Origin of the sequence: Bradyrhizobium sp. CIR18, from assembly GCF_014198295.1 — a bacterium.
Taxonomy (GTDB): Bacteria; Pseudomonadota; Alphaproteobacteria; order Rhizobiales; family Xanthobacteraceae; genus Bradyrhizobium.
This window is the reverse complement of record NZ_JACIHF010000028.1, coordinates 1-40,966: the sequence shown is the minus strand read 5'-3', so window position 1 is coordinate 40,966 and position 40,966 is coordinate 1. Positions and strand designations below refer to the sequence as shown.

Sequence of the window (40,966 nt, the reverse complement as noted above, 5' to 3'; positions counted from 1 at the left end):
AACCGCGCAAACAGGCCGAACACATGGCCGCTCCGACCAACGCCGCAAAGTGAAGATTCTCCTTGCCAACCAGGAGCCGTCCACACATGGCCCATTTGAGCCCTCCACTGCACGCTAAGTGCGTCCGCTGGGCGCGGCCGACCGGAAGTTAAAGCCGCAGGATCACGCGCTTGCCCAAAGCGGCCCCAGCGCTGACCGATTTCGCATTCGTAGCGGACCCAGTACAGCTCTGCGTGGGCGCGCCGTACCATCCCAGCGATCGGTCCTGCCCCGTGCTTATCCACAAAGCGGCGCCGGCGATGGGCATCAGCATTTCCTTCTGGCCAGCTGACGCCTTCTTTGGCTTCTTGGCGAGCTTTGCCTCCTTCGCAGTCCCGACCTCGAACATTAAAAGCCTGTCCGCCGCCTCCGAACCTGCAGCGCCCGCTGAAAGCGACTTTGAGTTTGCGGCTGCCTGTCGGGGCTCTCGCGATCCAGAGGTGATCATCTCGCCCTGAAAGCGGCTCAGTTTCACATCTGAGAGGTGGGCCAGTTGGCGGCTATGAAGTCGAATACAACGCTACCCGTAGACCGCGCAGATGGTGGTTGAGCTCGCGAACCGCCCGACGAAAACGCGCCCGAGAGCTCAATTCATTCCGAACTCGGCGCCTCGAACCGGCTTTAAGTTGCGCCACGAATCCGTGGCCACGCGCCTTCCTTTGAGGGAAGAAAATGCCCTTCTGTCTTCCTTAAAAGCGGGCAGGAAACGCAAAAAAGCCCCGCCTCCAAGAGGCGGGGCTGATGATCCGGACGGATCAGTCGCCGCGGCGGCGCGACCAGATCAGGCTGAAACCCTCCTCGCCTTCGACCTTGATCAGCGAGGCGTAGATCGGAGCGGGCAAGCTCGGATCGTCGAGCTTGACCGAGAGATATTCGCGGTCGCTGTCGCGAACGGTCTTCTTCCAGGCGGCGCCGAATTCGGTGCTTCCGGCGAAAAGCCGGTAGTCGGGAGCGTTGTCTTTGTCCTTTTCGGAGGCTGTAAACTTGGCCTTGATGTTCAGCGTCAGCGTCTTGATCGAACCGGTGTAGCCGTTATCGGAAGCGGTGAAAGTGCCGATGGTCGCCATGATCATCTCCGTCTGTCAGTTGTTCGGGCCGCGCCCATCGCAGCCTCGATGGCGATCCTTGGCCTGGGGAGCGATCGGCCCGCAGCCGTCAGGCCCGCAGCGCAGCGGAGGACGGCGAAAGCCTGCTTTTTTGCCTCGCGCGAGGAATGCCGCCGCTTGGCGGCAGGGGAAAAAAGCAGGCGTGAGCTGTTGCGGGAAGGCGATCGAGGCTCTTGCCGTCCCTCGGGCTTGATCAGCCAATCGCGGGTGCGTTGGACGCGAGCCCATGACCAAACTGACGGCGATGACCATGGCTGCCAACGGCCGCCACAGCATTGGACAACGGCAGGATCGATCTGAAAGAAAGCCGACGTGTGCTCATCAAAAGGAATAGCGATAGACCGGACAAGCCGAGCGAAACAGACCGCACTGTCGCATCGGGAAGCGGCGGCACCGGCCGGAATTATTCGCTCGATAGCGCTATGAATAGCGAGGCGTAGGCAGGATAGGTGCCCCAATCTGATCGCCTCGTCGCTAGGAAGGGAAGTGAGGCACAGCCTCACAGAGCGCTGCCAAAGGCACAGATCGGGTGGATCGTGGCCCGCATTTGGCGACGGGCTAGAGTGAGAAATCGCCGCCTAACTTCACTGATCCCCAATCGCACACCCTGCGCGATCGGGGGCTAATGCGCCGGGACCGTCCGGCCTCGGCTTACGTCTCACTCTGCAGCTTCCGAGCAGAAATCATGACCTTGTGCCCCGCTTGGCGGACCAACCTGGTGCTCCGTTTTGGCCGTACGCAACAACGCCGGCAACCACTCGGTAGCCGCCGACAGTTGCTCGGCCGCAGCCGCCATCTCGACCTTCTTCATGCCCGAGATACCTTCGGCGGCCTTCCCACTGACGCCTTCGCGGACGGCATATAGAATGCCCGCCTTGGTGACCCGTCCGAGATAGTTCTGCACCGTCCGTCGCCAGTACCCAGTCATGTCGAGAGCGACGGCCCCGGCCAAATGGTTGGCCGTTGCCAACGCGCGCGACCGGAGGTCAAATGGCAATTTGACCGCATTGACCGTCAGGGCCGTGCAATGGGCGAACAGAGCCATGCGGCTGTCGTGATCGAGTTCGGCCACGAACTCCCATAGTCCGCCTACGTCCCCCGGCATCTGTCTCGCCCAATTTGCATGGCGATCCGACCACGCTTTGTCGGCCGGAGTGTCCTCGATCCCGACCGCATGCGTAGCCAAATCCGTCTTCACAATATGAATGCCAACCACTGGGCATTGGCCCCGACATAGAAGATTTGAGCGGCAAGCGCATGAGTGACCGCCACAATGGCAACGTTCGGCTGCTCACTCAGATTGAGGCGCAGCCCCAAGGTGCGATGTGCGGTGAGGTCACGAATGAGCGTGTCGGACAGCGAATGTTCCTCCTCTTCCTCCTCGTTTCTCTGTTCTCTCCTTCACCGTCCCGTGGGGCTTGATCGTCCCCTTCGTCCTCCTCTCCCAAGGCCTGAACGTCGCCTTCCTGCCCGGTTTCGGGGTGGGATTTGTCGTCCTCGGGGCGGATGAAACCGCGCTCGATCCTGATGGTGCCGTCATGATTGAGGATCACGAACGCGCCGCCGCGCGCGACATCACCGGGATCGTAGGCGTGTCGTTTCGCTTCCAACCGCTCGATCTGGGTCTCCAGTTCACCGAACCGCGCATCCACCTCATCAGGTAGTTCCTCGGCCGTCTGATGCTGCTCGGTCAACTGGTCGACCTCGGTTTGGGCAGCTTGCAGGGCGGCCTGATCTTCTGCCGAAAGCTCGACCGGATGCGGGTAGGCGCGGCGCATCCCGTGGGCGTGCGGGAAGTCGAGATGGGGTTCGGTCCACTTCCATCCCTCGGCCGCCCGCAACCCGTCCGCCTCGCGGCCAAGCCGTGCCGTCACCAGTAAATCGAGCAACGCAACATCCTCCAGATAGCCGCCGCGATCGTCGGTAAAGAGGTCGCGCAGGATCGTACCACCCGCCTCTATAAAGGCCTCCAGGCCGACAAATCGCGCACGGCGATCGGCTGCGGCGATGTGGGTTTCCGTGAGGAGGCGACGGATGGTGCTGGCGTCGCGGTCATGGGTCAGGCGCCCATAAACGCTTTCCTGCCGCGCCTGATCGTAAGTAATGGCAAAGGCCATCAACTGTTCGAGGGTCAAATCGCCATCGCGATAGAGCTGGACCAGTCTTGGCGAAACCGCGCCCATCGCAGACGTTGCCGCACAACTTGCGGCGTCACTCCGAACCGGGCCGCGATCTCCTCCGCGCCAAAGCCACGCTCATCCGCAAGCCGCCTGAACGCCTCGAACTGGTCTGCGGGATGCATGTTTTCCCGGGTGACATTCTCGTCCAGGCTGATTTCGTGAGGATCGTTCGCGGTGTCGACGATGCAGCGGATCGGCTCGGTCTTCCTGATCTCCTTCCGCGTAACCCGCAGCAACTGGGCAAGCCGCCTGCCCTCGCCGATGGTCACCAGATAGAACCCCGTGGCCACGCCCTCTCCGTCCAGCTCGAGCTCAACGACCAGATTTTGCAAGATTCCCTTGGCGGCGATACTCGCGGCATAGCCCTCGATCGCCGCCTCGCTATGCGGTGTCTTACGCGCATTGTTCGGCGATTTCTTCAGTTGTTGAGCGGAATGAGAAGCTCCGTCCCGCTCGCGGGAAGGATTTCATCTGACTTGGCCGACATGATCATTTTTCCTTTTGCTTCCATGGGTGCACAGCGCACTCCGCGCCTGCACCCTGCCCGTCGGCGAGACCGGGGTAGCAAGTGCCAGGGCGACCCGAGCGGAGGGGGATCACCGCCCGTAAGGGCCGCTCGTTAGAAGCGGGTCTGCACAAGCGTGTTTGCCATGCGTCAAAGTGGGCAGGATGAGCGAAGCGCGGAAGACCGGGGAGACCGCTCGGGACGGCGACGGCGGCAGCTGGCGCTTTACCCTGGCGCGCGCGAGGGGCGGAGCCCCTGAGATCTCGAAAGTGAGAATGTTGAGCAAGTGAGCGCAGGTGAGAACAAGGCAAGAGTGAGAACATCAAAAGAGGCACCCGGGACCGAGTGCAGTCGCAAGACCGGTTAACAAGGCACCCGCGCGACGGGCAGTGATAGCGGTGCCGCGAAGCGGCAGCCCTTCGTGTGAGTGCCTCCGGCGAGCGACACATTATAGGTATCAACTTGCGCGAGGGTATCGAAGCCGAAGGCCGAGACGCAACGCGGCTCGGTTCACGAGAGCCCGCTGCGGCGACAGCCGCACAAGCCAGAGATGCAGGAAAATGGGCCGCGCAGGTAATTGGTCGGCGGCTGACTCCGGCGAACTCTCCCGTTCATCCCAGAAAGATCGCGTCCGGGGGCAACGACAGGACGGATACAGTGCTGAGGTCCAGGCGGCTCGCCGAGACAATCCATAGCCTGTTAAATCTTACAGTATCGGCCAGACGTCCGACCCCATAGAATCAAGGAGCTATGTCGAGCGACCGGCGAAAACTGTTGGGCTGGCCGCTTCAGCAGCTGGGTCGCTATCAGTAGCAAACCAATCGTTCCGCTTCGCACAAATACGTGGGCTGTGGCGTAAGCGAGCCTAAGCAACCACGCTCAGTTGGACCGAAAAGCAAATGGAGCATATCGCAAAAGTGATCGATACCCCTACCTAGGATGACGTTGGCGCGGCCGCCCTAGGCATTCTCTGCGCCGGCCCATATCGGCCTAAACAGCCGCTCGTCGCAATTGAGCTATCGGCCGCGCGTTGATTGTATGTGCCAATGGGCACTGACGATCTCGAGGCGAACAGCAGCACTGGAAGGATTCTCAAAGGCCGCTGCAATGAGCAGAACGTTACCCTTGCCAAGCGCTGCCAAACACTTCTAATCCCCACATCGGCTCGACACCTTGCGGCAAGCGCATTCTTCCGACAAATAGAACCGCGCCAATGCCGCCCACATAACATAGGATCCCCGTTAGCACGCTCGCAGATTGCGACGTTGCTAACATGATCGATGTATCGAAGCGCCCAGAGGGCGTTGGTCTCCACGATCCACTCCGTCTTGCTGTAGCAGCGGCCTTGGCATTTCCCGACGGTTCGATGACGGCTTCCGGATTGCGCAGGGAAGGCGCCCGTGGACGACTCGTTATCGAGCGCATTCCGGGTAAGGACTACACAACGCTCTTTTATATAGAGAGAATGAGGAAATTATGCCGCGTCCAAGCAAGGGAGCTCGGCTCTTCAAACGTAAGCCCAGATACAGAGACGGCAAGCTCGTCGCCCAAGCCGTCTGGATCATCAAGGACGGCGGCCGCCATATCGCCACAGGATGCCTTGCGAACGCGTCTGGAACAAAGCCGACTCGAGAAGCAGAGCAAGCGCTGTCGGACTACATCGCGCGCAAGTACCAACCGGAGCGACGCAGACGAGACATAGAGGACATCGACTGCGCCGATGTACTCTCAATCTACCTGACGGACATTGGCGAGCCAGGCGAGCAACACGAGATTGAGCCGAGGATCGAACGTCTCAACGAGTATTGGGGTGGCAAGATGCTCGCGCAGGTTAACGCCCAGACCTGTGCCGGGTATACCAAGCATCGTGGCGGTCCAGGCGGTGCTCGCCGCGACCTTGAGACACTTCGCGCCGCGATTAACCACCACACAAAGGAAGGCTTTCACCGCGGCGTCGTGCGGGTGTCGCTCCCGCCGAAAGGTGAAGCGCGCGACCGATGGCTGACTCGCAAAGAGGCCGCAGCGTTGCTTTGGCATTGTTGGAGCTATCGTGAGAAGCAAACGATACACTCGGGAGCATCGAAGGGGGGCCCGGTCGCCACGAACCGAAGGCCTCTGCGTCATATTGCTCGGTTTATCCTGATCGGCCTGTACACCGGCACTCGGGCGGGCGCGATAGCGTCGGCATCGCCATATGCGATAACCGGGCGCTCTTACGTGGATCTGGAGCGCGGCATTTTTTATCGCAAGGCCATTGGCAAGCGCTCTACCAAGAAGCGTCAGACGCCAGCCCCAATACCGCCCCGGCTGCTCGCCCACCTTCGACGCTGGTGGAACCGTAAGCTGATCGACGAATGCTTCGTTGAGTTCAATGGCAAGCCGGTCGCCTCGGTAAAAAAGGGCTTCAAGACCGCTGTGGGCCTTGCCGGCCTTCCGGGGAAAGTGACACCCCACACCCTACGCCATACGGCTGCGACATGGCTCATGCAGCGTGGCGTGCCGATCTGGGAGGCCGCTGGGTTCCTGGGCATGTCCCCCGAGGTCCTTCAGGACACCTACGGCCACCACCACCCAGACTTTCTGCAGGGGGCGGCCACGGCCATTGGCCAAAAAGGCCGGCATGTTTCGGTGGTTGAAACGGTGGTTGACTCGGGAAGGACCAGCGATCAGAAGGAAAAACCTAATGATTTCTGGTCGGAGTGGCAGGATTCGAACCTGCGACCCCTGCGTCCCGAACGCAGTGCTCTACCGGGCTGAGCCACACTCCGACAAGAAGGCGGCTTATAGCGTCGGGTTTGGCGCACCGCAAGCGGCCGGCATGAGGAATTTTGTCCCTGTGAAAACGGGTCTTGAAACGCTGATTTTACCGGCCGGCGCGGCCGGCGCCGAGGCTGCGGCCCGCACGCTGTCCGCCGGCGGGCTGGTCGCGTTTCCGACCGAGACCGTCTACGGGCTCGGGGCGGATGCGGCCAATGCCGCCGCGATCGCCCATCTCTACGCCGCCAAGGGGCGGCCGGCCTTCAATCCGCTGATCGCCCATGTCGCGGACATTGCGGCCGCGCGGCGGATCGGCCGGTTCGACGCGCGCGCCCTGAAGCTCGCGGAAGCGTTCTGGCCGGGACCTCTGACGCTGGTGGTACCGAAGACGGAGGGCTGCCCGGTGGCCGATCTCGCCACTGCGGGCCTCGACACGGTTGCGATTCGCATTCCCGCGCACCCGGTGGCGGAAGCGATCCTCCGCGCCTTCGGCGGCGCCGTGGTGGCCCCGTCCGCCAACATCTCCGGCCATGTCTCGCCGACGCTGGCGGCCCATGTCGAGAGCGACCTTGCAGGGCGGATCGACCTGATCGTCGATGGCGGGCCCGTTATGGTCGGCGTGGAATCGACCATCGTCGGCTGCTTCGATGCGCCGATGCTGCTACGGCCCGGCGGGCTGTCGCGCGAGCGGATCGAGGCGGTGCTGGGCGCGCCCCTGGCGCGGCCGCCGGTGGAGGCCGAGAGCGACGACAGCCAGCCGCTGGCGCCGGGCATGCTGGCCTCGCATTACGCGCCGCGCGCCCATGTGCGGCTTCGCGCGCAGGACGTTGCGCCCGGAGAAGCGCTGCTGGCGTTCGGCCCAGAGCGCCTGCCCGGCGTCGATGCGGCCGTCGCCGTCATGAATCTGTCGCCCACCGGTGATCTCGATGAAGCCGCCGCCAATCTGTTCGGCTATCTTCGCAGCCTCGACGCGAAGAGCCCGCGGGGGATTGCGGTGATGGCGATTCCCGAGGAAGGCCTGGGCGAAGCGATCAACGACCGGCTGCGCCGGGCTGCGGTGGTGCGATAAGAGTGGAAGTAGAGACGAGACAATGAATATCAACAAGCCTGCGATCCCTCCACTTGCGCCCGAGCTGATCGAACAATTCCGCAAGATCGTCGGCGAGCGCCATGCGATCACCGACGCGAACGACATCGAGCCTTACGTCACCGAGGAGCGCAATCTGTTTCACGGCCGCTCGCCGCTGGTGTTGCGTCCGGGCTCGACGGCGGAGGTTTCCGAAATCTGCAAGCTCGCCTCCGCGCATAAAATCGGGCTGGTGCCGCAGGGCGGCAATACCGGGCTGGTCGGTGGCCAGACGCCGCACAATGGCGAGGTCGTGGTGTCGCTGCGACGCCTGGACAAGATCCGCGAGGTCGACACCGCCTCCAACACCATGACCTGCGAGGCCGGCGTGGTGCTGCAGATCGCGCAGGCGAAGGCGTCTGAGGTGGACCGGCTGTTTCCGCTCTCGCTCGGCGCGGAAGGAAGCTGTACCATCGGCGGCAATCTCTCGACCAATGCCGGCGGCACCGCCGCGCTCGCCTATGGCGTGGCGCGCGAGATGGCGCTGGGGCTCGAGGTCGTGCTCGCCGACGGGCGCGTGCTCAACGTGCTGTCGAAGCTGAAAAAGGACAACACCGGCTACAATCTGCACAATCTCTTCATCGGCGCCGAAGGCACGCTTGGCATCATCACGGCGGCGACCCTCAAGCTGTTTCCGAAGCCGCGGGCGGTCGAGACCGCCTATGTCGGGCTGAAATCGCCGGCGGCGGCGCTGAAGCTGCTGACCATCGCGCAGAGCGAGGCCGCAAATGCGCTGACGAGTTTTGAACTATTGTCGGAGATGGCGGTCGATTTCTCGGTGCGACACGGCATCGACGTGCGCGATCCGCTCGCAGAGAAGCATCCCTGGTACGTGCTGATGGAATTGTCGTCCCCCGGCGACGACGCCCGCACGCCGCTGGAGACGATCCTCGCCCGCGCCATGGAAGAGGAGATCGTCGACGACGCCGTGATCGCGGCCAACCTTACCCAACGCAACGGCTTCTGGAAGCTGCGCGAGGAGATGTCGTCGGCACAGAAGCCGGAGGGCGGCTCGATCAAGCACGACATCTCGGTGCCGATCGCCGCCGTGCCCGATTTCATCGAGGAAGCGAATGCTGCCGTGGTGAAGCTGATCCCGGGCGCGCGTCCGGTGCCGTTCGGCCATCTCGGCGACGGCAATCTGCATTACAATGTCAGCCAGCCGATCGGCGCTGACACCGCGGATTTTCTGGCGCGCTGGCACGACATGAACGCCGTCGTGTTCGAGATCGTGCTGCGCATGGGCGGATCGATCTCGGCCGAGCACGGCATCGGCGTGCTCAAGCGCGACGAGCTGCCCGACGTCAAGGACCAGACCGCGATCGAGCTGATGCGTGCGATCAAGGCGATGCTCGATCCGCTCGGCATCATGAATCCGGGGAAGGTGCTGTGAGCGCGTCCCCTGCCCCGCTCGCGATCGCTGCGATCGTGGATGCCGACGTCGAGCCGGTCGTGGCGCTGTGGCAGCGCTGCGGCCTGACGCGGCCCTGGAACGATCCGCATGCCGACATCGCGCTGGCGCGGCGGCGCGATAACTCGACCGTGCTGATCGGGCGCGACGCTGGCGCGATCGTGGCGACCGTCATGGTCGGCCATGACGGCCATCGCGGCTGGGTCTATTACGTCGCGGTCGACCCCGACGGCCGCAAGCGCGGCCATGGCCGCGTCATCATGGCCGCGGCCGAGGACTGGCTGCGCGCGGCGGGAATTTCGAAGCTGCAGCTCCTCGTCCGCCGCGAGAACGCGCAGGCCAATGCGTTCTACGGCTCGCTGGGCTTCGAGCTATCGACATCCGTGATGTTCCAGAAGTGGCTCGACGGCCGCGCGACCACGCCAAGCAACTGAGATGCAACCCGCGAACGCTGCTGCGCCCCCTCGCCCCGCTTGCGAGGCGAGGTGAAAAACAGAGAGGCTTCATGACCATTTCCGACCGCGTCCGCATCAAGGACGTCCGCGTGCTCTCGGACGGCTGGACCACGCTGAAGAACACCACGTTCGAGTATCGGCGCGCCAGCGGCGAGTGGCAGACGCAGCACCGCGAGACCTATGAGCGCGACAACGCCGCCGCCGTGCTGCCGTATAATCGCGCCGGGCGTACCGTGATCCTGGTGCGTCAGTTCCGACTGCCGGCCTTCATCCGCGGCTACGACGATCTCCTGATCGAGGCCGCCGCTGGCGTGCTCGACAACGCCGAGCCCGAGCTGCGCATCCGCGCCGAGGCCGAGGAAGAGACCGGCTATCGCCTGCACCACGTCCACAAGGTGTTCGAGGCCTTCATGAGCCCCGGCGCCATCACTGAAAAACTGCATTTCTTCGTCGCCGAGTACGAGCCTGAGATGCGCGTCAGCGACGGCGGCGGCCTCGAGCACGAGGGCGAGGACATCGAGGTGCTGGAGCTCTCGATCGACGAGGCGCTGGCGATGATCGCCGACGGCCGCATCATCGACGCCAAGGCGATCATGCTGCTGCAATATGTGGCATTGCACGTGTTCAGGTGACTTATCCTCCCTGGAGGGGCAGGGTCGATCGCGCGAAGCGCGAGCGGGGTGGGGTGATCTCTCCACCCGGGCACTGTTGGATGTGGTGAGACCGTCACCCCACCCCGTCTCACATTTCGCCGCGCTCAATGTGAGCCGACCTCCCCCTCCAGGGGAGGGTAAGTGGCACCGCGCGTGCCGCACCATCGTCATCTGCAATTCAGGCCTGCATCTCCCCTCCCCCCGTTGAGCAACCCCAAAACTATCTCTAATCTGTCGCCAACCAAGAACCAGGAGACGCGCCATGTCCGCGCCGCGCGACGACGAATTCGGCTTTGCGCCCGATTACGACTCCCCCGTCCCCTACATGCAGCGCACCCGCGATTATTACGCGGCGATTGGCTACACCACCGCGTATCGCTGGGCGCATTACACCGAGGCGCCGTTCCAGCCGCTGAAGAAGCCGCTGGCCAAGTCGCGCGTGACCATCATCACAACCGCTGCGCCGTATGATCCCGCCAAGGGCGACCAGGGACCGGGCGCGGCGTACAACGGCAGCGCAAAGTTCTACCAGGTCTATGACGGCGACACATCGAAAGAGCACGATCTGCGCATCTCGCATATCGGCTACGATCGCAAGCACACCTCGGCGACCGACAACGGCACCTGGTTTCCGCTGCCGCAGCTGTTGAAGGCGTCCGCCGCCGGCCGCATCGGCGAGGTCGCCCCGCGGTTCTTCGGCGCGCCGACCAACCGCAGCCATCGCGTCACGCTCGACACCGACGCGCCGGACATCCTGGCGCGCTGCCTTGCGGACAAGGTTGACGTCGCGGTGCTGGTGCCGAACTGCCCGGTCTGCCACCAGACCACGGCGCTGGTGGCGCGGCATCTCGAGGCCAACGGCATTCCGACCGTGGTGATGGGCTGCGCCAAGGACATCATCGAGCACGCCGCCGTGCCGCGCTTCCTGTTCTCCGACTTCCCGCTCGGCAATTCCGCCGGCAAGCCATACGACGTCGCCTCGCAGGCGCAGACGCTGGAACTGGCGCTCAAGCTGCTGGAGAGCGCGAGCGGCCCGCAGACGACGATGCAGTCGCCGTTGCGCTGGAGCGAGGACGCCTCCTGGAAGCTCGACTACAACAACGTCGCGCAGCTGTCGCCGGAAGAGCTGGCCCGCCGCCGCGCCGAATTCGACAAGCAGAAGGAGATCGCGCGCGGCAACCGCGCCGCCTGACGTCCTCCAATAACGAAAACAAGATGGGGAGAGCGACGTGACGCGACCGTTCGAGGGCGTGAAGATCCTGGATTTCACGCAAGTGCTGGCCGGCCCCTATGCCAGCTACCAGCTCGCGCTGCTGGGGGCTGACGTCATCAAGGTCGAGCGGCGCGAGGGCGAGGACATGCGCCGCACCCCGCTCAGCCGCGAATGGGCCGACCGCGGCCTCGCGCCGGCGTTCCAGGCCGTCAACGGCAACAAGCGCAGCCTGACGCTCGATCTGCAGAAGCCGGAGGCGATCGCGATCGTGAAGAAGCTCGCGGCATCGGTCGACGTCGTCATGGAGAATTTCCGTCCGGGCGTGATGGACAAGCTCGGCATCGGCTATGAGGCGCTGTCGGCGATCAATCCAAAACTGATCTATTGCGCGGTCTCAGGCTTCGGCCAGACCGGCCCGGATCGCCTGCGGCCCGGCTACGACGGCAAGATGCAGGCGCTATCAGGCATCATGGCGATCACCGGCCATCCCGAGACGGGACCGACGCGCGCGGGCTTTGCGGTCTGCGACGTGCTGTCGGGCGCCACGGCCGCGTTCGGCGTGTCGAGCGCGCTGTATCAGCGCGACCGCACCGGCAAGGGCCAATTCATTGATGTCTCCATGCTGGAGGCGACGATGGCGTTTCTGTCGGGACAGATCGCGGACTGGTCGGTTGCCGGCCATCGCCAGACACTCTCGGGCAACCAGGCCGTGAGCCGCAGGACGACGGCGAATTTGTTCAAGTGCGGCGACGGCCACATCCTGCTCGCCGTCAACAACGAGAAGCAGTACCGCGCGCTGATGAGCGCGCTCGGCCGCGAGGACACGCTGAGCGACCCGCGCTTTGCCGACTGGTTTTCGCGCAACGAGAACGAGCCGGCGCTGCGGGCCATCATCGAAGCGGCGCTCGCGGCCAGGCCGGCGCGCGAATGGGAGACGATCCTTGAGGACGCCGGCGCGCCCTGCGCGAGCATCTGGAAGGTCGAGGAGGTGATCGACCATCCGCAGATCAAGGCGCGCGGCGCGATCCAGCAGCTGGACACGCAATACGGCCGCCTGCGCTTTGCCGGCAGCGGCTTCAAGCTCGCCCATGGCGGCGGCAGGCTGGACCGGATGGCTCCGGAGCTCGGCGCGGATACCGATGCCGTGCTGGACGAGCTGGGGTTTGATGCGGCGGAGATCGCAGGGCTGAGGGCAAGGGAGATTGTTTAAAGCTTCACTGCCGTAGCTGCCGTAGGGTGGGCAAAGCGAAGCGTGCCCACCATTGCGCATTGAGGAGAGAGATCGTGGGCACGGCGCGTTGCGCCTTTGCCCACCCTACGGCACTGATAACCATACACTCCATCTTCGTCCCGGCGAAGGCCGGGACCACCGAATTCAATTTGGCGAAGATTGCCCACCACCAGCCCGCACCACACTGCTCCCTGGGGGTATGGGTCCCGGCCTTCGCCGGGACGACAGCGGAGTGAATAGCGCCAGCCTACCTAAAACAACGACCCCTGCCCGTCATCCGCCGGCCCGGCCGCCGCCTTCCGCGCCGCCTTCTTCGGCTTCGCCGCTTCTGCTTCCGCCGCCATCTCCTCCGCGCTGATCGGCAAGAGCAGTTGATCGTCGTCATTGGCGACGCGGTTGACGCGGGTGGAGACCGGGTGCCAGGCAAACTCGCCGATGCGCGGCGCGGTCATCAGCGGCAGGATGGCATCGACCTCGTCGCCCCTGATGTCGAGCCAGCGCTCGAAATCGCGCTCGCTGATGGTGACGGGTACGCGGTCATGCAGCGCGGCGAGATCCTCGCCCGCCGCGGCCGTGACGATCGCGACCGTGTCGAGCTCCTCGCCGTTCGGCCCGGCCCAGGTCTCGAACAATGCGGCAAAGCCGAGCGGCGCACCGTCGGCGCGGTGGATGAAGAAGGGCTGCTTGCGGCCGTCCTCCACCTTCCATTCGTAATAGCCATCGGCCGGGATCAGGCCGCGGCGCCGGCGAATTGCGCGTTTGAAGGCGGGCTTCTCCAGCACCGTCTCGGAGCGGGCATTGATCAGGAGCGTAAAGCCCTTGGGGTCCTTGACCCAGCCCGGCAGCAATCCCCAGCGCATCAGGCGGAAATGGCGCGCGCCATTCTCCATCAACACGACCGGAATCGGTTGTGTCGGGGCGACATTGTACCGGGGCGGGAAGTTGGGCTGCTCGACATAACCGAACAGTTGCCGCAAAGCCGCGGGGGCCGAAGTTATGACGAAGCGTCCACACATCCCAGGGTGTCTATATAGGGTCCGTTCAGGTCCTTTTAACCCCGAACGTTAACACTGCGGCAGATGAGCTCAACGGCCTCCCAACCCGCGCGGACGCATGCACAGACGGGCCCCGAGGCCGCTGACTGGGCCGAGCGGCTGCGCGTGGCCAATATCAACCCGCGGACCGGGCTTGCCACCGACTATCTCAACCATTTCAATGAAGCCGTGATGCTGCTGGAAATGGTTCCGGACATGCCGGAATGCGCGGAAGATTTCTTGACCTGGTCGCCGCTGTCCTATGCCGAGCATTTCACGGCGTCGAACTTCAAGGCGCGGGATCTGGCTATCGAGGCCTATGAGAAAGCCAACCCCAACGTGCGCGCCCAGTTCGACCACATCACCGATACCATGACCTCGATTCTGACCGCGGTCGGCTCGGCCATGCGCGAGGTCGAGAAGGACACGACCCGCGTCCGCCTCGCCGAGCAGGCCACGCTCTGGGTCAAGCCGCTGATCGCCGCCTGCGGCGGCATCATCAATGGCGGGGCGGAAGCCGACGTCGACACCATCATGGCGAACTGAGCCAGGTCCTTTAGAATTAGGCCTTCAAGAACCAGGTCCTTCAAGAAAATGGCTTCGGTCGTCCAGCCCACCCATCCCCAGCTCGCCGTCAGCGCCGCGATTTTCCGCGACGGCAAGGTGCTGCTGACCCGCCGCGCCCGCTCGCCCGCCAAGGGCTTCTATTCGCTCCCGGGCGGCCGGGTCGAATTCGGCGAATCGCTGCATCAGGCCCTGAGCCGCGAGGTCGACGAGGAGACCGGGCTCGACATCGCGATCGTCGGCCTCGCCGGCTGGCGCGAGGTGCTGCCCGCCGCGCCCGGTGCCGGCCATTATCTGATCATGTCGTTTGCCGCCCGCTGGGTGGCGCGGGAGCCGATCCTGAACGACGAGCTCGACGACTACCGCTGGATCGCCCCCGACGCTCTGGCGGGTCTCGGCGACCTCAAGCTGACCGGGGGGCTGGAAGAGGTCATCCAGTCCGCCGCGCGGCTGGTAATAACCTGAAGCCCGCTCCGGGCTCCGCTGCACCTCTCCCGCTTGCGGGGGAGGTCGACGCGCTCGCAAGAGCGCGGCGGGTGGGGGCTTTCTCCTCTTGGGGGGTTCTCGCCCGCGGAGACACCCCCTCCCCAGCCCTCCCCCGCAAGCGGGAGAGGGAGCGTACCGCCCTCGCGTCGCCTTGCGTCAACAGCCTCGAAGAGGCATACACCCCGCCGATGTCCACGCGATTTCTGGCCATTTTTGCCCTGATTCTCGCCTGCGCCTCCGGACCCGCGAGGGCCCAGGACGGGGCGGCGCCGTTTGACGGCGATTTGCAGCGGCTGGCCGAGATTCTCGGCGGGCTGCATTATCTGCGCGGCATCTGCGGGTCCAACGAGGGCAACAAATGGCGCAACGAGATGCAGGCGCTGATCGATGCCGAAACCCCCTCCGGGGAGCGCCGCACCCGCATGATCGCCGGCTTCAACCGCGGCTATAACGGCTTTCAGCAGACCTATCGGAGCTGCACGCCGGCGGCGACGGTGGCGATCCGCCGCTATATCGAGGAAGGCTCGAAGATCTCGCGCGATCTGACGGCGCGCTACGCGAACTGAGCTCTCACCAACCGCACTCTCAGCCGTAACTCCTCATCCTGAGGAGCGCGGAACGCGCGTCTCGAAGGATGGAAGGCCCAGCTGCGGCAGCGGGGCCTTCCATGGTTCGAGACGGCGCTGACGCGCCTTATCACCATGAGGATTGGGGCAGTCGGTGGAACCCTGTCATCGACTTTGTTCACAGCCGTTAACCGTTCTTAAAGATGTAGCCTAGCGGTCGTTAATGTGCGTGCTACACCTCTCGCACAGCGCATCGCCGTGGATCGCGCCCCAGCCCTGATCGAGTTTCATGAGCCAGCCGATTTCCTACGCCCCCGACCGCGCGCCGCTGCCCGATCACGAGCAGAAGCAGGCCGCACTGAGCTATCTCAACGAGGCCTGGGCCGAAGCGCGCCATGAGGGCGTCGACGGCGATTGCCTGGCGCAGGCGAGCTTGTTTGCGGCCTTCGCCGAGCTCGTCGGCACCTATGGCGAGGACGCGGTCGCCAAGTTCGTCGAGGGTTTTCCGGGTCGCATCCGCAACGGCGAGTTCTCGGTCACGCTCGCAAGGCAGTAAGCTTTCCGCGAAAATGACCCCGCCACGCGGGCGGGGCCAGTCAACGGATGAATGACTTTGCGAACGGATTGGCGAAAGCCTTCGCGAAGTCTGCCGCGTTTATCGCACGGAAGCCGCTTGCCGCGGACAAGCATTAGTCTCGCGGCGGCCGGGAGATGTTCCCGCGGCGATCAGGAACCTGCTCCCTCCCCTCACGGCTCGACCTTGAGCGTCGCTTTCATGTTGGGATGATAGCGGCAGTAATAGTCGATCACTCCCGCCTTCTTCAGAACCGATGTCGCCGACTTGTTCGGCGGCAGCGTCACGTCAAAGTCGCCGTTCTTCGCCGTGGCGGTGTGGGCGAAGACGTCCTTGTTGATCCAGGTAATGGTATCGCCGATCTTCGCCGATACCTCGGCCGGAGCAATCACGAGATTGTCCATCGTGATCTCGATCGTCGCGGCGTGTGCCGGGGCGACCGTCGCCGCAAGGACAAGTGCTATGGCGCTCGAAGCCAGTCGCTCCGGCATCATTGCCACTCCCCTATTTCAGCTCTGCCGCGACGTGCTCGGCGTGCTGCTGGTGTCCCTGGAATATCTTCAGGCCCGTCTGTAGCAGGCTCTTCAGCTCGGCATTGTTCGCGGACGGGATCAGCTGGGTCTCCAGCGCGCCGTTGACCGCCTTGTGGTAGGCGACCTCGTTGGCGACGTAGGCCTTGTCGAAGGCGGCGCCGTCCAGCTTGTCGAGCTCGGCCAGCTTGTCGCTCGCCTGCTTCGACAGCGCCTTGCTGGTGTCGTTATCCTCCGGCGTGACGCTCAGCTTCTTGACCAGCGCGAGCGCCTGCTTGTTGACGGCCTCGTGGTCGCGCAGCATATCCTCGGCAAACGCCTTGACGTCCTTGCTCTTCGCCTTCTTCTGCGCCTGCTTGGCGGCGTTGATGTCGAGCACGCCGGCGGTGTAGGCGATGTGGGCGATCTGCGGATCGGTGGGCTTGTCGGCTGCGCCGGCGCTTTGCAGCAGCGCGGGACTCGACAACAGAATTGCCGCGGCGATCGCCGCGCTCCGTCGGGTGAACATGGCTCGATGCTCCTGTGGTGCCGGACGTTGGCCGGCGCGTTGCTTCACAGGGATTGGATGGGTGTCTTACGCGAACGTTCCCGAAAAATCATGAGCCGATGCCAAGGCGCCTGAGCACCGCCTCCGTCAGGCACTCGCAGCGCTGTCCGGCGAACGGAAACGCGTCCATCACGACGGGGCCGATCTTCTTCTCCACGTTCTCGCGCAGCAGGGTGCGCGCACGGTGCAACCGCGTCTTGACGGTCTCGGGCCTGATGCCGAGCAGCTCGGCCGTCTCCTCCATGCTCATGGCCTCCATCACCCTCGCGATGAAGACCATGCGGAAGGCATCGGGCAATTCATCGACCGCGTGTTCGACGACGCGCTGGATCTCGCGTTGGGCCATGGATTTTTCCGGATCGGTTGCGGCGGACGAAAGGGGAAACTGGATGATCTGTGCTTCCAGCGTTGCCTCCGGCACCGATCCCAGCTCGACCTGCGGCTTCCGACTGCGCAAGCGCCCGAGCGCCTCGTTGATCGCAATGCGCGACAACCAGGTCGACAGCGCGGCTTCACCCAGAAAGCCATCGAGATGCGTGAAGGCGCGGACATAGGTTTCCTGCACCACGTCCTCGGCCTCGCTGTCGCTGCGCAATATCCCGCGCGCGAGGCGATAGAGCCTGCGATTGTTGGCCTGCATGATCTCGCGGAGCGCAGCCTCGTCACGGCGCCGCGCGCGCTCGATCAGCTCGACTTCCGACGTCCTGAGGCCGGCGGACAGGCCGGCTGCGGTCCCTGGCATGGCGGGCACCTTATCTCCATTGGTTCCGGACATTGGATGCAAACCAAGGAAAAAGGTTCCTGACTTTCTTACCCTCCCCTGGAGGGGGAGGGTCGATCGCGCGCAGCGCGAGCGGGTGGGGTGACAGTCTCTCCTCAGAGCCGGTGCCCGAGTGGAGAGATCACCCCACCCCGCTTCACCTCTCGCTTCGCTCGACGTGAAGCGACCCTCCCCCTCCAGGGGAGGGTAAGAGCCGCCCACCTAATCCGTCTCGATCGGGAGCGAAGGGTCCCGTGCCCATTCGCCCATCGAGCCGTCGTAGAGCGTCAGCTTGTCGTAGCCGAGCTGCGTCAGCAGCAAGAGGTTGATTGTCGCCGAGATGCCGCCGCCGCAATAACAGATCACGGTCTTGTCGCGCGTGACGCCCTGGGCGACGAACTTTGCTTCCGCATCCGCAAGACTCGTCAGCGTCTTGTCGGCATTGACGAGCGATGGGGCGGGAACGTTGATACTGCTCGGCACGCGGCCCGGCCGGCCGTAGCGGCTCGGCTCCAGGCCTTGGTGAAATTGCGGCAAGAGAGCGTTGACGATTACCGTCGAGGGATCACCGATCCGTGCCTTCACGACATTCTTGTCGACGAAGAAGCCCGCGCGCGGCGTGGCCTTGAAGGTCGTGGCCGGATAGCCTTTCGGTGCGCCCGTCTCGACCGGACGTCCCTCCTCTTTCCATTTGTCGAAGCCGCCGTCGAGCACGAGCGCATCGACGCCGAGTGAACGCAGCATCCACCAGAACCGCGTCGACCACATCATCGTGCCGATGCTGTAGAGCACGGTGGTCTTGCTCGCATCGAGGCCATGGCGGCCGAAGGCGGCCTCCAACTGGCCGACATCAGGCATCATGAAGAGGGGGCGCGCGGAGGTGTCGGCGAACTCGCCTTGCAGGTCGAGGAAACCGGCGCCCGGAATATGGCCGGCGGCGAAGGACTTGTCGCCGGGGACTGCGCGGTAGGGTACGTCACTGCCCGGCGGCACCGGCTCGTTGTAGGTCGTGCAATCGTAGAGGCGCAGGTTGGGATCGCCGAGGATGGCGGCAAGTTGTTCGGTGGCGATGAGGACACTTTGGCTCATTGGATAGTCTCCCATCATACGCATACTATCCCCGTCACCCCGAGGTGCCGGAGCGTAGCGGAGGCCTCGAAGGGCACGGCCACTAGCGGGGCCGCTCATCCTTCGAGGCTGGCCATACAATGCGAGAGCATTGCATGGCGCACACCACAGGATGACGGATCACAACGAGCGCGGCAAGCTACTGCTTCAGCGTCTCCAGAAACCGCACCGGCTCGCCCTGCGCGGCCGTCACCAGCTCGCCCTGCCACATCACGCGGCGGCCGCGGACGAAGGTGCCGACGGGCCAACCGGTGACGCGCAACCCGTCATAGGGGGTCCAGCCTGCTTTCGACGCCACCCATTTGTTGGTGATGGTCTCGCTGCGCTTGAGATCGACGACCGTGAAATCGGCGTCGTAGCCGGCGGCGATGCGGCCCTTGCAGGCCATGTTGTAGAGGCGCGCGGGGCCGGCGCTGGTGAGATCGACGAAGCGCGCCAGAGAAAGCCGGCCCGCATTGACGTGATCGAGCATCAGGGGGACCAGCGTCTGGACGCCGGTCATGCCGGAGGGCGAGGCGGGATAGGTCTTCTGCTTCTCCTCCAGCGTATGCGGGGCGTGATCGGAGCCGAGCACGTCGATGATGCCCTGCTCGATGCCGCGCCAGATGCCGGCGCGGTGATCGGCGCCGCGCACCGGCGGGTTCATCTGCGCGAGCGTGCCGAGCCGCTCGTAGCATTCCGGCGCAGCCAGCGTGAGGTGGTGCGGCGTCGCCTCGCAGGAGGCGACGTCCTTGTGGTCGCGCAAGAACTCGATCTCTTCCTTGGTCGAGATATGCAGCACGTGGATGCGCTTTCCGGTCTCGTGCGCGAGCTTGACCAGGCGCTGCGTTGCCATCAGCGCCGCGGTCTCATCGCGCCACACCGGATGCGAGCGCGGGTCGCCCTCGATGCGCAGCGATTTGCGGTCGTTGAGGCGGTATTCGTCCTCGGCATGGAAGGCCGCGCGGCGGCGGATCACCTGGAAGATGCGGCGCAGGCTTTCGTCGTCCTCCACCAGCAGCGCGCCGGTCGAGGAGCCGATGAACACCTTGACGCCGGCACAGCCAGGCGCACGTTCGAGCACCGGCAGGTCCTGCACGTTCTCACGCGTGCCGCCGATGAAAAAAGCGAAATCGCAATGCATGCGGTGATGGGCGCGCTTCACCTTGTCGGTGAAGGTGGCTTCAGTCACGGTGAGCGGCGAGGTGTTCGGCATCTCGAATACGGCGGTGACGCCGCCCATCACGGCACTGCGCGAACCGGTCTCGAGGTCTTCCTTCTGCTCCAGCCCGGGCTCGCGGAAATGCACCTGCGTGTCCATCACGCCGGGCAGGATGTGCAGGCCCTTGCAGTCGATGACCTCCGCGGCCGAGGCCTGCGACAATGGCCCCAGCTCGGCGATGCGGCCGCCGGTGATGCCGATATCGCGAACATCCTCGCCGTCCTGGTTGACGACGGTGCCGCCTTTGAGGATCACATCGAAACGCTGGGTCATGGCTGAAGGCCCTTCTCATCCCCAAGCGCAGGGCTCGAGGTCTTGTCGTTTATGCCTCGCGGGCTTACGTTCCGGAGCAACATGTCGCAAGAGATTTTCGCATGAAATCAGCGTTTCTTCCCGACCGGGGCGTGGTCAAGGTCGCGGGCGAGGATGCGCGCAACTTCCTCAACGGCCTGGTCACGACCGACCTCGACAGGCTGAAGCCGGGGCTGGGGCGATTCGGCGCGCTGCTGACGCCGCAGGGCAAGATCATCGTGGATTTCCTGATCACGGAAGTCCCCGCGGGTCACGGCGGCGGGTTCCTGATCGACTGCCCCAAAGCGCTGGCCGAGAGCTTCGCCACCAAGCTGAAATTCTACAAGCTGCGCGCCAAGGTCACGGTGGAAAACCTTGATCTCGGCGTGCTCGCCGCCTGGGACGGCCAGCCTGGGGCGCAGCCGGACCTCGCCTTCGCTGATCCTCGCAACGAAGCGCTCGGCACCCGCATCCTGATCCCTGAGGATCTCAAACAGAAACTCTCCGACCTCATCGGGGCCGAGCTGGTCGACGCCGCCGAATACGAGGCGCACCGCATCGCGCTCGGCGTGCCGCGCGGCGGGCTTGATTTCATGTACAGCGATGCGTTTCCGCACGAGACCAACATGGACCGTCTTGCCGGCGTCGACTTCGACAAGGGCTGCTATGTCGGCCAGGAGGTCGTCTCGCGCATGCAGCATCGCGGCACCGCGCGTACCCGCAGCGTGAAGGTGCTGCTCGATGGTCCCTCGCCCGAGGCCGGCGCGACCATTCTTGCCGGCGACAAGCCGGTCGGCACCATCGGCTCGACATCCGGCGGCAAGGGCATTGCGCTGGTGCGCATCGACCGTGTCGCAGACGCGCTCGATGCCGGCCAGCCCCTCACCGCAGGCGGCCTCGTCTTGAAGCTTGCGGAACCGGACGTCGTTCGCATTCCAGCCAAGCAACCCATCGCATGAGCCGCGCTCCCCGCCTGCATCCCGACGGAAAGACCCGCTGCCCCTGGCCGGGCGATGACCCGTTCTATGTTGCCTATCACGACACCGAATGGGGCGTGCCGGAGTATGACGACCGCGCACTGTACGAAAAGCTGATCCTCGACGGCTTCCAGGCCGGCCTGTCCTGGATCACGATCCTGCGCAAGCGCGACAATTTCCGCAAAGCCTTCGACGATTTCCAGCCGGAGAAGATCGCGCGCTACAATGCCAAGAAGGTGCACGCGCTGATGAACGATGCCGGCATCGTGCGCAACCGCGCCAAGATCGACGGCACGATCGCGAGCGCGAGATCGTATCTCGACATCATGGAGAAGGGTCCCGGCTTCTCGAAACTGCTGTGGGACTTCATGGACGGACGGCCCAAGGTCAATCATTTCAAGACCACCGCGAGCGTGCCGGCCTCGACGCCGCTGTCGGTGCAAATCTCGAAGGATCTGTCCTCGCGCGGCTTCAAATTCGTCGGCCCGACCATCGTCTATGCCTTCATGCAGGCGACCGGCATGGTCAACGACCACCTCGTCGACTGCCACTGTCACGCCAACTGCAGCAAGACGCAGCGCAAGCCGCGCCTCAAGGTCAAATGACGGCGAAGAAGACTGCACGCGACGTGGCGTCCCGCGCCTGGCAGCGCATGCTGTCGGGACGGCGGCTCGATCTGCTCGATCCCTCCCCGCTCGATGTCGAGATCGCCGACATCGCGCATGGGCTGGCGCGCGTCGCGCGCTGGAACGGGCAGACCGTTGGCACGCACATCTTCTCGGTCGCGCAGCACACGCTGCTGGTGGAGACCGTGATGCGGCACGAGATGCCGCGGGTCGACCAGCGCATGCGGCTCGCAGCGCTGCTGCATGATGCGCCCGAATATGTCATCGGCGACATGATCTCTCCGTTCAAGGCGGTGCTCGACGGCCATTACAAGGCGGTGGAGAAACGCCTGCTCGGCGCCATCCATGTCCGCTTCGGACTGCCGCCGGTGCTGCCCGAGGAGGTCACGCTGGCGATCAAGGCCGCCGATCGCGGGGCGGCCTATCTGGAAGCGACCGAGCTTGCCGGCTTCAGCGAAAGCGAGGCGCGGCGCCTGTTCGGCAAGGATCCCGGCCTCTCCGACAGCGTCCGGCGCGACTATCTGACGCCGTGGACGGCGGCCCGGGCCGAGAAGCAGTTTCTGGAGCGGTTTGGCGCGGTGTTCGCGTAGGTGCCGTAGGGCGGGCAAAGGTGCACTTGCGCCGTGCCCACGTCCTTTCGCTTTTGCGACAAAGGTGGTGGGCACGCTCCGCTTTGCCCACCCTACGGCACCGGCTATACTCGGCGGCAAAAAGGTCCCCCATGATCCACGTCTGTTCCCTCGCCGCGCTTCCCGAAACCGTCCGCCTCACCAGGGCCAGCCACGTGCTGACCGTGATGGCCAATGTCGAGCAGGTGGCACGGCCGGTGTCCGTGCTGCCCGCCAACCATCTCAAGGTCTCGATGGATGACATCACCGAGGAGATGGACGGTTTCGTCGCACCGTCCGAGACCCATATCGATCAGGTGCTGAACTTCGTCCGCGGCTGGGACCGCAGTGCGCCGCTGGTGGTGCATTGCTATGCCGGCATCAGCCGCTCCACCGCGAGCGCGTTTGCGGCGGTGTGCGCGCTCAATCCGAACCGCGACGAGCTCGAGATCGCCAGGAAGATCCGCTCGGCCTCGCCGATCGCCTCGCCAAACCGGCGCATCGTCGGCCTTGCCGATCGTGCGCTGGGACGCGACGGCCGCATGCTGCGCGCGCTCGACGAGATCGGCCCCGGCGCGATGATGGTCGAGGGCCGCCCCTTCGTGATCGAGCTCGAATGACAGCTGCGCGCCACATCGCAGGTGCGCCCCGTCTCCCGCTTGCGGGAGAGGGTTGGGGTGGGGGTATATCCGCAAGCGAGGACTCCCGTGGGGAGAGAGCCCCCACCCGCCGCGCTCTTCGAGCGCGTCGACCTCCCCCGCAAGCGGGAGAGGTGCAGCGAGTTCGTGGAGAGGCCGGCTCAATCAATCGGCATATTTTTCTCTCACCCCCCGCGATATCAGCCGCATGAGCAAGACGCTGCTGACGCCGATCGAGATCGGCCTGACCGCGGCGATCGTCGCGATCGAGGGGCATGAGCCGCTGATCCTCACCGCGCGCGGCAATGACGGGCTTGCCGGCCTGCCGTTCGGCCCGTTCGACGCGCTCGCGCATCGCACCTTCGACATCGGCCTGCGCGCCTGGGTCGAGGAACAGGCGGGCTTGCGGCTCGGCTATGTCGAGCAGCTCTACACCTTCGGCGATCGCGGCCGCCATGCCGAGGCTGGCGACACCGGCGCGCATATGGTGTCGATCGGTTATCTCGCATTGACGCGCGCGGTGGACGGCGAGCTTGCAGCCAATGCGGCGAGCTTCGCGCCATGGTATCGCTTCTTCCCCTGGGAAGACCGACGCGAGGAGCCTCCGGCGATCATCGCCCGCGACATCATTCCCGCGCTGACCGAATGGGCCGCGGAGGAGACGCCGGAGACGACGCGCGCGCTGCCGCGCAGGGATCGCGTGCGGTTCTATTTCGGCCTCGACGGGGCGGCCTGGGACGAGGAGCGGGTGCTCGACCGCTACGAGCTCCTGTACGAGGCCGGGCTGGTCGAGGAGGCGCGGCGCGACGGCCGCCCTGCGGCATTAGCGCGCAAGACGCTTCCCCCGCTCGGGACCTCGATGCAGTTCGATCACCGCCGGATTCTCGCCACGGCGATTGCGCGGCTGCGTGCAAAACTGAAGTATCGTCCTGTCGTCTTTGAACTTTTGCCGCCCGAATTCACACTTACCGAACTGCAGCATACGGTCGAGGCAATCTCCGGCCGGCACCTGCACAAGCAGAATTTCCGCCGCCTGGTCGAAATGGAAGCCCTGGTCGAACCGACCGGGGTGATGTCGACACAGACGGGCGGACGGCCGGCGGCGCTCTATCGCTTCCGGCGCGACGTGCTCCAGGAGCGGCCCGCGCCGGGCTTGCGCGTGCGCTCCCGGCGTTGACCCGACATACTATGTGACCGGCCCCTGCCCGCCGGTCGCCTGGAGGCTTTATGTTCGACGGCCCGTTTGACGTCTTTGCGTGGATCATTGCGATCGCCGCCTTCCTGATCGCGATCAAGGCCTCCAGCCAGGCGGCCGAGCTGCGCCGGCGACTGAATTCGCTCGAAGAGATGTTCTACGCGCAACGGCAGGTGCAGCCGCCGCCGCTCATGCCCGCGCAGGAGCAGGCGCCTGCGCGGGCGACGACGGCCGCCGAGCCGCCGCCGCTTGCGCCCGAAGCCGAACCGGCGCCGCCCCCACTCGTCACCGAAGAGCTTTCACCACCGCCGCTCGAAGCGAGCTCCGCGGCTGCCGCCCCACCTCCAGTGCCGGCTGCTGCGCCCGGCTTCGAGGAGCAGCTCGGCACCCGCTGGGTGGTTTGGATCGGCGGCCTGGCACTGGCGCTCGGCGGCTTCTTCATGGTGCGCTATTCGATCGAGGCCGGTCTGCTCGGCCCCGGCGTGCGCGTGTTCCTGGGCGGCCTGTTCGCAGCTGCGCTGCTCGGGGCCGGCGAGTGGTCGCGGCGCAAGGAAAGCATTTCCAACATCCAGGCGCTGCCGATCGCCAACATCCCGGCGATCCTCACCGCCGCAGGTACCGCGGTGGCGTTTGCGACCATCTATGCCGCCTATGCGCTCTACGGCTTCCTCGTGCCCGCCACTGCCTTCGTGTTGCTCGGCATCGTGGCCATGTGCACGCTTGCCGCGGCGCTGCTGCACGGGCCGGCGCTGGCCGGCCTCGGCGTGGTCGGCGCCTTCGTGACGCCGCTGCTCGTCTCCAGCGGCAAGCCGGATTATTGGGCCCTCTACATCTATCTCGCCATCGTCACCGCCGCGAGCTTCGGCCTCGCGCGCATCCGGCTGTGGCGCTGGCTGGCGGTCACGACGATCGCCTTTGCCGTGCTCTGGATATTCCCGGGCCTGGATAGCGAAGAGTTGCAGGTCGCGCCGCACGCCTTCCATGCCATCGCAGGCTTCGTGCTCGCCGCGCTGCTCGTCGTCTGCGGCTTCATGTTCGGCCCCAGCATCGAGGACGGCGAGATCGAGCCGGTCTCATCGAGCTCGCTCGGCGCCTACCTGTTCGGCGCCATGCTGATCGTGCTGTCGAGCGCACATGCGGATCTGGCGCTGATCGCGTTCACGCTTCTCGTCGGCGCGACGCTTCTCGTCGCCTGGCGTGCGCCGGCGGCGACCGGCGCGCTCGGTGCGGCCGCAGCGACCGTCTTCATCGTGTTCGCCGAATGGGCGGTGCGCGCCAATCCCGACATGCTGGTGCTGCCGGGCGGCCCCATCGCAGGTGTTGGACCGGCCGCGATCGACAGCTCGGTGACGCTGCATCTGGTGATGGCCGCGATCTTCGCCGTCGGCTTCGGCGTTGCGGGCTTCCTCGCGCAGGGCCGCTCCAACTCTGCAATCATTCCCGTGGTGTGGTCGGCCGCAGCCGTCGCCACGCCGATCGCGATCCTCATCGCGCTCTACGCCCGCATCGCCCATCTCGACCGCTCGATCCCGTTCGCGATCCTGGCGGTGCTGCTTGCCGCCGCCTTCGGTGCTGCGACCGAAGCGCTTACACGGCGCGAAACCCGGCCGGGCGTCGCCGTCTCCACCGCCCTGTTCGCGACCGGCACGCTCGGCGCGCTGGCGCTGGCGCTGACCTTCGCGCTGGAGAAGGGCTGGCTCACCATCGCGCTGGCGCTGATGTCGCTCGGCACCGCCTGGATCTCGATGCAGCGGCCGATCCCATTCCTGCGCTGGCTCGCTGCCATCTTCGCCGGCATCGTCACCGCGCGCATTGGCTACGATCCGCGCATCGTCGGCGATGCCGTCGGCACCACGCCGATCTTCAACTGGCTGCTCTGGGGCTATGGCCTGCCGGCCGCCTCGTTCTGGGCCGCGAGCATCTTCCTGCGCCGCCGCGCCGACGATGCGCCGCTGCGCATGGTCGAGACCGCGGCGATCCTGTTCACCGCGCTGCTCGCCTTCATGGAGATCCGGCACTTTGCCACCAATGGCCGGATGACCTCGCCGCCGTCGCTGCTCGAATTCGCGCTACAGGTCTGCGTCACGCTGGCGATGGCGATCGGGCTGGAGCGCTTGCGGCTGCGCAGCCGCAGCATCGTGCACAATGTCGGCGCGGTGGTGCTGACGGCGATCGGCGGGCTCATCAGCGTGTTCGGCCTCCTGATCCTGGAGAACCCGCTGATCTGGCGCATCGACGTCGGCGGCGCCGTGTTCAACCTGCTGCTGCTCGGCTATGCGCTGCCGGCCGTGCTGATGCTGCTGCTGTCCTACGCAGTGGTCGGGATGCGCGGCAAGGTCTACGCCAACACGATTGCGGGCGGCGCGCTGGTGTTCGCGCTCGCCTATGTCACGCTGGAGATCCGCCGCTTCTATCACGGCCCGATCCTCTCCACCGGCGCGACCACGGGCGCCGAACAATACACCTACTCGATCGGCTGGCTCGCCTTCGGCGTGGCGTTGCTGGGGATCGGCATTCTCGTCAACTCGGAGCGCGCACGGCTGGCCTCGGCTGCCGTCATCGCGCTGACGATCCTGAAGGCCTTCGTCATCGACATGTCGACGCTGACAGGCGTCTACCGCGCGCTCTCGTTCATGTGCCTCGGCGTCGTGCTGGTCGCGATCGGCTGGCTCTACCAGCGCATTCTGTTCCGGCGGCAGGTCGCACCGCCGCCGGCTCCGCAGACGAGCGCGTAAAGATCAGGCCGCGCGGACCGATTCCAGGAACTGCGCGACCTCGACCTTCAGGCGGGTGCTGTCGGTCGCCAGCGATTTCGCCGCCGAGAGCACTTCGCCCGAGGCCGAGCCGGTGTCGATCGCGCCGCGCTGCACGTCGGTGATGTTGGACGAGACTTCCTGCGTGCCGAGCGAGGCCTGTTGGACGTTGCGGGAAATCTCCTGCGTCGCAGCGCCCTGCTCCTCGACGGCGGCGGCGATGGCCGAGGACACTTCGGACAATCGCTCGATGGTGCCGCCGATCTCCTGGATGGCGCTGACGGATTCCTGCGTTGCAGACTGAATGCCTGCAACCTGCGCCCCGATCTCGCCGGTCGCTTTCGCGGTCTGCTCGGCCAATGCCTTGACCTCGGAGGCGACGACGGCAAAGCCGCGACCGGCTTCGCCGGCGCGCGCCGCTTCGATGGTCGCATTCAGCGCCAGAAGGTTGGTCTGGCCGGCGATGGTGTTGATGAGCTCGACGACGTCGCCGATGCGGGAGGCCGCCTGCGACAGCGCGTTGACGCGATCGTTGGTCCGCGCCGCCTGCTCGACGGCTTCCGCGGCCATCCGCGCCGAATCCTGCACGCGGCGGCTGATCTCGGTGATCGAGGACGACAGCTCCTCCGAGGCGGACGCCACCGCCTGGACGTTGGTGGAAGCTTCCTCGGACGCTGCCGCAACGACGGTTGCGAGTTGCTGGCCGCGCTGCGCCGTGCCGCTCAGCGTGGCCGCGGAGGCCTCGAGCTCGGTCGAGGCCGACGACACGGTCTCGACGACCTCGCCGATCATGGCCTCGAAATTGCGCGTGATGGCATCGACGCGGCGACCACGTTCGATCTTGGCTTCGGCGTCGCGCGCGGCCGCCTCATCGGCGGCTTTCTTGGCAACCAGCGCTTCCTTGAAGATCTGGAGCGCATCCGCCATCGAGCCGATCTCGGTCTTCTCGCCGCGATGCGGCACTTCGGCCGAGAGGTCTCCTTCGCCGAGCGACTGCATCGGACGAATGATCGAGGCGATGCCGCGAGAGACGTCGCGCACGAGATAATAGGCGGCGCCGATCGCGATCACGACCGACAGCACGATGATGCCGACCAGGACGCGGAAGATGGTGGCGTAGCTGTCGGCCGCCTGCCTGGTCTCCAGCTCGGCGCCCTGGTTATTGAGCTCGATCCCCTTCTGAAGCAGGGGATCGGCGGCCTGGGCCATCTTGGCGACCTTGGTCTGCAACATCTCGTTGGCGTCGGTCGGGAAGCGGCCGACGCTCTTGCGCGACAGCGCCATCGTCTCCTGCACGCCGTTCAGATATTCGCCCCACGCCTTGCTCCATTGCTCATAGAGCGCGCGCTCTTCGGCGACCGTGATCAGCGGCTCGTAGACCTTGCGTGTCTTCTCGATGCGCTCACGCAAGCCGGCCAGCCGCTTCTCGGCGGCTTCCTTGCCTTCGGCGGTGTCCTGCATCAGGTGCAAACGGAGCGCGACGCGCAGCTCGTTGATGTCGGCGCGCATGGACCCGAGCGCTCGCACGCTCGGCAGCCAGCTCTGTGCAATCTCGACCGTGTGAGCGTTGATATTCTGCATGGTGCCGATCGCCGTCACGCCGACACCGGCGAGCGACAGAACGAGGACCGACAGCACGGTCAGAAGCTTGAAAACGATCGACAACTTCGACATCACACAAATCCCGATGATACCCTGGCAGCGCGCACGTCACCCGCGCCACAGGCGTCACGACGGACGGCCGGGCGAAGGTCAGTTCAACAATGCTGGCTGGTTCTTATCCCGTAAGATTGCGCCCCATAATTGCAAGCAGGCGTTAACAGGAGCCTACGTAAAACTACGGGTCGGTCTCGTCGGGCGTTATTTTCTCCGCAACCGTCTCGTGCTGCTGCACGGACACCTCGTGCTGCGACGCGAAACACGACGCACCACCACATGCACCGGACGACCGCCTCAGGCCGCCCGTACCGAGTCCAGAAAGCGCGCGACCTCGCTCTTGAGCCGGTTGCTCTCCTGCGACAGCGACTGCGCGGCCGAATGCACCTGCGCCGAGGCAGCCCCGGTCTCGCCGGAGCCGCGCTGGACGTCGGCGATGTTCGACGACACTGAGGAAGTGCCTTGCGCGGCGTGCTGGATGTTGCGGGAGATCTCCTGCGTGGCGGCGCCCTGTTCCTCCACCGCAGCGGCAATGGTCGACGAGATCTCCGACATCTTCGCGATGGTGTCACCGATCTCCTTGATCGCGCCGACGGATTCGTCTGTCGCAGTCTGGATCGCACCGATGTGCTGACCGATCTCGCCGGTGGCTTTCGCGGTCTGCTCGGCAAGCGCCTTCACTTCGGTCGCGACCACCGCAAAACCCTTGCCGGCTTCGCCCGCCCGCGCCGCTTCGATCGTCGCGTTGAGTGCCAGGAGGTTGGTCTGCGCGGCGATGGTGTTGATCAGCTCGACGACGTCGCCGATGCGGGACGCCGCCTTGGTCAGCTCGGCGACGCGCGCATTGGTGCGCTGGGCCTGCCCGACGGCGACGTCGGCGACACGCGCCGATTCCTGCACCTGGCGGCTGATCTCGGAGACCGAAGAGGTCAATTCCTCGCTCGCGGACGACACCGACTGCACGTTGGCGGACGCCTCCTCCGAGGCCGCCGCTACGGCGGTGGCAAGCCCGTTGCCGCGCTCGGCGGCGTGGGTCAGCGTGTTCGACGACGCTTCGAGCTCGGTTGCCGCCGACGACACCGTCTCGATGATCTCTCCGACGGCGCCTTCGAACGTATCGGCGAGCCGTTGCATGTCGAGCTTGCGCTGCTCTCGCGCACGCGCGTCCGCTTCGGCCTGCTCGGCGCGCAGTCGCTCGGCTTCCGCCATGTTGGTCTTGAAGACCGCGACCGCGCCGGCCATCTCGCCGATCTCGTCGTTGCGGCCGACGCCGGGGATCACGACGGAGGTGTCACCGTTTGCCAGACCGGTCATCGACCGCACCATAGCGATCAGCGCGGTCGAGATCGAGCGGCCAGTGAAGAAGGACACGCTTCCCACCAGCAGGATGGAGCATCCGAGTGCGACCCACATCCACAGCTTGATCGAGGCCCGCATCGACTCTTCGGCGGCCTTCGCCGCGTCATATCGCTGACTGACGGTCTTTTCGATCTCGTCGAGCACGGGCTCGATGGTGCGGAATTCCTTGGACATCGCCGAGCCGTGCGCGGCCAGATCCTGCGCGCCGGCTACCCACGCCACGAAGTCGTCCTGGTATTTGGAGAGCTTCTTGCCGATATCGGCCTTGACGGCCGGCGGGATCGCCGAAGCCTCGATTTGCCCGGAGAATTCCGTAGCCGTCTTCTTCAGGGCGTCGAGGTATTTCGGGTCTCGGCGCAACATGAAATCTTTCTCGTGACGACGCATCGTCAGCATGCCGCTGGTGAGCCTCGGATCGTCGGCGTCCTTGAGCTTGGTCTCGATGTCGTGCACCGCCGTGCGCAACGAGCCTGACAACCCGAGGGTCTCGTTCAATCCAAGCTTGACCTCGGCCCGTTCGACGGCCGCGAATTCGCTCACATATCTCTCGAACCCGGTGCGGACCAGTGACGCCTTTTCCCCGACTGCCGCGTACCCTGCCGCACGCGTCGCGCTGCCGAGACGATCAAGATTGTGGGTAATGTTGGAAGCAAGTTCGGCGTGACGCTTCGCATAGGACTGATCGCGGCGAAGCTGGAAATCCTTCTCGGCCCGGCGCGCTTCGAGCAATTGATGGGTGATCCGCTGGTTCAGATCGGACAGCCTGCGCGCCTCTTCGGCGGCGTTGCGAGACGTGTCCTGGGAGAGGCTGCCAATCTGGTAGATCGTGCCGAAGACGACGAGCCCGATGAGGCCGAACAGTCCGATCGCCATGACCTTGTGAGTGAGGCGAATGGAAATGCCACTCATGAATGTGCTCCAACGATTGAGACGCAATACGCGAAGGACGACTCAGCATCCGGGAAATTGCGGCAATCATGACTGCGTCGCTTTTCCGGAAAGTTAACCCCGCGCGCCGAGGGTCGCGGCGTCGAATTACGAACGCGCGCAACCGCCGCGCAGTCACGCGGCGGTTGCAAGCAGATCTGCCGAGGAATGTCGCGGTTCAGGCGGCGCGCACGGTGCCGAGAAACTTGCCGACCTCGAGCTTGAGGCGGTTGCTGTCGCCGGACAGCGATTGCGCCGCCGCCAGTACCTGCGAGGATGCCGAGCCGGTTTCGCTCGCGCCATGCTGCACGTCGGTGATGTTGGAGGACACCTGATGGGTGCCTTCTGCCGCTTGCTGCACGTTGCGGGAGATCTCCTGCGTCGCCGCGCCCTGCTCTTCGACGGCAGCCGCGATGGTCGAGGAAATCTCCGACAGCTTCTCGATGGTGTTGCTGATGTCCCTGATGGCGCCGACCGAATGCTCGGTCGCGGTCTGGATGCTGGCGATCTGCTGGCCGATCTCGCCGGTCGCCTTCGCAGTCTGCTCGGCGAGCGCCTTGACCTCGGAGGCGACGACGGCAAAGCCGCGGCCCGCCTCGCCGGCGCGCGCGGCCTCGATGGTCGCATTGAGCGCCAGGAGATTGGTCTGGCCGGCGATGGTGTTGATCAGCTCGACCACGTCGCCGATCCGCGCCGCCGCCTTCGACAATTCGCCGACGCGGTCGGTCGTGGTGCGGGCCTGGCTGACCGCTTCGCTGGCGACGCGCGCGGATTCCTGCACCTGGCGGCTGATCTCCGTGATCGACGACGACAGCTCTTCGGTCGCCGACGCCACCGACTGCACGTTGGTGGACGCCTCTTCGGAGGCGGCAGCAACCATGGTGGTGAGCTCCTGTCCGCGCGCCGCAGTCGACGTGAGCGTCGACGCAGACGCTTCCAGTTCAGTCGCGGCCGATGACACGGTATCGACGATCTCACCGATCGCCGCCTCGAAGCCATCGGCCAGCCTGGACATCTCGGCCTTGCGTTGCGCGGCTGCAGCCTGATCCTGCCTGATCTTGGCCTCGGCCTCCTCGCGCGCCTTCTGTTCGGACACGATCTTGAACTTCTCGACAGCCGCCGCGACACCACCGACCTCGTCCTTGCGGCCGAGACCGGGCAGCACCACGGAAAAGTCGCCGCCGGCGAGCTTGTCCATGGCCACCGTGAGCGCGCGGATCGGCCGTGCGATGGTAAGGAACGACGTGAGCCAGGAGCCGAGGAGGACGAGCGCCGTGAAAGCGCCGACGACCATTGCGATATGCTCGCTGGACGCCATCTCCCGCGCGGAGGCCGCAATCTCCTCTTCGCTTCTGTGCCTGGCGACGTCGGCAATCTGATTGGCAGCCTGGTCTATCTCGCCTGCGATCGGCAACGTGACCTCGCGGGCGAGACGCGTCCCCTCATCGACGAGTTTGGCGAGGCGAGTAGCGGCATCCTCGCCCGTGAGAGCCACGGCGGCACCGCGCACGGATGCGAGCTGCTGAGCTCCCTTGAGGTAGTTCGCCGTGAGGACCTTGAGCTTCTCTATCCTCGCGCGGTTTTCCGGCACGTGCGAGAGCGTGAGCATTGCGTCGGCAAGCTTCACCAAATGACCGGCGCGTTCGACCAGCGCGTCGCGCGCCTTCTGCAGTTCATCTGAATTATTGGCGAGGCGGATGTCGCGCGCGGCGAGCTGCATGGCGCGCGCCGCGAGCTTGGATTCGACTGCCTCGCGTGCGAGCTCCTGCTGCTCGGACGCCGTCTGGCTGGACCGGCGCACGTTGCCGTTTCCGATCACCTGACCTGCTATCATCGCGAGGACCAGGAGGATGCCGACCGCCGATGAGATCGCCAGCTTGGTCCCAATCCGCAAATTCTGAACGAGGCTCAACATGGGCATGCTTCCCCTAGGGAATGCGCGGCCGAGTCATTGCCAGCCGCCCTCGGCGTTGATCGCCCTTGTCCAAAAAGTATGCGTTCACCATTCCAATTTGGTTAACGCGGCCTCCCGGCAAATACGGGATCGGTAGGAAAACCCCTTGAATTTCAGCACGGTATGCGCGCTTAACAGGTTAATCACACGCAGTGATAGGACCCGTTACGCTCTCACCGACGAGACTGATGCGGAAGACCGGCTTCTTGTCCTCGTCGAGCAGCTCCATGCACCATTCGGCGTTCGGCTTCAGGCTGCGCGCGATGCCGCCGAGCAGATTGGCGCAGACCTCGGTCATCTCGGTCCAGGCGGCTGTGCGATCGTCGAACTCGTACGGCTGGTCGGCGGCGCCGGAATAGCGGCCGGTGCTGATGCGGAAAAAGTACAGCGACATCGTTGAACCCTTTTATCGGGCCGCGCCCCCCGGCCGTCCGCAAACTGGCGCGCGAACAGCTACCAACGCATGAAAGCCGCCGTCCGTATGACTACGGCGCGGCGGCTTGGCGTTCGATGAACGTCTTCAACGACAAAGTGCGCGGGCTATCCCGTGCAGCCGACTCACTGGGTGGAACGGCGCAGCTCCAGCGGGCCCTCGTTCCTGGCGGGCTCCGACTTCACCGGCTCGAGCCGGCTGCTCTCGACACGCGGCGTCTCGACGCGCGCGGCAACTTCGGTGTTGGACGCGCCGACGGAACCGGTGTGCTCTGTCCTGTGCAGCGAGCGCGGGCGCGCCGCAGCGCGCGCCATCAGCATCTGGTTGCCGCCCTGGTGATGGAAGTCGCAATAGGCGAAGCCCATCCCCGACACCGAGCCGCGGAAGCTGCGATCGTCGGTCTTTTCCAGGTTGAAACAAGGCTCGAATGGAATGCCCTTGATCGAGGCGCAGACATTCTGGCCACGGATCTGGAGCGTATTGCCGGGCAGGCGGAGATGCTTGACCGGGCCAGCGCCGGAGAACTGCACCGCACCGGCGGCGCCGAGATCGTCCAGGATGCGGCCCGCGCCGCGGGTGCCGTCGAAACAGGTGAAGGCAAACACTTTGCCTGCCACGAAGCGACGCGCCTCGTCGGCGTTCATGCTTCCGGCAAGGGCCGGCGCAAACGTTGCTGCCGCCGTGACAGCCCCCAACACAATACGCGCAAGCATGCTCAACTCCGAACTAACCCCCGCGGCGGGCGATGCCTTATCTCTTTACCCGCTGCTTACCATACTAACCATGGCGACATTGAAGCAGCTTGGTTGGTAAAGTCTGAACGCCGTTAGACAATTTTTACCACGATGCGGCCGCGGACCTGGCCGGCCAGGATTTTTGCGCCCCACTCCGAAACCTGGTCGAGGGAAATTTCATGAGTGATTTCAGATAGTTTAGTCCGATCAAGATCTGACGCCAGGCGCTGCCAGGCGGCTTTCCGCGGCTCGATCGGGCACATCACGGAATCGATGCCGAGAAGGCACACCCCGCGCAAAATGAAGGGCGCGACGGATGACGGCAGGTCCATGCCGGCGGCCAGGCCGCAGGCCGCGATGGCCCCGCCGTATTTCGTCATCGAGAGCAGATTCGCCAGCGTGGTCGAGCCGACGCTGTCGACGCCACCCGCCCAGCGCTCCTTTGCGATCGGCTTAGCCGGCGCCGACAATTCGTTGCGGTCGATGATTTCGGCTGCTCCGAGATGCTTCAGATAGTCGGCCTCCGAGGCGCGGCCGGTTGAAGCGATGACGTGGTAGCCGAGCTTCGAGAGCACGGCGGTGGCGATCGAGCCGACGCCGCCGGCAGCACCCGTCACCACCACAGGGCCGCTCTTCGGCGAGAGACCGTGCTTCTCCAGTGCCAGCACCGAGAGCATCGCAGTGAAGCCGGCGGTGCCAATTGCCATGGCATCGCGTGCCGACAGGCCTTGCGGCAAGGCGACCAGCCAGTCGCCCTTCACCCGTGCCAGCTCGGCATAGGCGCCGAGATGGGTCTCGCCCATGCCCCAGCCGGTGCAGACGACCTTGTCGCCCGCTTTCCATTGCGGATGCGAGGATTGCTCGACCGTGCCGGCGAAGTCGATGCCGGCGATCATCGGGAAGCGGCGCACCACCGGCGCCTTGCCGGTGAGCGCGAGGCCGTCCTTGTAGTTCAGCGTCGACCATTCCACGCGGACGGTGACGTCGTCGTCCATCAGCTCGGCTTCATCGAACTGCGTCAGCGCGGCAGTGGTGCCCTTGTCCGCCTTGTCGATCCGGATCGCCTTGAATGTGGCCACAGCTGAACTCCCTGACTGGTTTGACCGGGATGTTTAGCCGATCAGGCAGGCTGCGCAACCGCCCGAACGACAGGTTTCTCCACGATCGGAAGACTGATCAGCGCGGAAAGCACGCCGAACAGGATCGAGAGCCACCAGATCGGCGTATAGGAACCGAAGCGTTCGAAGACGATGCCCCCTAACCAGACGCCGAGGAAGCCGCCGACCTGATGGCTGACGAAGGCAAAGCCGTACAACGTCGCAAGCCAGCGCGTGCCGAACATCAGCGCCACCAGCGCCGAGGTCGGGGGCACCGTGGACAGCCAGGTCAGGCCGGAGACCGCACCGAACGCGATCGCCGAGAACGGCGTGATCGGGAACGAAATGAAGGCGAGGGTTGCGAGCGCACGCGTGAAGTAGATGGCCGAGAGGATGTAGCGCTTGGGCAGCGAGTTCTGAAGATAGCCGACGCTGAGCGAGCCGATGATGTTGAACAGGCCGATCGCCGCGATCACCCAGCCTCCGGTTTGCGTCGAGATGCCGCGATCGACCAGGAAGGCCGGCAGATGCACGGTGATGAAGGCGAGCTGGAATCCGCAGGTGAAGAAGCCGAGCACCAGCAGCACATAGGAGCGGTGACCGAAGGCTTCGGCGAGCGCCCTGGTGATGGTCTGCTCATCCGCCGGCGTCGCACTGGCCGTAGTTGCAGCCGGCGGCGTCGAGAGCGCCAGTGACAGCGGGATGATCAGCAGCATCAGGAAGCCGAACACGGAGAGGGCCTGCTGCCAGCCGAAATTGTCGATCAACGCGACGCCGATCGGTGCGAACAGGAACTGCCCGAATGATCCCGCGGCCGTGCCGGCACCGAGCGCGAGGCCGCGCTTTTCGGCCGGCAGCAGCTTGGTGAATGCCGACAGCACCAGATTGAACGAGCAGCCGGCGAGTCCGAAGCCGACCATGACGCCGGCGCCGATGTTGAGCGACAGCGGCGTCGAGGAATAGCGCATCAGCAGGAGGCCGCCGGCATAGAGCAGCGCGCCGACGCACATCACTCGGAACAGGCCGAAGCGATCGGCGACCGCGCCGGCGATGGGCTGACCCAGTCCCCACAGCAAATTCTGAAAGGCGATGGCGAGGCCAAACACGTCGCGGCCCCAGGAGAATTCATGGCTCATCGGCTGGACGAAGAAACCGAGCGCCGAGCGCGGGCCAAAGCCGAGCATGCCGATCGCGCAGCCGCACAAAATGATGACGGCGGGGGTACGCCAGCTGGAGGAACGTGAGGCCGGAGCGAGTTCGCCCACTGATGTCGACATGGTATTCCCCGTCTGTCATTGGCGGATTCGCAAAGAGGCGGCCGCGAATGCGTCATTTAATGCATTTGCATGAAAATCCCAAATCAAAAACGGTTGCATTCCACGAGGGGCTGCCGCGGGAGCATTGCGTTTCAATCTGGCCTCGCCAGACGCGTCGGACGACGACCTGACGAGATTGTGTGCGGCAAGACCTAGCCGTCCTCGGCAGAGCGTGCTATTTCTGATTTACTCATATTGAGCATATATGAGGATCGATGAAACCCGCTCCGGCCCCTCGGCCGGATTACTCAGGCCCTACATATACTCATATTGAGTATAAATGACATGCGAGGGAGGCTTTAATGCCGATCACTGAAATCTACGGTCCAGACGATTTTGCCAACCGGCCGCAGGGCCATCTCGCCTCCTCTCCCCGCCCCGCACCAGCGCCCACAGCGCGCGCGCTGCCGACGCCTTCGCTGGGATGGACGGCGGAGGTCGAACGCGCCACCGCCCCGCTCTATGAGCGCGTGAAGCACGTCATCCCCCCGATCGAGTGGCCGCTGATGGCGCCGACGATCAAGGCGATCAACGACCTGAAGAAAGCGCGGGGCGCGGTGATCCTCGCCCACAACTACCAGGCGCCGGAGATCTTCCACTGCGTCGCCGACATCGGCGGCGACTCGCTGCAGCTCGCGGTCGAGGCCACCAAGGTGGAGGCCGACATCATCGTGCAGTGCGGCGTGCACTTCATGGCGGAGACCTCAAAACTGCTCAACCCGGACAAGACGGTGCTGATCCCGGATTCGCGCGCCGGCTGCTCGCTGGCCGCCAGCATCACCGGTGCCGACGTGCGCCTGCTCCGCGAAAAATTTCCCGGGGTGCCCGTCGTCGCCTATGTCAACACCTCCGCAGAAGTGAAGGCCGAGGTCGACATCTGCTGCACCTCCTCGAACGCGGTGCAGGTGGTCGAGAGCCTGAACGCGCCAAGCGTGATCTTCCTGCCCGATCGCTATCTCGCCACTTACGTGGCCTCGAAGACCGACGTGAAGATCATCGCCTGGAAGGGCGCCTGCGAGGTGCACGAGCGCTTCAAGGGCGAAGAGCTGCGCGCCTTTCGCGAGGCCGATCCGTCCGTGCAGATCATCGCACATCCCGAATGTCCGCCGGACGTGCTGGCAGAGGCCGACTTCACCGGCTCGACCGCGCACATGATCAACTGGGTGCGCGAAAAGCGGCCACGGCGGCTGGTGATGATCACGGAATGCTCGATGGCCGACAATGTGCGCGCCGAGCTGCCTGACGTCGAGATGCTGCGCCCCTGCAATCTCTGCCCGCACATGAAGCGCATCACGCTCGCCAACATTTTGGACAGCCTGCTGACGCTCCGCGAAGAGGTGACGATCGATCCCGCGCTTGCGGATCGCGCAAGGCGCTCGGTCGAGCGGATGATCAATCTGAAGAATTAACAACACATGCAGCGTCACACACAGCTGTCGTCCCGGACAAGCGTAGCGCAGATCCGGCCCCCCCGCGCGAGCGCTCGCGCTCGTCGCGCTGACCACAGGAAGATGTTTGGCGAAGAAAGGCAACGCGCAGCTTCGCACAACAACTTCCGCCGCGGCGTATGGGTCCCTGCGTTCGCAGGGACGACGGCAGAGTGAATGGAGAGAACAATGACCAACAACATCCACAACCTCACCCGCACCGACGATATCGTCATCGTCGGCGGCGGCCTTGCCGGACTGTTCTGCGCGCTGAAGCTCGCGCCGCGGCCGGTAACGTTGATCTCGGCCGCGCCGCTCGGACAGGGCGCATCATCCGCATGGGCGCAAGGCGGCATCGCCGCGGCGGTGGCCGAGGGTGACACGCCCGAAGCCCACGCCGCCGACACCATCGCGGTCGGCGGCGGCCTCGTCGACGAGGCGGTTGCACTTGGGATCGCGCGCGAGGCCGCGCCGCGCATCCACGATCTCCTGACCTATGGCGTCCCCTTCGATCGCGATCTCGAAGGCAGGCTCGCCGTGGGACGCGAAGCGGCACATTCGGCCCGGCGCATCGTGCATGTGCGAGGCGACGGTGCCGGTGCCGCGATCATCGCGGCCTTGAGCGACGCGGTGCGCCGCACGCCGTCGATCCGTGTCATCGAAGGGCTCGTCGCCGAAGCCCTCTTGGCCGAGAACGGTGCCGTCGCCGGCCTTCAACTGCGCGAAGCCGGCAATCCCACGGCTCGACCGTTCCTGCTCGCTGCGCACGCGGTGGTGCTTGCCACAGGCGGCATAGGACATCTCTACGCCGTCACGACCAATCCAATGGAAGCCAGCGGCTCTGGCCTCGCCATTGCCGCGCGTGCCGGTGCCGTGATCGCCGATCCGGAATTCGTGCAGTTCCACCCGACCGCCATCATGGTCGGCCGCGATCCCGCACCGCTCGCGACCGAAGCACTGCGTGGTGAAGGGGCAACGCTGATCAACGGCAATGGCGAGCGCTTCATGCCGGCGCGTCACCCGCTCGCGGAGCTTGCGCCGCGCGACATCGTGGCCCGCGGCGTATTCGCCGAGATCGCGGCCGGTCGCGGCGCCTTCCTCGATGCGCGGCAGGCGCTGGGCGCGCGCTTCGCTGACAAATTTCCAACCGTGCATGCGAGCTGCATTGCCGCCGGCATCGATCCGGCCACGCAAGCCATCCCGATTGCGCCCGCCGCGCACTACCACATGGGCGGCATCGCCGTGGATGCGCGCGGCCGCAGCTCGATCGACGGACTCTGGGCCGGCGGCGAGGTGTCGTCGACCGGCGCGCACGGCGCCAACCGGCTCGCCTCGAACTCGCTGCTGGAGGCGGTGGTCTACGCCGCGCGCATCGCCGACGACATCGCCGGCCGCTCGATCCCCGCGCCCGACCGCCTCCCCGACGCATTGGTGACACCGCGCGGCGGCACGCCGGATGCTCTGGCCGGGAAGCGGCTGCGCGCGATGATGAGCGCCCATGTCGGCGTGATCCGCAAGGGCGACGGCCTCACCGAGGCCGTGCACCACTTCGCCGCGCTCGAACGCGAGGCAACCAGCCTCGCGCTGCGCAATATGGCGACGTCCGCCCTGCTCGCGGCCGCCTCGGCGTGGAGCCGGCGCGAGAGTCGCGGCGCGCATTTCCGCTCCGACCATCCGGCTGACGTCCCCGCGCAGGCGCAGCGAACGATGACGACACTCGCCGCGGTGCGCGAGATCGCGGAAAGCTTGAGATCCCTGCCGCGCGTCGCCCAACCCATGATTGCCTGACGGAGTTTTCCATGATTACCCCCACCTCCCTGCTCTATGCCGACGCCTTCCTCTCACCGCTTGCGATCGGCGAAGCCGTGCTGCGCGCGCTCGACGAGGACCTCGGCCGCGCCGGCGACATCACCTCGCTGACGACGATCCCGGAAGCGACCAGGGCGCAAGCCATTCTGGTCGCGCGCCAGTCGGGCGTGATCGCAGGCCTGCCGCTGGCGCTGGCGACGTTGCAGAAGCTCTCGCCCGACATCGACGTGCGCGCGCACGTCCGTGACGCCGCACGCGTTGTCCGCGGACAGCAGGTGCTGACGATCTCGGGGCCGGCGCGTGCCATTCTTACGGCGGAGCGGACCGCGCTGAATTTCGTCGGCCGCCTGTCGGGCGTCGCGACGCTCACGGCCGACTATGTCGCCCGCACCGAAGGCACGAAAATGCGCATCTGCTGCACGCGCAAGACCACGCCGGGGCTGCGCGCGCTGGAGAAGTACGCGGTGCGCTGCGGCGGCGGCTTCAACCACCGCTTCGGCCTCGACGATGCGATCCTGATCAAGGACAACCACATCGCGGTCGCCGGCGGCATCGGTGCGGTGCTGGAGCGCGCCCGCGCCCACGCCGGCCATCTCGTCAAGATCGAGATCGAGGTCGATACGCTGGCGCAATTGCGCGAGGTGCTCGATACCGGGATGGCCGACGCCGTGCTGCTCGACAACATGGACCTTGCAACATTGCGCGAGGCCGTGCGGATCAACGAGGGTCGTCTCGAGCTGGAGGCGTCCGGCGGCGTCACGCTGGACTCGATCGCGAGCATCGCGGCGACCGGTGTCGATTACGCTTCGGCAGGCGCGCTGACGCATTCGGCGTCGAACTTTGATTGCGCGCTGGATATTGAGATGTGAGATCACCGCTCTGAGCCCGGGGCTGGCTGCACCTCTCCCGCTTGCGGGGGGTCAGCGCGAAGCGCCGGGTGGGGGCTCTCTCCACTCTGGGGTTCTCGCCTGTGGAAACACCCCTCCCCGACCCTCCCCCGCGAGCGCAGGGCTATCGCATATGGCTGAGGGTGGCCAAGAGGAATGCGTTGTCCCAGCCAGCGCGCTTGATTTTACGCCGGAGGGAAGCGCGATCCGGGT

34 protein-coding genes, 1 tRNA gene and 2 pseudogenes are annotated in these 40,966 nt (G+C 65.2%); 20 read left to right on the top strand and 17 right to left on the bottom strand.

Annotated elements, in window-relative coordinates:
- Positions 1-794: 794 nt before the first annotated feature.
- The 3 genes and pseudogenes from GGD65_RS39075 to GGD65_RS41070 form a co-directional block, all read right to left on the bottom strand.
- The gene (locus GGD65_RS39075; RefSeq protein ID WP_183238656.1) at positions 795-1,106 is read right to left on the bottom strand and encodes a DUF736 domain-containing protein; all 312 of its coding nucleotides are present in this window, start codon (positions 1,104-1,106) and stop codon (positions 795-797) included.
- 697 nt (positions 1,107-1,803) lie between these two features.
- Positions 1,804-3,812, bottom strand: a pseudogene (locus tag GGD65_RS39070) (ParB N-terminal domain-containing protein).
- A 1,746-nt stretch (positions 3,813-5,558) separates the two neighbouring features.
- Positions 5,559-5,867, bottom strand: coding sequence for a hypothetical protein (locus GGD65_RS41070; RefSeq protein ID WP_312017778.1), 309 nt, complete (start codon positions 5,865-5,867; stop codon positions 5,559-5,561).
- Between GGD65_RS41070 and GGD65_RS41065 the strand changes: the two are divergent.
- Positions 5,787-6,350: pseudogene (locus GGD65_RS41065) on the top strand (site-specific integrase); the annotation flags it as partial. The gene GGD65_RS41070 and the pseudogene GGD65_RS41065 overlap by 81 nt on opposite strands.
- Before the next feature lie 171 nt (positions 6,351-6,521).
- On the opposite strand, the gene GGD65_RS39060 reads toward GGD65_RS41065, so the two are convergent.
- Positions 6,522-6,598: transfer RNA gene (locus tag GGD65_RS39060), tRNA-Pro, on the bottom strand.
- Positions 6,599-6,648: 50 nt separating this feature from the next.
- Here GGD65_RS39060 and GGD65_RS39055 point away from each other — a divergent pair.
- The 6 genes from GGD65_RS39055 (at position 6,649) to GGD65_RS39030 (ending at position 12,655) form a co-directional block, all read left to right on the top strand.
- Complete coding sequence (locus tag GGD65_RS39055) at positions 6,649-7,656, top strand: L-threonylcarbamoyladenylate synthase (RefSeq protein WP_183238655.1); 1,008 nt, start codon at positions 6,649-6,651, stop codon at positions 7,654-7,656.
- Between the two features lie 22 nt (positions 7,657-7,678).
- The gene (locus GGD65_RS39050; protein WP_183238654.1) at positions 7,679-9,106 is read left to right on the top strand and encodes an FAD-binding oxidoreductase; all 1,428 of its coding nucleotides are present in this window, start codon (positions 7,679-7,681) and stop codon (positions 9,104-9,106) included.
- A complete protein-coding gene (locus tag GGD65_RS39045; protein ID WP_183238653.1) occupies positions 9,103-9,558 on the top strand; it encodes a GNAT family acetyltransferase in 456 nt (151 codons plus the stop codon). Before GGD65_RS39050 ends, GGD65_RS39045 begins: the two co-directional genes overlap by 4 nt.
- A gap of 71 nt (positions 9,559-9,629) precedes the next feature.
- On the top strand, positions 9,630-10,211 hold the full coding sequence (locus tag GGD65_RS39040; RefSeq protein WP_018323389.1) for an NUDIX domain-containing protein: 582 nt from the start codon (positions 9,630-9,632) through the stop codon (positions 10,209-10,211).
- Between the two features lie 283 nt (positions 10,212-10,494).
- Positions 10,495-11,424: a glycine reductase gene (locus GGD65_RS39035; RefSeq protein ID WP_183238652.1), complete on the top strand. Its 930-nt coding sequence runs from the start codon at positions 10,495-10,497 to the stop codon at positions 11,422-11,424.
- Positions 11,425-11,461: 37 nt separating this feature from the next.
- On the top strand, positions 11,462-12,655 hold the full coding sequence (locus GGD65_RS39030; RefSeq protein WP_183238651.1) for a CaiB/BaiF CoA-transferase family protein: 1,194 nt from the start codon (positions 11,462-11,464) through the stop codon (positions 12,653-12,655).
- A 272-nt stretch (positions 12,656-12,927) separates the two neighbouring features.
- Here the strand turns inward: GGD65_RS39030 and GGD65_RS39025 are convergent, their stop codons facing one another.
- Complete coding sequence (locus GGD65_RS39025) at positions 12,928-13,692, bottom strand: SOS response-associated peptidase (RefSeq protein WP_183238650.1); 765 nt, start codon at positions 13,690-13,692, stop codon at positions 12,928-12,930.
- A gap of 63 nt (positions 13,693-13,755) precedes the next feature.
- Here GGD65_RS39025 and GGD65_RS39020 point away from each other — a divergent pair, with 63 nt between their 5' ends.
- From GGD65_RS39020 to GGD65_RS39005, 4 genes are all read left to right on the top strand, one after another.
- Positions 13,756-14,256: a hypothetical protein gene (locus GGD65_RS39020; RefSeq protein WP_018323385.1), complete on the top strand. Its 501-nt coding sequence runs from the start codon at positions 13,756-13,758 to the stop codon at positions 14,254-14,256.
- 48 nt (positions 14,257-14,304) lie between these two features.
- The gene (locus GGD65_RS39015) at positions 14,305-14,739 is read left to right on the top strand and encodes an NUDIX hydrolase (protein ID WP_183238649.1); all 435 of its coding nucleotides are present in this window, start codon (positions 14,305-14,307) and stop codon (positions 14,737-14,739) included.
- Between the two features lie 209 nt (positions 14,740-14,948).
- Positions 14,949-15,326: a TIGR02301 family protein gene (locus tag GGD65_RS39010; protein ID WP_018323383.1), complete on the top strand. Its 378-nt coding sequence runs from the start codon at positions 14,949-14,951 to the stop codon at positions 15,324-15,326.
- A gap of 289 nt (positions 15,327-15,615) precedes the next feature.
- Positions 15,616-15,882 carry a hypothetical protein gene (locus GGD65_RS39005; RefSeq protein ID WP_018323382.1) on the top strand — a complete coding sequence of 89 codons (267 nt, stop codon included), beginning with the start codon at positions 15,616-15,618 and terminating at the stop codon, positions 15,880-15,882.
- 191 nt (positions 15,883-16,073) lie between these two features.
- Here GGD65_RS39005 and GGD65_RS39000 read toward each other — a convergent pair whose 3' ends face one another.
- The 5 genes from GGD65_RS39000 to GGD65_RS38980 all read right to left on the bottom strand — a co-directional run bounded on the left by GGD65_RS39000 (position 16,074) and on the right by GGD65_RS38980 (position 20,339).
- The gene (locus GGD65_RS39000) at positions 16,074-16,394 is read right to left on the bottom strand and encodes a cupredoxin family copper-binding protein (RefSeq protein WP_018323381.1); all 321 of its coding nucleotides are present in this window, start codon (positions 16,392-16,394) and stop codon (positions 16,074-16,076) included.
- Positions 16,395-16,404: 10 nt separating this feature from the next.
- Positions 16,405-16,938: a DUF4142 domain-containing protein gene (locus GGD65_RS38995; RefSeq protein ID WP_183238648.1), complete on the bottom strand. Its 534-nt coding sequence runs from the start codon at positions 16,936-16,938 to the stop codon at positions 16,405-16,407.
- Between the two features lie 88 nt (positions 16,939-17,026).
- Complete coding sequence (locus GGD65_RS38990) at positions 17,027-17,719, bottom strand: RNA polymerase sigma factor (protein WP_179735245.1); 693 nt, start codon at positions 17,717-17,719, stop codon at positions 17,027-17,029.
- Positions 17,720-17,959: 240 nt separating this feature from the next.
- Complete coding sequence (locus tag GGD65_RS38985) at positions 17,960-18,826, bottom strand: sulfurtransferase (RefSeq protein ID WP_183238647.1); 867 nt, start codon at positions 18,824-18,826, stop codon at positions 17,960-17,962.
- Positions 18,827-19,004: 178 nt separating this feature from the next.
- A complete protein-coding gene (locus GGD65_RS38980; RefSeq protein ID WP_183238646.1) occupies positions 19,005-20,339 on the bottom strand; it encodes a dihydroorotase in 1,335 nt (444 codons plus the stop codon).
- A 101-nt stretch (positions 20,340-20,440) separates the two neighbouring features.
- On the opposite strand from GGD65_RS38980, the gene GGD65_RS38975 reads away from it, so the two are divergent.
- The 6 genes from GGD65_RS38975 to GGD65_RS38950 all read left to right on the top strand — a co-directional run bounded on the left by GGD65_RS38975 (position 20,441) and on the right by GGD65_RS38950 (position 27,136).
- Positions 20,441-21,316, top strand: coding sequence for a folate-binding protein YgfZ (locus tag GGD65_RS38975; RefSeq protein ID WP_183238645.1), 876 nt, complete (start codon positions 20,441-20,443; stop codon positions 21,314-21,316).
- Positions 21,313-21,939, top strand: a complete 627-nt coding sequence (locus tag GGD65_RS38970; RefSeq protein WP_183238644.1) for a DNA-3-methyladenine glycosylase I — start codon at positions 21,313-21,315, stop codon at positions 21,937-21,939. Before GGD65_RS38975 ends, GGD65_RS38970 begins: the two co-directional genes overlap by 4 nt.
- Positions 21,936-22,550: a YfbR-like 5'-deoxynucleotidase gene (locus GGD65_RS38965; RefSeq protein ID WP_018323374.1), complete on the top strand. Its 615-nt coding sequence runs from the start codon at positions 21,936-21,938 to the stop codon at positions 22,548-22,550. The genes GGD65_RS38970 and GGD65_RS38965 overlap by 4 nt, the downstream gene beginning before the upstream one ends.
- Before the next feature lie 131 nt (positions 22,551-22,681).
- A complete protein-coding gene (locus GGD65_RS38960; protein ID WP_018323373.1) occupies positions 22,682-23,188 on the top strand; it encodes a tyrosine phosphatase family protein in 507 nt (168 codons plus the stop codon).
- 226 nt (positions 23,189-23,414) lie between these two features.
- On the top strand, positions 23,415-24,383 hold the full coding sequence (locus GGD65_RS38955) for an NrtR DNA-binding winged helix domain-containing protein (RefSeq protein ID WP_183238643.1): 969 nt from the start codon (positions 23,415-23,417) through the stop codon (positions 24,381-24,383).
- A gap of 50 nt (positions 24,384-24,433) precedes the next feature.
- The gene (locus GGD65_RS38950) at positions 24,434-27,136 is read left to right on the top strand and encodes a DUF2339 domain-containing protein (protein ID WP_183238642.1); all 2,703 of its coding nucleotides are present in this window, start codon (positions 24,434-24,436) and stop codon (positions 27,134-27,136) included.
- 3 nt (positions 27,137-27,139) lie between these two features.
- Here the strand turns inward: GGD65_RS38950 and GGD65_RS38945 are convergent, their stop codons facing one another.
- The 7 genes from GGD65_RS38945 to GGD65_RS38915 all read right to left on the bottom strand — a co-directional run bounded on the left by GGD65_RS38945 (position 27,140) and on the right by GGD65_RS38915 (position 36,591).
- Positions 27,140-28,828 (bottom strand): methyl-accepting chemotaxis protein, encoded by a 1,689-nt coding sequence (locus GGD65_RS38945; RefSeq protein ID WP_183238641.1) that lies wholly within the window; start codon positions 28,826-28,828, stop codon positions 27,140-27,142.
- A 279-nt stretch (positions 28,829-29,107) separates the two neighbouring features.
- Positions 29,108-31,078: a methyl-accepting chemotaxis protein gene (locus tag GGD65_RS38940; protein ID WP_183238640.1), complete on the bottom strand. Its 1,971-nt coding sequence runs from the start codon at positions 31,076-31,078 to the stop codon at positions 29,108-29,110.
- Positions 31,079-31,274: 196 nt separating this feature from the next.
- Positions 31,275-33,011 carry a methyl-accepting chemotaxis protein gene (locus tag GGD65_RS38935; protein ID WP_183238639.1) on the bottom strand — a complete coding sequence of 579 codons (1,737 nt, stop codon included), beginning with the start codon at positions 33,009-33,011 and terminating at the stop codon, positions 31,275-31,277.
- 178 nt (positions 33,012-33,189) lie between these two features.
- Positions 33,190-33,444 (bottom strand): DUF6894 family protein, encoded by a 255-nt coding sequence (locus GGD65_RS38930; protein ID WP_018323367.1) that lies wholly within the window; start codon positions 33,442-33,444, stop codon positions 33,190-33,192.
- A 164-nt stretch (positions 33,445-33,608) separates the two neighbouring features.
- Positions 33,609-34,196, bottom strand: coding sequence for a hypothetical protein (locus GGD65_RS38925; protein ID WP_018323366.1), 588 nt, complete (start codon positions 34,194-34,196; stop codon positions 33,609-33,611).
- Positions 34,197-34,309: 113 nt separating this feature from the next.
- On the bottom strand, positions 34,310-35,296 hold the full coding sequence (locus tag GGD65_RS38920; protein WP_183238638.1) for an MDR family oxidoreductase: 987 nt from the start codon (positions 35,294-35,296) through the stop codon (positions 34,310-34,312).
- A gap of 41 nt (positions 35,297-35,337) precedes the next feature.
- The gene (locus tag GGD65_RS38915) at positions 35,338-36,591 is read right to left on the bottom strand and encodes an MFS transporter (protein ID WP_183238637.1); all 1,254 of its coding nucleotides are present in this window, start codon (positions 36,589-36,591) and stop codon (positions 35,338-35,340) included.
- Positions 36,592-36,932: 341 nt separating this feature from the next.
- Between GGD65_RS38915 and nadA the strand changes: the two genes are divergently transcribed.
- The 3 genes from nadA (at position 36,933) to nadC (ending at position 40,735) form a co-directional block, all read left to right on the top strand.
- Positions 36,933-38,039, top strand: coding sequence for a quinolinate synthase NadA (gene nadA, locus GGD65_RS38910; RefSeq protein ID WP_179735229.1), 1,107 nt, complete (start codon positions 36,933-36,935; stop codon positions 38,037-38,039).
- A gap of 207 nt (positions 38,040-38,246) precedes the next feature.
- The gene (locus GGD65_RS38905) at positions 38,247-39,845 is read left to right on the top strand and encodes an L-aspartate oxidase (protein ID WP_183238636.1); all 1,599 of its coding nucleotides are present in this window, start codon (positions 38,247-38,249) and stop codon (positions 39,843-39,845) included.
- A gap of 11 nt (positions 39,846-39,856) precedes the next feature.
- The gene (nadC, locus tag GGD65_RS38900) at positions 39,857-40,735 is read left to right on the top strand and encodes a carboxylating nicotinate-nucleotide diphosphorylase (RefSeq protein WP_183238635.1); all 879 of its coding nucleotides are present in this window, start codon (positions 39,857-39,859) and stop codon (positions 40,733-40,735) included.
- Positions 40,736-40,966: the final 231 nt, after the last annotated feature.

Coding starts and splice junctions, on each gene's coding strand:
- GGD65_RS39075 (WP_183238656.1), bottom strand. CDS start 1,106: ATGGCGACCATCGGCACTTTCACCGCTTCCGATAACGGCTACACCGGT.
- GGD65_RS41070 (WP_312017778.1), bottom strand. CDS start 5,867: ATGCCAAAGCAACGCTGCGGCCTCTTTGCGAGTCAGCCATCGGTCGCG.
- GGD65_RS39055 (WP_183238655.1), top strand. CDS start 6,649: ATGAGGAATTTTGTCCCTGTGAAAACGGGTCTTGAAACGCTGATTTTA.
- GGD65_RS39050 (WP_183238654.1), top strand. CDS start 7,679: ATGAATATCAACAAGCCTGCGATCCCTCCACTTGCGCCCGAGCTGATC.
- GGD65_RS39040 (WP_018323389.1), top strand. CDS start 9,630: ATGACCATTTCCGACCGCGTCCGCATCAAGGACGTCCGCGTGCTCTCG.
- GGD65_RS39035 (WP_183238652.1), top strand. CDS start 10,495: ATGTCCGCGCCGCGCGACGACGAATTCGGCTTTGCGCCCGATTACGAC.
- GGD65_RS39025 (WP_183238650.1), bottom strand. CDS start 13,692: ATGTGTGGACGCTTCGTCATAACTTCGGCCCCCGCGGCTTTGCGGCAA.
- GGD65_RS39020 (WP_018323385.1), top strand. CDS start 13,756: ATGAGCTCAACGGCCTCCCAACCCGCGCGGACGCATGCACAGACGGGC.
- GGD65_RS39015 (WP_183238649.1), top strand. CDS start 14,305: ATGGCTTCGGTCGTCCAGCCCACCCATCCCCAGCTCGCCGTCAGCGCC.
- GGD65_RS39010 (WP_018323383.1), top strand. CDS start 14,949: ATGTCCACGCGATTTCTGGCCATTTTTGCCCTGATTCTCGCCTGCGCC.
- GGD65_RS39005 (WP_018323382.1), top strand. CDS start 15,616: ATGAGCCAGCCGATTTCCTACGCCCCCGACCGCGCGCCGCTGCCCGAT.
- GGD65_RS39000 (WP_018323381.1), bottom strand. CDS start 16,394: ATGATGCCGGAGCGACTGGCTTCGAGCGCCATAGCACTTGTCCTTGCG.
- GGD65_RS38995 (WP_183238648.1), bottom strand. CDS start 16,938: ATGTTCACCCGACGGAGCGCGGCGATCGCCGCGGCAATTCTGTTGTCG.
- GGD65_RS38990 (WP_179735245.1), bottom strand. CDS start 17,719: ATGCCAGGGACCGCAGCCGGCCTGTCCGCCGGCCTCAGGACGTCGGAA.
- GGD65_RS38985 (WP_183238647.1), bottom strand. CDS start 18,826: ATGAGCCAAAGTGTCCTCATCGCCACCGAACAACTTGCCGCCATCCTC.
- GGD65_RS38980 (WP_183238646.1), bottom strand. CDS start 20,339: ATGACCCAGCGTTTCGATGTGATCCTCAAAGGCGGCACCGTCGTCAAC.
- GGD65_RS38975 (WP_183238645.1), top strand. CDS start 20,441: ATGAAATCAGCGTTTCTTCCCGACCGGGGCGTGGTCAAGGTCGCGGGC.
- GGD65_RS38970 (WP_183238644.1), top strand. CDS start 21,313: ATGAGCCGCGCTCCCCGCCTGCATCCCGACGGAAAGACCCGCTGCCCC.
- GGD65_RS38965 (WP_018323374.1), top strand. CDS start 21,936: ATGACGGCGAAGAAGACTGCACGCGACGTGGCGTCCCGCGCCTGGCAG.
- GGD65_RS38960 (WP_018323373.1), top strand. CDS start 22,682: ATGATCCACGTCTGTTCCCTCGCCGCGCTTCCCGAAACCGTCCGCCTC.
- GGD65_RS38955 (WP_183238643.1), top strand. CDS start 23,415: ATGAGCAAGACGCTGCTGACGCCGATCGAGATCGGCCTGACCGCGGCG.
- GGD65_RS38950 (WP_183238642.1), top strand. CDS start 24,434: ATGTTCGACGGCCCGTTTGACGTCTTTGCGTGGATCATTGCGATCGCC.
- GGD65_RS38945 (WP_183238641.1), bottom strand. CDS start 28,828: ATGTCGAAGTTGTCGATCGTTTTCAAGCTTCTGACCGTGCTGTCGGTC.
- GGD65_RS38940 (WP_183238640.1), bottom strand. CDS start 31,078: ATGAGTGGCATTTCCATTCGCCTCACTCACAAGGTCATGGCGATCGGA.
- GGD65_RS38935 (WP_183238639.1), bottom strand. CDS start 33,011: ATGTTGAGCCTCGTTCAGAATTTGCGGATTGGGACCAAGCTGGCGATC.
- GGD65_RS38930 (WP_018323367.1), bottom strand. CDS start 33,444: ATGTCGCTGTACTTTTTCCGCATCAGCACCGGCCGCTATTCCGGCGCC.
- GGD65_RS38925 (WP_018323366.1), bottom strand. CDS start 34,196: ATGCTTGCGCGTATTGTGTTGGGGGCTGTCACGGCGGCAGCAACGTTT.
- GGD65_RS38915 (WP_183238637.1), bottom strand. CDS start 36,591: ATGTCGACATCAGTGGGCGAACTCGCTCCGGCCTCACGTTCCTCCAGC.
- nadA (WP_179735229.1), top strand. CDS start 36,933: ATGCCGATCACTGAAATCTACGGTCCAGACGATTTTGCCAACCGGCCG.
- GGD65_RS38905 (WP_183238636.1), top strand. CDS start 38,247: ATGACCAACAACATCCACAACCTCACCCGCACCGACGATATCGTCATC.
- nadC (WP_183238635.1), top strand. CDS start 39,857: ATGATTACCCCCACCTCCCTGCTCTATGCCGACGCCTTCCTCTCACCG.